The organism is Rothia halotolerans (assembly GCF_004136635.1).
In the GTDB taxonomy this organism is placed as follows: Bacteria; Actinomycetota; Actinomycetes; order Actinomycetales; family Micrococcaceae; genus Rothia; species Rothia halotolerans.
Genome location: NZ_NOIU01000004.1, coordinates 1 through 56,765, shown reverse-complemented (window position 1 = coordinate 56,765; position 56,765 = coordinate 1). Strand labels below are relative to the sequence as shown.

Here is a 56,765-nt window from a genome sequence, read left to right as displayed (position 1 = left end):
AGCCCCAGCTTCAGCGCGACCCGCTCGGAGGTGGTCCGCGCGAGGTCTACCTCCAGCTCGATCTCGTAGGCCTCCGCGTCCTCGAGGAGCACGACGTCGTCGTTGAGCCCCACCTCGAAGGGCCCGGACTCGCGTGAGCCGGTGCGCAGCCGCTCGATCTCCGCCACGGGCCGGTTGCGCAGCCGCAGGTCGGCGTCCAGCGTCAGCTCCCTCGGCACGGTCAGCTGGCCGCACCAGGCGTCCTCGGCCTGGGTGGGCACGGGGATCTCGAAGGACCCCATCCAGCCGAAGGCGATGCGGCGCCCGTCCGGGGCCTCGAAGGTCTGCGGGGCGTAGAACTGGTGCCCCCAGTCCAGCGGCCGGTACTCGGTGAGCTGGCGGAATTCCCCGCCCGGCTCCCACTCGCCGACCACGTATCCGGCGTTGTGGGTGTTGCGGGCCCGGAAGCCGTCCTCGCGCGGGCCCATGGGGCAGTACAGGATCACCCACTTATTCTCCAGCGGGAACATGTCGGGGCACTCCAGCATGTAGGCCTCGGGGTCCGGGTCCCGGAAGAGCACCCGGTCGAACTCCCAGTCGAGGAGGTTCTCGGAGCGGTACAGCCAGACCTCCCCGCGGCGTTCCGCCGAGCAGGCGCCGAAGACCATCCACCAGGTCCCGCCGGTGCGCCAGACCTTGGGGTCGCGGAAGTGCAGCAGGTCCTCGGGGCCCTCGACGACGACGCCCCGCTTCTCGAAGCTCACCCCGTCCTCGGAGACCGCGAGGCATTGGACCTGGAGGTTCCCCTCGTCCTCGTTCACGCCGTTGCGCCAGCGGTGGCCGGTGTAGAAGGCGTACAGCCGGCCGTCGTCGCCCACCACCGCGGAGCCGGAGAAGACGCCGTCGCGGTCGGCCTCCAGTGTGGGGGCCAGCGCGATCGGCTCGCGGCGCCAGGTCACCAGGTCCTCGCTGGACACGTGGCCCCAGTGCATCAAGTGGTGCCGCGCGCTGGCGGGGTTGTGCTGGAAGTAGACCTGGTAGCGGCCCTGGAAGAAGCACAGCCCGTTGGGGTCGTTGATCCAACCCGCCGGGGCCGCGATGTGGAAGGTCGGGTACCAACGCGGGTTCAGCTGCCGGCGCAGGGCGGCGTTGGCCGCCTCCGCGCGGCGGAGCTGCTCGGACAGGTTCGGCTCGACGGTCTGCTCGGTCATCGCTGGACCTCTTCCTTGGTCGTGTTCTGGCGTGCGGCGCGGCGGGCGAAGGGGTCGCCGTCGACCTGCTGGTCGTCCCTCTTCAGCACGAGGATGCCGTAGATCCCGGCGATCAGCACGATGCCGGCGATCACGAAGAAGGTGGGCTGGTAGCCGATGCCGTCGCGCAGCGCGCCCAGCACCGGGGAGAGGACGATGTTCCCGACCTGCGAGGCGACCTGGAAGCCCACCATGTACATCGTCGCGGACAGCGCCGGGTTGAAGTGGAGCGTGAAGTACCGGAAGACCGGCAGGATGCACAGCGCGACCTCGGGGGCGTGGAACATCTTGACGAAGGAGATGACCACGGGGTCGTGGAAGACCGCACAGCCCAGGATGCGCAGGAACATCACCAGCATCCCGAGCATCAGGGTGTTCTTGACCCCGATCCTGTGCATGAGGATCGGCACCAGGCCGAGCATGATCGCCTCGAGGAAGACCTGCACCGAGTTCAGCACGCCGTAGACCTGCTGCCCGTGCTCGGGCGTGTCGAAGAGCTGCGTGTAGAACTCCGGGAACATCTGCTGGTCGAAGACGGTGTAGAAAGTCCAGGAAAGCAGGACGAAGACGATCATCGCCCACAGCGCCGGGGAGCGCAGCACGCCGGCCATCTCGCGCAGGCCCGGGGTGTTCTCGACGTCGGTCGGGTCCACGGTGGTCGCGGCGTCGCGGGGGACCGCCGGGCTCTTCCAGAGCAGGAGCACGAGCAGGCAGAGCAGCCCGAAGAGGGAGCCCAGCCAGAAGTTCAGCGCCGGGTTCACGGTGAACAGGAAGCCCGCGATCAGCGCGACGACGGCGTAGCCGAAGGAGCCCCACATCCGGGCCTGGCCGTACTCATAGTTGAAGGCCCGGCTCAGCCGCTCGGAGAAGGCCTCGAGCAGCCCCGCGGCGGCCATGAAGCCGGCCGAGAGCACGACGGCGCCCACGACCACCCCGACCGCGAAGGCGCTCTCCAGCAGGGGCCGGTAGACCCAGATGGCGAACGGCCCGACCAGCGTCATGATCGCCGCGGCGAAGATCACCAGGTGCCGCTTGATCCGCAGCCGGTCCTGCAGCGTCCCGTACAGCAGCATGATGATCAGGGTCCCGGCCGAGTTGACCGAGTAGATGGTACCCACCTGCGAGCCGTTGAGCCCGAGTCCCGAGTCCGGGTCGGTGAGCCAGATCTGGAAGAAGGACCACCACACGCCCCAGGAGGCGAAGAAGAGCAGGAGCGTCAGGGAGCTCTGCAGGTACGAGGGGTTCTTGAAGGTCGAAGAGGATAGGGCCACGTCGCCGCTCCTTGATGTTTCAGGGCAGAGGCTCCACGCTGAGGCCTCCGGTCTTTGATAAATCGACTTAGCAGGTACGCTAGCACCGTTTTCCCCGGGTGTCACGCGTCACTTCCGCCCCCTCCCGATACAGTGGTGCCAGCGCGCGGGCAGCCCGCGCCGTGCGTGCAGGACGGCCCGGAGGGACGGAAGATGAAGAAGAGGGCCACCCAGGCCGACGTCGCCCGCGAGGCAGGCCTCTCGGTGACCACGGTCAGCCTCGTCCTCAACGGGCGGCGGAACACCCGCATCTCCGAGGAGGCCGCGGAGCGGGTCCGCGAGGCGGCGGAGCGGCTGGACTACTCCCCCGATCCCACCGCCCGCAGCCTGCGCACCGGCAGGACCCGCTCGCTCGCCTTCGTCTCGGACGGCGTCACGGTCACCCGGTACGCCTCGGCCATGATCCGCGGCGCCCTCGACGCGGCGGAGGAGCGCGGGTACACGGTGCTCATGGCGGAGGTCGGCGAGCGCCCGGAGCGGCTCGAGAAGGTCGTGGCCTCGATGCTGGAGCGCCGCGTGGACGGCCTGCTCTTCGGCTTCATGAGCGCCCGGAAGGTGGGTCTGCCGGCGCTGCCGCGCGGCAAGCGGACCGTGCTGATCAACGGCGTCGCCGACGGGCTGCCCGCCATCCTCCCCGCCGAGCAGGATGCCGGGGAGGCTGCAGTGAACCGGCTGCTGGCGGCCGGGCACCGCCGCATCGCCTTCATCGGCCGCTCGGAGAGGGTCCTGGACCCTTACCTCTCCGCGACCATCCCCCAGCGCTACGCCGGGATCGACGCCGCGATGGCTGCCGCCGGTCTGGATTTCGCCGCGGAGGCCGAGGGCCACGAGTGGGAGCCGGAGCTGGGCTACCGCGGGACCCTGCGGATGCTCGACGACGCGGCGTCGTTCACCGCGATCCTGACGGCCAATGACAGGGTCGCCTTCGGCGCCTACCAGGCGCTTCAGGAGCGCGGCCTGCGCGTGCCCCACGACGTCGCCGTGATGTCCTTCGACGACGAGCAGCTCGCCACCTACCTGCACCCGCCGCTGACCACCATGCGGCTGCCCTACCGCGAGATGGGCGCGCTGGGTGCGCGCATGCTGCTGGACGAGGAGGCTCCCGCACCCGCCACGCTCGTCCCCATGCCGCTGGTGGAACGGGGCTCGGTGGCCTAGCGGGGCGTCCTGCGCCTACGCCCTGCGCGAGGAGAGCGAGACCGCCAGCACCGACAGCGCGATCAGCGCCAGCATCGGCGCCGCCGCGACCCACGGAGCGCGCTCGATGTAGTCGATGCCCTCGTTGAGCAGCAGCCCCCAGTCCGGCGTCGGCGGCTGCGGCCCCAGCCCCAGGAAGCCCAGCGCCGCCAGCGCCAGGGCCGTGCCGGGCAGGCGCAGCATGGCGTGCCGGAACACCGGCCCGGAGACCCCCGGCAGCAGCTTGGTCAGCACCAGCCGGGTCCGGGAGATCCCCAGCAGCGGCGCCATCCGCGAGTAGGCGGTCGCGTTGGCCTCCTCCACCAGCGACGCCGTGTGGGCCGCCAGGGGCGCCCAGGAGACGGCCAGCACCGCGATCACCGCGCCCTGCGCGCTCGGCCCCATCAGCGCAGCGACCACCATGCCCGCCAGGACGGGCGGCACCGCGTTGGCGGCCTCGAACGGCCCCGTGCTCAGCGCCGGGACGGTTCCGGCCAGCAGGCCGATCACCCAGCAAAACAGCACGCAGGCCAGCGCCAGCAGGATCGTGGCCAGCGCGCCGTGCCCCACCCGGGCCAGCACGTCACGCCCCGAGGCATCGGCCCCGAGCACGGCGACCCCCGAGGCGCCCTCGGTCCCCGGCGCCGCGAGCCGCGGCAGGCCGGTCCCGTAGGCGTCCAGCGGCACGCCGAGGACGATGACCCCCAGCAGCACGACGCCGCACGCGGCCGGCACGATCCACCAGCCGCGGCGCAGCACCGGCGCCCGCTGCCCCTCCGTCATCGCCTGGGCCGCCATCGCCGGCCCCAGCAGGCGGCGGCCCAGCAGCCGGCTCCCCGACCCGGCGAGCACGCCGATCGCGAGCAGGACGAGCACGCACGCCTGCAGCATCGGCAGGTCGCTGCTGGCCGCCGCGCCGAGGGCGGTGCGGCCCAGGCCCGGCACGGTGAAGATCTGCTCCACGGCGACGGCGCCGCCCGTCAGCCCGACCATCACCAGCCCGATCTGGGGCAGCACCGGAGGCACCGCCCGCCGCAGCGTCCCGCGCAGCACCTCCCCGCGGGTCCACCCGGACATGATCCAGGTCTGCACCCACGGCTCCCGGTAGGCGGAGGTGATCGCCTCGGCGAGCAGCCGCCCCAGCAGTCCGCCCGCCGGGAGCCCCATGGCCAGGGCGGGCAGCACGACGTTCGACGGCGTCCCCCACCCGTACGGCGGCAGCAGCCCGAGCCACACCGAGAGCACCACCAGCAGCACCGCGCCCAGCAGGAACTCCGGCAGCGCGGTCAGCGCCGCGCTCAGCGCCCCCGAGCCCGTGGCCGGCCGCCCGCGCATCCCGGCCCGGACCGGACCCAAACACACCAGCCCCGCGACGGCCAGGGCCACGAGGATCGCGACCCCCATCAGCAGCAGGGACACCCCGAGGGCCGAGAGCACCGAGGGACCCACCGGCGCCCCGGAGACCCAGGAGGTCCCGAGGTCCCCGTGCAGCAGGCGGCCGAACCACAGGCCCAGGGTCTGCCACGCGGTCTCGCCGAGGCCGAGGCCCCGGCGGACGGCGTCGAGAGCCTCCTGGGTCATCAGCTGCTCGGCGGAGCGGGCGCGCAGCACCGCGGCGGCGGGGTCCTGGCCGGAGAGGAACGGCAGCATGCCGACGAAGCAGACCACCGCGGCAGCCGTCACCAGCCGCGAGGCGGCGGGGATGAGGGCACGGAGCATCGATCAGCTCCCGATCTCGGTGCGGGAGTCCACCAGGGCGCGCTCGCGGGGGTCGCGCAGGGCCCCGCTGAGGTTCTCCGCCTCGCCCTGGATCACGCGCTCGTGCAGCAGCGGGATCGCGGCGTCGGTCTCGAGGATCACGCGCTCGGCGGCCATGATCGCCCGGCGCCGTTCCTCGCCCACCGGGGCCGCCGATGCCGCCTTCAGCGCCTCGTCCACGGCCGGGTCGTCGATCTGGGAGAGGTTGAAGGACCCCGCCGAGCCGAAGTCGGAGACCATGTAGGCGACCGGGTCGCCGGAGTCGAGGATCGTGGCGCGGGAGAGGATGAAGATGTCGAAGGCGCCGTCGAGCGCATCCTGCTCGATGTTGGCGTACTCCCGGACGTCCTGCTCCACCTCGAAGCCGCGCTGCTCGAGCGCGGCCTCCAGCGCGACCGCCACCTCGGGCAGCTCCGAGCGGTCGGTGAAGGTGCCGATGGTGACCTTCTGGCCCGAGGGCGTCCCCGCCGGCCGGTACCTGGGCTCCTCGCGCAGCTCGGCGGCCCAGGGGACGGCCGGGCCCAGCAGGCCCGAGGCGGCGTCGGCGTGGCCCTCGTAGACGCTCTCCACCAGCCCCTCCCGGTCCACGGCCTCGCGCACCACCGCGCGCATCGCCGGGTCGGAGAAGGTCGGGGAGGTGACGTTGAGGTAGAGGGTGTTGGTGCGCGGCATGGGCACCTCGTGGACGAGCTCCTCGTCCAGCAGCGCGACCTGGGAGACGGGGATCGCCTCGACCAGCTGCGCCTCGCCGGTGCGCAGCGCGGCCCCGCGGGCGGTGCCGTCCGGCACGAAGCTCACGTCGATGCCCGCCGACGCCGCGCGGTCGCCCCAGTAGTCCTCGTAGCGCTCCAGCGTGGCCGCGGTGGTCCCGTCCACCTCGGTGAGCTCGAAGGCGCCGGTGCCGCGGCCGACCGGGCTCACGGTCGGCCCGGCGTAGGCCTCGGGGCTGAGGATGACCAGCTGCGGGCTGGAGAGCCGGCCGGGGACCAGGGGGTCCTCCTCGGCGGTCCGCACCTGCACGGTGCGGGAGTCCACCTCCTCGACCTCCATCTCGACGCCGTCCAGGATCCGGGGCTTCGGGGAGGCGTCGATCGCCGCCCGCAGGGCGGTGACCACCGCGGCGGCGTCGAGCGCGGCGCCGTCGTGGAAGGTGACGTCCTCCCGGATGGTGAAGCGCCAGGTCCGGCCGTCCGTCTGCTCCCAGGAGGTGGCCAGCAGGGGCTCGGGGTCGCCGTTCTCGTCCAGCAGGATCAGCGGCTCGGCCGTGGACCAGCGCGAGAGCTTGAAGGCATCGTCGCTGAAGGGGGACAGGGCGCTGCGCGGCGGCTGGAGCATGGCGAGCTTGATGCGCCCCGAGGCGTCCGAGGAGGCCGTCTGCGAGCCTCCGGCGCAGGCGCTGAGCCCCACCAGGAGCGGGGCGCCGGCCACGGCGGCGAGGAGGGTGCGGCGTTTGAGGACGTGCTGCTGAGGTTTCATGGGTTTTCCTTTCGGGAGGCGGCGCCGGCCCGCCGGGGCCCGGCGTGCGCGCGGTGATGGTGGTCGGTGCGGAGCAGGAGGCGCAGGCCCAGGGCGCAGCAGGCGGGGACGGCCGCGAGCACGGCCCAACCCGGCGCCGGGACGCCGTGCTCGGCAGGGGTGAGGAGGGGTCCGATGAGGGCGTTGCCGGCCAGCACCGCCGCGCCGCCGCAGGTGGCCAGCAGGCCGTGGTAGGCGCCGGGCGGGTCGGTGCCGGCGAGCTCCGCCACGGCCGCGAGCGCAGTGGGCACCGCGACCATGTGGCCCGCGGCGAGCACCACGGCGGCCGCCACGACCGCCGCGGCCGGGGGTGCCCCGAGCTCCCGGCCGAGCGGGACGACCCCCATGGAGGCCGCCATGACGAGGAAGCCGAGCGGGATCGCCGTCCCGAGCGGGCTCTCCCCGATCCAGCGCGTCACGGGGATCTGGAGGACGGCGACGACGAGCGAGGCCAGGGCGAACATCAGGGCCGTGACGGCGACGGCGTCGGGATGCGCGGAGAGCTCCAGCGGCATCGCGAAGTAGAGCTGGTTCCAGGTGAACAGGCAGCCGGAGTACAGCGCCGCGAAGGCGAGGAACCGCCGGTTGGCCAGCGCGAGGCGCCAGCTCCCGGCGACGCGGGGCTGCGCCGGCGCGTGGCGGGGCATCGCGAGGCCCAGGAGGAGGCCGAGCGCCAGGAACAGCCCGGCGCTGATCAGGCAGACGGCCAGGAAGGAGACTCCCAACAGCAGCCCGCCCAGGGCCGGCCCCACCAGGGCGCCGGTCTCCCCGACGGCGGCGAAGCGGGCGAACCACGCGCGCCGCCCCACCCCGCTCTCCTCCTCGCCGGCCACGCGGGTCAGCGTGGACTCGAAGGCCGGGGAGAACAGGGCGCCGCCGAGCCCGGTGAGGGCCGCCGCGACGAGCACCGCGGGGTAGTTGGTCCCCACCCCGAGCAGGACGAACCCGAGCACGCGTAGGGCGCACCCGGCGAGGCCCAGCGCGCGGGGGCCGAAGCGGTCCGCGAGCGTGCCCCCGACCACGAACAGTCCCTGCTGGGCCGCGGTCCTGACCCCCAGCACGACGCCGACCAGCGCCGCCGAGAGCCCCATCCCGCCCGCCAGATGGTCCGTCAGGAAGGGCACGACGGCGTAGAACCCCAGGTTCGCCACGGCCTGGGAGGCGACGACGGTCCAGCCGCGGGCGCGGGGCGTCCTCGCGAGGGCCCGGCGGCGCGGGGGCAGGAGGGTGTTAGACACGGGAGGCCCCGTCGTCGTGGGCGGTGACCAGCAGCCGGGTGCCGGCCTCGGAGGCCGGGCTGCGGAACAGCTCCAGGACGGGGCGGTCCTCGACGATCCGGCCGCCGTCGACGACGACCGCGCGGTCGCACAGGGCGAGCACCGACTCGAGGTCGTGGGAGACCATCAGGAGGCCGGTCCGGCGGTCCTCGTCCGCGGCGTCGCCGAGCACGGAGCGGAGCAGGTCGATGGTGCGCTGCCGCAGGGCGGGGTCGAGGCCGCTGAGCGGCTCGTCGGCGATCAGCAGGCGGGGAGCGGTCGCCAGTGCGCGGGCGATCGCGACGCGCTGGCACTGCCCGCCGGAAAGCTGGCGGGGGCGGTGGGACCAGCGGCCGGCGTCGAGCCCGACGCGCTCCAGCAGAGTCTCGGCCCGCGAGCGGGCGTCCCTGCCGCGCGGACGGGGACCGGCCGCGGAGTGCGCGCCGGGGCCGGCAGCGGCGTCAGCGGGGCAGGCTTCCGCCCTCGTGCCTCCGCCGGCGGGCTCGAGGCGCAGCAGCGGCTCCATGACCTGCGCGAGCGCCCCGGCGCGGGGGTCCAGGCTGCCCCGGGCGTCCTGCGGGATGAACTGCACCTCGCGGCGGAAGCGCAGCAGGGACTCGCGGTCCAGGGCTCCCACGGCCCGGCCGCGGTACTCCACCGAGCCCTCGGCGGGGGCCAGCAGGCCGAGCAGCGCGCTGATGAGCGTGGTCTTACCCGAGCCGGAGTTCCCGACGACGCCGATGCTCTCCCCCGGGCCGATCCGCAGGTCGGCTCCGGTCAGGGCCGGACGGGGCGCCCTCCCGCGCGTCCGGCGGCAGAACGGGCCCGCACCCCGTGCCGCGGGGTAGGCCACCGTCAGGTCCCGGGCCTCGAGGATGGGCGCTGCGGAGGGGCCCGCGGCCGCGGCGGGCCGGGCGGGCCCCCCGGGCTGGGCGGGACCTCCGAGGCGCGCGGTGGCGCCGGGCCGGGCCGCGTCTCCGGGCCGGGCCGTGGGGGCGGTCCGCAGCACGGCGTCGCCCTCCTCGCCCCAGCCCGTCGCCACGATGCGTCCGCCCTCCAGCCGGAGCCGGTCCGCCCCGAGGGCCCGGGCCGCGGCGGCGTCGTGCGTGATGAACAGCAGCGCCGAGGAGGCGGGCAGCAGCCGGTCGAGCAGGCCGAGCACCTGATCCTGGGTGACGGCGTCGAGCGCGGTGGTGGGCTCGTCGGCGATCAGGAGGTCCGGGCGCCTGGCCAGGGCGAGGCCGAGGCAGATCCGCTGCCGCTGACCGCCGGAGAGCTCGTGGGGATAGGCGCGGTGGATCCGGCGCGGGTCCTCGAAGGCGAGATCGCCGAGCAGGGTGAGCGCCTCCCCGCTGGCGACGCCGCCCGGGGGCCTCCCGAGGGCGCGCTCCAGGTGGGCGCCCACCCGCACCGCCGGGTTGAGGCTGCGCGTCGGGTCCTGGCTGACCAGCGCCACCCGGGGCAGGTCCGGCAGGCGCGCGCCCCGCTGGGCCAGCGGAACTCCCGTCACCGGGGTCCCGTCCAGCAGGACCTCCCCCGTCAGGACCAGGTTCTCGGCCGTGGTCCCCAGGATCGCCGAGGCGGTGAGGCTCTTCCCCGAGCCGGAGGGGCCGAGCAGCGCGCAGCGCCGGCCGCGCTCCAGGGCGAATCCGAGGGGTCCGAGCAGCCGCTCCCTTCCCGCGGCCGCGGTCAGGGCGCGCACGTCGAGCAGGGCCATGGGTCTTCCTCCTGGGGCCGGGCGGTCACGGGGACCGGGCGGGGCGAGCTTCAGGATGGAAGATTATGATTAGTGGGAATCATTATCAATTAAGGAACGGCGCAACTGTCCCTCCTTGCGGAGAACGAGCCCGTCGCACGGAATCCCCGACGTCGGCGTCGTGGAGATCCTCTTCGAGATGTTCGAGGAATTCCCCTGATGGGAGAATGTGCATTACTTCGCTAAGTAAATTCCGGAGGATTCGAGAATTCGACAAAGATGCCGGGTCCGACATTCTCGGACCCGGCATCTTCATGCGAACATCAGGGATCGACGGAGGGCTACCCCTCACCCTGGGCAGGCTTGACGGTGATGACCGGCACGCCGGACTCGAGGATGATCTGCTGGGCGGAGGAGCCGAGGAACATCTTGCCCACGGGGCTGCGCCGTCTCACCCCCACCACCACGACCTCGATGTCGCCGCGGGTGGTCATGTCGATCAGGTCCCCCACCGCGTCCTTGCTGCGCTCGTCCGGCGTCTGGACCGAGACGCGGTCGTAGCCGAACTGGGCCGGGTCCGGCGAGGAGCCGTCCACGGGGAACACCAGCAGGTCGGCGTCGCGCCGTTTGGCCTCCTCGACCGCGTAGTCCCGGGCGGCGTGCCCCGCGGGACTCTCGGCACTGGCAAGAACGATGGTCATAGTGCGGCTCTCTCCTCGGATGTCTCGGGAATCTCGATCGGTCCGGACGGCGGACGCGGACCGGGAAGATAGTGAGCTGAACTCCCCGTCCCCGGCCGAGTTCGAATTGCCCGGATCTTCAGTGTATGGTGAATCACATTCCAAAGTCGAGCAAGACGACTCGGCACCAGTCGGCGCGGCCCCACCCACGGATCGCGCCGGAACGGTACTGGCCGCGTCCTCGGCATGACTTGAGCGACCGCAGCCTCCGCATCACCCAACGACGCAGTTGATCGAGGAGACCAGTTGGCCGACACGAGCCAGCCCGCCCCATCGGGCCCCCACCACAGACAGCCGCCCAGCCGCCGGCAGTTCATCCTCCGCGGAGTCGGCGGCGTCATCGCCGTCGCCGCCATCGGCACGGCGGCCACGGCGTCGATCGCCTCCGCCTCCGGCGGCAGCGACCTCCGCTCGTCCCTGACCCTCATCGCCCCGGCGGCCGCCGGCGGCGGCTGGGACACCGTGGCCCGCGAGATGCAGCAGGCCCAGCGGGCCAACGGCATCGTCAACAACACGCAGGTGGTCAACATGCCCGGCGCGGGCGGGACCATCGCGCTGAACAACCTCTCCGTCCTCGACGGCGAGGCGAATAACCTCATGGTCGGCGGCACCGGCCAGCTCGCCGGCAGCATCCAGTACGACTCCGCGACCACCTACGCCGACGTCAATCCCCTGGCCCTCACCGTCGAGGAGTACAGCGTGATCGTGGTCCCGGGCGACTCGCCCTACCAGACCATCGACGACCTCATGAACGCCTGGCGCGAGAACCCGGGCTCGATCCCGTGGAGCGGCGGCGGCTCCTTCGACCAGCTCGTCGTCGCCGAGATGGCGCTGGCCGTGGGCCTCAACCCCCAGGACATGATCTACGTGCCCTCCGACGGCGGCGGCGAGACCACGCAGGCCCTGCTGAACGGCACCGCCGCGGCGGCCGCGAGCGGCTACCCCGACTCGGTCGACCAGATCGAGTCCGGCCGCCTCAGGGCCCTGGCCCTGGTGGCCCCGGAGCCCGTCGAGGCGATCGACATCCCGACCACGGTCGAGCAGGGCTACGACGTCACGCTGACCAACTGGCGCCTCATGGTCGCCCCCGGCGGGATCACCGACGAGGAGAAGGCGGGGCTCGAGGACATCATCCGCGAGACCATCGAGACCCCCGAGTGGCAGGACGCCATCGAGCGCTACACCTGGAACGAGAACATCAAGTTCGGCGACGAGTTGCACGAGTTCCTCGAGAGCGAGCGCGTGCGCATCGAGGGCCTCTACGAGGAGTTGGGACTGTGACACAGCAATCCGTGCAGCCCGGGCAGGCCTCCGCGGCCGACCCGCAGCGCCCCACCCCCCGTACCGGCGGGCTGCTCCTCAAGGAGCTCACCATGCCGATCGTGCTGGCGGCCTTCGCGACGTATCTCCTGGTCAATATGCTCGTGATGGACGTCCCCGACTCGGTGGACTTCCCCGGGCCGCGATTCTTCCCCGCCATCGTCACCGGAGTGATCTACCTCCTAGTGATCCTCCAGGTCATCGCGTCCGTCCGGCACTGGAGTGCCGGCAACCTGACGGTCGAGGGCGAGGACGCCGCCGTCCGCTTCTCCTGGAGCTCCCTGCTCTGGGTCGTGGGCGGCTTCCTCGGCTTCTCGCTGCTGCTGGAGTTCCTCGGCTGGATCATCGCCGCCGGGCTGCTCTTCTGGTGCGTGGCGCAGGGCTTCGGCTCCAAGAAGCCGATCGCCTCGCTGATCACCGGGCTCACGGTGAGCTCGATCGCCTACATCGCATTCGACATGGCCCTGGGGCTCTCGCTGCCCTCCGGCATCCTGGGAGGTGGCTTCTAACATGGATACCCTATCCCTGCTCGCCGACGGCTTCGCCGGCGCTCTGACCTGGCAGAACCTGTTCTGGGTGGTGCTGGGCTGCCTCCTCGGCACCGCCGTGGGCGTCATGCCGGGCCTCGGCTCCTCCATGGCCGTGGCCCTGCTCCTGCCCGTGACCTTCGCCCTCGAGCCCACCGCGGCGTTCATCATGTTCTCGGGCGTCTACTTCGGCGGCCTGTTCGGCGACTCGACCATGGGCATCCTGATGAACACCCCGGGGCAGGCATCCGCCATCGCCTCCACGTTCGAGGGGCACAAGATGGCGCTCTCCGGGAGAGCTCCGCAGGCCCTGGCGACCGCGGCCATCGGCGCCTTCGTCGGCGGCTTCATCGCCTCGATCGTGGTCGTCTTCCTCGCCCCCTGGCTGGCCGACTTCTCCTCCAACTTCGGGCCCGCCGAGTTCTTCGCCCTGGCGCTGTTCGCGTTCATCGCGACGTCGTCGGTGGTCACCGACTCCGCGGTCAAGGGGCTGCTGTCCCTGGCCGTGGGCCTCGGCATCGCGGTCGTCGGCATCGACTCGGTGACCGGCATCCCCCGCTTCACCATGGACTCCCCGCTGCTCTTCGACGGCATCTCCCTGGTCACCGTGACCGTGGCGATCCTGGCGCTGGGCGAGGTCATCTACTTCGCGGTCATCGCCCGCTTCAAGAAGGAGGGGCAGCTGCTGAAGTCCAAGGGCCGGCCGTGGCTGTCCCGCAAGGAGATGCGGGAGGCCGCCCCCGCGTGGGCGCGCGGCACCGCGATCGGGCTGCCCTTCGGCGTCGTGCCCGCGGGCGGCTCCGAGATCCCGACGTTCCTGGCCTACGGCGCGGAACGCAAGCTGGACCGGCGCCGCAAGGAGCCGCAGTTCGGCAAGGGCGCGATCCGGGGCCTGGCCGCCCCGGAGGCCGCCGGCAACTCGACCACCGGCATGGCGATGGGCGCCCTGCTGGCGCTGGGCCTGCCGATCTCGGCGACCGCCGCGATCATGCTGGCCGCCTTCCGCCAGTACGGGCTCCAGCCCGGGCCGCTGCTCTTCGAGCGGGCCCCGGACCTGGTGTGGGCGCTGCTGGCCAGCTTCTTCATCGCCATGGTCGTGCTACTGATCATCAACCTCCCGTTCGCGATGGTGTGGGCCAAGCTGCTACTCATCCCGCGGCCGTACCTCTACGCGGGCATCACGGTCTTCTGCGGGCTCGGCATCTACGCGACGTCGGGCTCCACCTTCGACCTGCTGGTGCTGCTGGGCGTGGGCGTCCTCGGCTTCCTGATGCGGGTCCACGACTACCCGCTCGCGCCGCTGATCATCGGCATGGTGCTCGGGCCGCTGGCCGAGACCAGCCTGCGCGACGCGCTGATCAGCGCCGACGGCAACGCCTCGGTGCTGGTCCAGGGACCGATCGTGCTGACCCTCTACGGTCTGCTGGTGGTCACGCTGCTGCTGGCGATCCGCAACAAGGTGGTGAGTCGGACCAAGAAGGACGTGTGATCCTTCCTGGCCGCACGCTGCGCCGGCGCCCCCGCCCCGTCCTCCTTGTGAGGCCCGGGCGGGGGCGCCGTGTCATGTGACGGGGTGCGCAGGAAGGCACTCAGGATCCGGGCGCCCCTGCCGGGAACGTTCCAGAGGGCTCACTCCGAGTAATGGAACCTCGCCTGCAGGACGATCAAGTCCTCCTCCTCGACGAGGTACACCAGGCGGTGCTCCTGCGTGATCCGCCGCGACCAGGCCCCGGCGAAGAGATGCCGCAAGGGCTCCGGCTTCCCGATGCCCTCGAAAGGATCCTTCAGAGCTGCGTCGATCAGGCGGTTGATGCGCTTGAGGTTCTGCCGGTCGGCGGAGAGCCAGTAGGTGTAGTCCTCCCAACCGTGCGGGGTGAAGACCAGCCTCACCGGATCAGCCCGTGCTCGCTCGCCTCCCCGCTGCGAGCCTGCGCCAGGCTCTCCAGGAGTCGTCGGGCATTGGCCGGGACGCGGAGCAGGTAGGCCGTCTCCTCGAGCGCCTCGTACTCGGCGCGGGACATCAGCACGGCATCGCCGGCTCGCGAGGTGATCTCCACCGGGGCGTTGTCATCGTTGACCTGCTGGATGAGCGGGAACAGATTCTTCCGGGCCTCGCTGGCGGTCATGGACATGAAAAGCACCTCCTGAATGGTACGAAAAATGGTACCACTCGGGAGGGGTAAGAGGTAAGGGCTCTCACGATCAGCCAGCGCGGACGTCTTACGGAAGGGGCGACGTCGAGCCCCGGACCTCCAGCTCCACGGGCAGCAGCACCGGCCCGGGGGCCTCCTCTCCGGCGAGGACCGCATCGAGCATCGCCACTCCGCGCCGAACCTCCTCCGCGATCGAGCTGCGCATCGCGGTGATGGGCGGGCGCCCGCCGCGGGACTGCTCGGAGTCGGACATCGTGGCGATCAGGACGCGCCGGCACCCGGCCTCGTGCAGCCCGGCCTGCACTCCGGCCGCATGCCGCCCGGTCATGCAGACCACCGCATCCGGCAGCTCCTCCCCATCCTCGACCCACGAGCCTGCCAGCTCCCGGCCGCCCTGCACCCCGCTGTCCTCGGCGAGGCGCACGACCCGGCCGGAGAGACCCCGCTCGGCGCACCAGGCCCGGAACGCTTCGGCGCTGTCGGCGTTCCACGCGTTCTCGTCCGTCCCCTCGACCAGCAGGAGGGCGCCGGCCCCGGACTCGGCCAGGTGGTCCAGCATCATGCGCATGGCCGCGGCGTCGTCCGCCGAGACCCAGCGCGTCCGCTCGGGACGGCCGAAGTCGCGGCCGAGCATCACGTAGGGCAGCTCGCGCCGCTCGAGCTCGGCGAGGACGGCGTCGTCCCGGAAGGGGTTGACCACGAGGTAGCCGTCCATCGAGTACGCCAGCGGCGGCATGGGACGGCGGGTGAGGTCGTGCAGCAGGGTCAGGCTCATGCCGTGCTCCAGCACCTCGATGCCGGCGTATCCGGCCAGCCGGGAGAAGAGATCCACGCCCTCCGGATTGTAGTGCGAGAGCGAGTCCAGCGGGCGGAAGACCAGGCCCAGGATGCCCATCCGGGAGCGGGTCATCCCGCGGGCCAGAGCGTCGGCCTCGTATCCCATCTCGGCCGCGATCCCGACGATCCGCTCCCGCGTCGCCGCGGAGAGGGTGCCCTTTCCGTTGAGGGCCTGGGAGACCGCCGCGATGGAGACCCCCGCCCGGGCCGCGACGTCCCTGATCGTCAGACCGCGATGGCGCACCGCCGCCCCCTTTCCCGAATTTGTCACATCCTACGTCCCAGAGCATTGTATAAAACGTTTAACCTCTCTATCGTCACACGCAACGATATGTTCCGGGTCACATCCTCCCTTCCCCGGAACCCCGCTTCCCCGACAGATGGAGACCCATGCGCCTGCACGTCCATCAGACCGCCAGCACCGACCCTCGCGCCCGCGGAGCGGCGCTGGGCGCCGAGTTCGCCGCCCCGATCCGCCGGGTCAGCGAGCTCTACGCCGCCCACTTCGAACTGATGGGAGTGCCCTCTCCGCGCGTGGCGGAGGTCGCCGAGCGGAGCCACCGGGCGCTGGAGCGGTGGGCGCCCCACCTCGCCGCCGAGGTCGAGGCCATGGCCGAGGGAGCGGGACTGGAGCTCCACGAGGTCGCCCGCCTCAACGGCCGCACCGAGATCATGGCCCTGGTCCCGCCCACCCCGGAGGGCGAGTGCTCGACGCTGGTCCGCACCCCGCGCAGCGGCGCCCCCGAGACCCTGCAGACCTGGGACTGGCACGCCCACCTCGCCCCGGAGGGCCTGCTCCTGGCTGGGCGCGGTCCCACCGGACTGCGCTACAAGCTGTTCACCGAGTTCGGCGTCCTGGGCAAGATCGGGCTCAACGAGGCGGGCCTCGGCGTCCACTTCAACATCCTCAACCATGCCGAGGACGGGGCCGGCGACGGCGTCCCGGTGCACGCCGTCGCCCGCCGCGTGATCGAGGAGGCGCGCGACGTCGAGGAGGCCATCGAGATCGCCTCCTCCGCCCGCGTCAGCGCCTCCACGGTCCTGACCGTGGCGGAGCGCGGGCGGGCCGTGAGCATAGAGCTCTCCCCGGCCGGCACCGCCCTCGTCCAACCCGACGAGGACGGCTGGATCCTGCACACCAACCACTTCCTCGACCCGCGCCTGGCCGAAGGGGACACGATCCCCAAGGTGGAGTCGACGACCGAGATCCGGCACGACTTCCTGAGCGAGCGGCGCGAGCGCCTCGGCGGACTCACCCCGGACCAGCGCTGCGCGACGGTGGCCGAGGACGGCGCCTCCCCGGTCATCATGTGCTCCGACCCCTCCCTGCCCGCCACGGAGCGGTGGGACTCGCTGCTCACCGTGGCCCTCGACCTCGAGGGCTTCTCCTTCCTCCACCATGCGGGGACCCCTCGGGAAGCGGCCGTCCACGGCCTGCGTCCCTTCTGACCATCCCGGCCCTGCGCCCCTCTCCCCCAGCAAGGAACTCGCGTGTCCATCATCGACAAGACCCCGGTGCGGCGTCCCTCTGCCCGCTCGACCTTCGCCGTCTCCGGCTTCGGCACGGCCATGGAGTACTACGACTTCTCCATCTACGGCCACGCCGCGGCCCTGGTCTTCCCGGTCGTGTTCTTCCCCGACCTCGACCCCCTGACCGGGACCCTCGTCGCCTTCCTGACCTTCGGGGCGGGCTTCCTCTCCCGGCCGCTGGGCGGGCTGATCGTGGGCCACTTCGGGGACAAGCTCGGGCGGAGGCCCATGCTCATCATGACCCTCACGACCATGGGCGTGTGCACCGTGCTCATCGGGTGCCTGCCGACGTCGTCGACGATCGGGGCCGCCGCGCCGATCCTGCTGGTCCTGCTCCGGATCGTGCAGGGGATGGCCGCAGGGGGTGAATGGGGCGGCGCCGCGCTGTTCGGCATGGAGAACGCGCCCGAGGGCCGGCGCGGCCTCTGGGGCAGCTTCACCAGCGTCGGCATCAGCCTCGGGACCCTGCTCGGCGTCGTCGTCTTCACCGTGCTCAGCGCGGTGGCCGGGGACGCCCTGATCGGCGGGGCCTGGCGCATCGCCTTCTGGCTCGGCGGCGCGCTGGTGATCCTCGGCCTGGTCATGCGCCTGCGGATGCCCCAGGAGGAGACGCCGGCGGCGGCCGAGGAGGCTCCCAAGCTGCCCATCCTCGATGCGCTGAGGGCGCGGCCGCGCGCATTCCTCTGCGCCGTGGGCGTCTCCTTCGGGTACATCACCCTGGCCTACGTGACCTCGACCTTCATGCTCACCTACATGACCTCGATCGGGTACGGCGAGTTCGACAACCTGATGATCAGCCTGGTCGGCGCGGTCGCGCTGCTCTTCGGGGCGCCCCTGTTCGCGGCGCTCTCGGACCGCTGGGGCCGCAGGCCGGTGCTGATCGTCGGCTCGCTGCTCATCGCGCTGGGCTACTGGGCCTACTTCGTGGTGGTCGGGACGCACAGCCTGCCGGGAGCCTACGCGGTCACCATCATCACCGGCGTGCTGGTGGGCAGCACCCAGGGCCCCATCCCCGCCTTCCTGGGGGAGCAATTCCCCCGGGCGAGCCGCTACTCGGCGATCTCCGGCACCTACCAGATCGGCGCCGCCCTGGGCGGGGCCTCAGCGGCGAGCGTGGCCACCTGGCTGCTCATCGCCTTCGACGGGCACTGGGCCGGCGTCATGCTCTACCTCGTGGCGGCGCTCGCGCTGCTGGCCCTGTGCACCGCCGGGATGCGCGAGACCGCCCGCGTTCCCCTCGAGGAGCTGGACGAGCGGCCCTGAAGCACCCGGCGCCCGCCGGACCCCACCAGAAGGTCCAGGACATCTCCTCAGGAGGTGGAGATGTCCTGGATCGCCTCCACCCCATGAGGAGAGCCATGAACACCCACCGCTCCGCCCCGGCCGACGACTACGACGAGCCCCTGGCCCACCCCGAGACCCGCGGCATCGAGCTGATCGGCGCCGACGAGCGGCGCGGCCGGCCCCGAGACCTGTTCTTCGTCTGGGCGGCCCCCAACGTCAGCGTCCTGACCCTGACGGTGGGCGCCACGCTCGTCCTGCTGGGCCTCGAGCTCTGGCAGGCCCTGGCCGTGATCCTCGCCAGCAACCTGCTGTGGGTCCTGACCGGGATCGTCGCGGCCAGCGGCCCCGCGGCCGGGACCTCCGGGTCGGTGATCACCCGGGCCATCTACGGCATCCACGGCAACAAGGTCGTGATCGCCTTCTACGGGTGGTTCATCTCGGCTGTCTTCCTGGCCCTGAACTGGCTCGCCTCCTCGTTCATGGGGGCGCAGCTGCTGGAGATGGTCGGGCTCTCCGGGCCCTTCGCCGGGCCCGCGGCCGTCACCGTCGTGATCGCCGCCGTCACGGTGCTGGTCGCGGTCTTCGGGCACGGCCTGATCCTCCGCAGCTACACCGCCGTCGCCATCGTCCTGACCGTGATCTTCCTGACCGCCAGCGCGTTCATCCTGCCGCAGACCGACCTGGGCTACCGGGCGCCCGAGCCGCTGCACGGCGTCGCGCTGTGGTCCGCGATCACGATCGGCTTCACGATCCTGGCCTCGACGCCGCTCTCCTACTCCAACAGCCCCGACCTCGCCCGGTATCTCCCGGCCTCCACCCCGGCGTGGCGGACCGCGACTGCCACCGCCCTCGGCGGCGCGATCCCCGGGATCGTCTTCACCTCCCTCGGGGCGCTCATGGCCACCGGGATCCAGGACACGGCCCTCGACGCCGGGATGGAGCATGCCATCGTCGGCATGCTCCCGATGTGGCTGGGGCCGATCTTCATCGTCGGCGTCGTGCTCAACACGATCTCCCTCAACGCCATGACCACCTACACGGCCAGCATGGCGCTCCAGGCGATCGGGGTGCCGATCCGGCGGATCCCCTCCGCGATCGTCGTCGGCGTCATCGGCACAACGCTCACGCTCTACCTGGTCTCCTCGACCGGGCTGCTGGAGGCGGTCAACCTGATGCTCCAGCTGCTGGTGCTCATCTCCGGGCCGACCATGGCGATCTTCGCCCTCGACGTCCTGCTGCGGCGCAACCGGTACCAGGGCCCGGCGCTGTTCGACCAGACACGGAACGGCCCGTTCTGGTATCGAGGCGGGTGGAGCCCCGCCGGCATCATCGCCGTCATCGCCGGGGCCGTGGCCGCCGCGCTGTGCGTGACCAGCGACCTCTACACCGGGCCGCTGGCAGCCGCCCTCGGCATGGTCGACCTGTCCGTGCCGGCGTCGATCACGGTCGCCGCCGCGGTCTACGCGGCCCTCTCCCCCCGTGCCCTGCGCTCCGCGCCGGGGCAGTCCACCACCGCCACCATTCGCATCGCAGGAAAGTGAGCCATCGGATGACGCCGCAGACCCCCACGCTCTACCACAACGCCCGCGTCTTCACCGGCGACGCCGGGGCCCCGCTCGCGGAGTCCTTCGCCGTGCTCGGCGACCGCGTCCTGGCAGTCGGCGAGCTGCCCGCCCTCCGCTCGGCCGCCGGCCCCGCGCCGGAGGAGGTGGACCTCGACGGCGCGTTCGTCGCCCCGGGCCTGGTGGAGAGCCACACCCACCTGATGATGCTCGGCGAATCCCTCGACAAGGTCCAACTGCGCGACTGCGAGAGCGTCGCCGAGGTCCAGGACCGGCTGCGGGCAGCGCGCCGGGACCAGCCGCACGCCGAGCGCATCCTGGGCGTCAGCTGGCGCTTCGAGATCTTCCCCGACGGGCAGCGCCCCACCGCGGCGATGCTCGACGAGGCGGTCCCGGACGTCCCGGTGATCCTGGACTCCAACGACCTCCACTCGGTCTGGGCCAACACCGCCGCGCTCGAGGCCATGGGCATCACCCGGGATACCCCCGACCCCGTGGGCGGCAGGATCCTCCGGGACGACGACGGCGCGGCCACCGGCTTCCTGCTGGAGACCGCGGCCGGGAAGTACGCCTGGAGCCACCTCGAAGAGGTGACCACCGACGAGGACCGGGACCGGTTCCTGGAGAACGCCTTCGACGCCTACCTCTCCGCCGGGATCACCACCGCGACCGACATGGGGCTCAACGCCGCCGACGTCGCCGCGATCCGGCGTCGCCTCGAGCGCGACGGCAGGCTCCCGTTCCCCGTGACCGGCCACTGGCTGCTCACCGCCTCGGGCGAGGCGCGCGCGGACCTGGAGGAGGTCGCCGAGGTGATCCGCCTCCGGGATGAGGTCAACCGGGGCCCGGGCGCCGCCTGGTTCAGGATCGCCGGGGTCAAGTTCATCCTGGACGGCGTCATCGACGCGTGCACGGCGGCCATGCGCGCCCCCTACGTCAACGGCGAGCTCCCGGCCCCCATCTGGAGCCGGGAGTCGGCGCTGCCGGTGGCCCTTGCCGCCGACGCCGCCGGCCTCCAGCTCGCGATCCACGCGATCGGGGACGCCGCCAGCGAGATCGCGCTCGACGTCGTCTCCGAGTGCGTCCGCCGCCACGGCCCGAGGGAGGACCGGCGGCCCCGGATCGAGCACCTCGAATCCGTCACGGAGGAGACGATCGCGCGAATGGCCGCGCTCGGGGTCACGGCCTCGATGCAGCCCGTCCACTGCGATCCGGCCATCCTCGACAACTGGCGCGCCGCGCTCGGGCCCGAGCGCGGGGAAGCGGGCTTCCCCTGGCACCGGTTCCGCGAGCTCGGCGTGCCGGTGGCGCTCGGGACGGACGCTCCCACCGCGCCACACGAGGCCCTCGCGAACCTGTTCATCGCCGTGACGACCGAGTCGGCGCTGGACCGATCGCGGCCTCCCTACCATCCGGAACGGGCCTTCAGCCCGGCGGAGGCCCTCAGCGCGATGACGCTGGGGGGCGCGCGCGCCGGTGGGCTGGAGGCCGAGGCCGGACGGCTCGCCAGCGGGTGCCGCGCGCACGCCGTCGTCCTCTCCGTCGATCCCCTGGCAGGGCCTCCCGAGCGGATGCTCGAGGCGCGGGCGCTGCTGACGCTGGTCGACGGTCAGGCGGCCTACCGGCGGGTGGAGCCGGTCGGCGGGTAGCCGGGAGGGCTCACCCGCGGCCGGAGGGGCGGCAGGGCGTTCCCGCGGCAGGTGACCAAGCACATGCCCGGACCCGTCTCCCGCGTTCGCGCCGTCCCGCGTAATGTCGATCGAATGTCATCTTCCGACCTGAGGGTCTACCGCTTCGTCTTCCGGCTGGGCGACGCCCTCATCCGCAGCGGGGCCAGCTCCGCCTCCACCACCAAGGCCCTCCTGGCCGTGAGCCACCGGGCGGGCCTGCGCAACGTGACCGTCAGCGTCACGCTGGGCCAGCTCATGGTCAGCGACCAGCCCGACGACGCCACGCCCCCGCGCACCCGGATCCACGAGATCCAGCCCGGCGCCCTGGACATCCGCTGGCGGACCCGGGCCGAGGAGATCATCGAGCAGTACCTGCTGGAGGACGTCCCGCTCGACGACGCCCTGGAGAGCATCGAGAGGGAGGTGAACCAGCGCCCCTCCCACCAGTGGTGGAAGCTCGCGGTGGGCTACGGCGTCCTGGGCGCCGGCTTCGGCCTCATCCTCGGCGGAGCGCCGCTGACGGCGGTGGGAGGGGCGCTGACCTCCGTGGTGATCTCCCTGATCTTCCGCTACCTGGGGCATCTGGGGGCGCCCGCCATCTACAGCTACGCCGCCGGCGGGTTCGTGGCCGTCCTCGCCTCGACGTCGATCAACACGGTCTTCGGGCTGGACCAGGTGGCGGTGTGCATCGTCGCAGCCATCGCTGCCCGCTTGGCGGGGATCGCCTCCTACGGGGCGGTGCAGGACGCGATCACCGGCTGGTACCTCTCCGCCACGGGACGGATCCTCGAGGTCGCCACCAGCACCGCCGGGCTGGTGGCCGGCGTGGCCGCCGGCATCAGCACCGTGAGGCTCCTCTGGGGCCCCTCGATGCAGCTGATCCAGACGGTCGAGGCGGACACGACGCACTGGACGGCGTCGATCCTCGGGGCGGCCTTCGTCTCCGCCGGGTTCTCGCTGGCCAGCGGCGGCTGGGCAGTGCGGCTGCTGGTGCTCACCGCGCTCGGCGGGGGCGTGCAGCTGCTATACCTCGTCCTCGTGGCCCTCGGCATGACCCCGTACCTGGCCATCTCGCTCGCAGCCACGGCCACCGGCGCGGTCTGCGTCCTGGTCTCGCGGCCCATCAATCTCTCCTCCAACGCGATCATGATGGTCTCGCTGCTTCCCCTGTTCCCCGGGATGGTCATCTACCAGGGGCTGCTCGGCACCATCTTCGGCCTCGAGGAGTCCGGCGCGGCGCTGCTGGAGGCGGCGATCACCGCCTTCTGCCTCACGGTGGGCGGCGTGCTGGGGCAGTACGCCGTCTCCGAGATGCTGTGGACGATCCGCCGGCGCCAGTTCGAGCACGCCCACCCGGGGCAGCTGTTCAGCAAGGTGCGGCCCGGGGAGTACAGCTCGCGGGACATCATGCTGCCGGTCTTCAGCAAGCCGTTCAACGGCTCGGAGGAGGACCGCACGCGCGGACGGCCCACGGCCGCCGCCTGAGGGCGGCCAGCATCCGGGCTCAGCGAGCGTCTGAGCGCAGCCGGCATCCGGGCCCGGCCGGCCCGCACGCGCGGGACGGCGCCGCGCCGGCTGATCAGCCCGCGGCGGGGACCAGCGCACCCTCCGGCTGCGTCCCGAGCAGACCCTTCCGCTCCAGCAGGGGACGCACGCCCTCGCCGAACCAGTAGGCCTCCTCGAGGCACGGGTACCCGGAGAGGACGAACTCCTCGAAGCCCGCCTCGGCGTACTCCTCGATCAGCGCCGCGACCTCCTCGTGGGAGCCGACCAGGGAGGTCCCGGCCCCGCCGCGCAGCAGGCCCACCCCCGCCCACAGCCCCGGGTGGATTTCCAGGTCCGAGGTGCCGCCGCCGTGCAGGTCCAGCATCCTCCGCTGGCCGGTGGACTCGGAGGCGCCCAGGGCGCGCTGCTGCCGGGCGATGAGCTCCTCGGGCACGTCCCGCAGCAGCCGCTCGGCCACGGCCCACGCCTCGGCCGAGGTGTCCCGGGAGATCGTGTGCAGCCGGATGCCGAACCGGGGCCGGCGGCCCTGCTCGGCGGCCAGGCCGCGGATCCACTCGATCTTCTCGTGCGCCTGGGCCGGCGGCTCGCCCCAGGTGAGGTAGACGTCGGAGTGGCGGGCGGCGACGTCGCCCGCGGGGGCCGAGGAGCCGCCGAAGTAGATCTCCGGCCGGGGCTCGGGGAGGTGGGCGAGCTTCGCGCCCTCAACGCTGAGGTGACGCCCCCGGTAGTCGAAGGGCTCGCCGCCGTCCCACAGCCGGCTCAGGATGTCGAGGAACTCGCCGGTGCGCTCGTAGCGCCCGGTCTTGTCCAGGAAGTCGCCGAAGGCGCGCTGCTCCGCGGGCTCCCCGCCGGTCACGATGTTCAGGGCCAGCCGCCCGCCCGTGACGTTCTGGAAGGTCTCGGCCATCTGCGCCCCCAGCGTCGGCGTGAGGGAGCCGGGCCGGAAGGCGACGAGGAACTTCAGCCGCTCCGTGTGCTGGGCGAGGGCCGAGGTCATCAGCCACGAGTCCTGGCACCACAGTCCCGTGGGCGTCAGGACCGCCTCGAACCCGTTGGTCTCCGCGGCCTGGGTCACCTGGCGGAGGTAGGACAGCTCCGGCGGACGTCCCGCCGCGGTGAAGCCGACCTCGGCGCCGTGGCCGCCCGAGACGATCCCGCGGGAGTCCCCGCCGGTGGGCAGGAACCAGTGGAACCGCAGTGCGCTCATGGGGTCTCTCCTTCGTGGTGATGCGTGATGTCCCCAACCTAGAGCGTCCGGATGCCGGATCACACCGCGGCGTCACACGTCTTCACCTGTTGCTCCCCGTGACGCGCCCGGGCATCCGGCGGGGGAGCACGTCCGGTCCCGGAGCGCCCGGACGGCCTCGGCCGCGCACCGGATCCGGTGCGCGGCCGAGGAGATAGGGGCTGCGGGCGCCCCAGGGAGGGAGTCCCTACACGCGGACGATCATCTTGCCCTGATTCGCCCCCCGCATCATGGAGATGAACGCCTCGGGGGCGTTCTCGATCCCTTCCACCACGGTCTCGTCGTAGGCGATCCGGCCCTCGGAGAACCACCCGATCATCTTCTGGTTGAACTCCTCGGCGTGCTGCATGTAGTCGCCCACCGTGAAGCCCTGCAGCTTCAGCGAGTTCGTGATGATCCTGTTCATGTTGTCCGGGCCGGGGGTCGCCTCGGTGTCGTTGTACTGGCTGATCGCGCCGCAGACCGCGACGCGGCCGTTGCGGTTGAGCACGTCCAGCGCCGCCTCGAGGTGGTCCCCGCCGACGTTGTCGAAGTAGAGGTCGACGCCGCCCTCCCCGGCCATCCGGGGCAGCTGCTCGCGGATGGGGGCGTCCTTGTAGTTCACGGCGTCGTCGTACCCGTACTTGCCGGTGATCAGGTCGATCTTCTCCTGGCTGCCCGCGGAGCCCAGCACCCGCCCGGCTCCCAGCAGGCGGGCGATCTGGCTCACGGCGGTGCCCACCGCGCCCGCCGCGCCGGAGACGAACACGGTGTCCCCCTCCCGGATCCCGGCCGCGCGGGTGAGCCCCATGTAGGCGGTCATGCCCGTCATGCCGAGCACGCCCAGGTAGAGGGAGAGCGGCATGCCCTCGGCCTCGCGGACGGCGCGGAACCGCTCCGCCGGCCCCTGGGCGACGTCGCGCCACCCGTACTGGTGCAGCACCGGGGTGCCCACGGGCAGGTCGTCGGAGGCGGACTCGACGACGCGGCCGACCGCGCCGCCCGTCATCGTCTCACCGACCTTGAAGGGCTCCACGTAGCTCTCCGCGTCGACCATCCGCCCGCGCATGTACGGGTCCACGGAGACGGCCTCGTTCCGGACCCTCACCTCCCCGTCGGAGAGATCGGGGAGCTCCACGCGGACCGTGGAGAAGTTCTCGCCCGAGGGCCATCCCTCGGGGCGGGAGGCGAGCTGGATCTGGGTGCTGACGGTCATGGAGTGGCCCCTGTTCCCCCGGGCGCGCGGCCCGGGCGTTGTCGTGACGTTCACTGGCCATTCAAGGCCCGCGCCGGCGCGGGGACAAGCCGCTCACGCCTCTGGCTGAATCCCTGGTCCGCCCGCCCGTGCCTTCCTAACGTGGAAGCTGAACGGCCCCGCCCGGGGGTCGGACGAATCGCTGAGGAGAACCCATGGAACCGAAGTACACCACCGAGGCCCTGTCCACCGGCGACGCCCGCAACGGGCACGTCGAGGTCAAGGACGGCGGGCTGGCCTTCGACCTCGCCGCCCCGAAGGAGATGGGCGGCTCCGGCGAGGGCAGCAACCCCGAGCAGCTCTTCGCCGCCGGCTACGCCGCCTGCTTCCACCAGGCCCTCAAGGCCGTCTCCCGCAAGGCCGGGGCCGACGCCTCGGACTCGGCCGTGGGCGCCAAGGTCTCCATCGGGGACAACGGCCAGGGCGGCATGGAGCTGGCCGTGGCCCTCGAGGTCGTGCTCCCCCACGTGGACCGGGAGCAGGCGCAGGAGCTCGCCGAGCAGGCGCACCAGATGTGCCCCTACTCCAACGCGACCCGCGGCAACATCGAGGTGACGGTCTCGGTCGAGGAGGACTGAGCCGCGCCGGCGCCGGGCTCCCCTTCCGGGGCCCGGCGCCGCTTCGGCCCGCGCGGAGGCGTGCGCCCCGCGCGGCTCGCCCCTGCCCGGCCGCCTGGCCCCCTCGGCCCGCCCGTGGCATAATCGGTCTGTCCATTTTCTCGTGCATCTACCTGGCCTCGCTTCTCGCCGAGGCGCGGTCAAGGCGGCACAGTCCACGTGTACCACCGCCTTGAGGAGCTGCACCTTCCCATGATGAACCCGCAGAACGACGACGCCCGCGCCGCCGAGCCGGAGCGGGAGGCGCGCCACGAGACGGTCGTCTCCGCCGTCGGCAGGACCTACTTCCCCGTCGCCCTGATCGCCCGGCTCCCCTACGCCATGATGGTGATCGGCGTGCTGACCCTGGTGGTCTCGGTGCGCGGCTCGCTCACCCTGGGCGGGGCCACCTCGGCGATGGTCGGCATCGGCACCGCCGTCTCCGGGCCCCTGATCGGCACCGCCGCGGACCGCTTCGGCCAGCGCGCGGTGCTGCTCGTCGCCGTCGTGCTGAGCGTCGCGAGCCTGCTGACCCTGACGGCCGTGGTCTACGCGGACACTCCCCCGGCGGTCGTGCTGGCCGCCGCCCTGCTCATCGGCGCGACGACGCCGCAGATCCCCCCGATGTCCCGCAGCCGCCTCGTCGGCGTCATCAACCGCCGGCTGCGGCCCGAGCGGCGGCCCCGCGCCCTGAACGGCACCATGGCCTACGAGTCGGCGGCGGACGAGATCACCTTCGTCTTCGGTCCCATGATCGTCGGCGTGCTCGCCACGCTGCTGAGCCCCAGCGCCCCGATCCTCGCCGCGGTGCTGCTCTCCGCGGCCTTCGTCGTCGCCTTCGCCCTGCACCGCAGCGTGCGGGAGACCCAGCGGAGCTCCGAGGCGGGGGAGCCGCAGGCTTCGTTCGCCTCGCTGCTGACCCCGCGGCTGCTGGTGGTGATCGCGGGCGTGCTGGGGATCGGCGTCCTCTTCGGCTCGACGCTGACCTCCCTGACCTCGCTGATGGAGGACGCCGGACACGGCGAGCGGGCGGGGCTGGTCTACGCTGCGATGGGCGTCGGCTCGGCGGCGTTCGCGCTGGCCGCGGCTTGGTTCTCGACGTCGTTCACCCTGCGGGCGCGCTGGCTGGTGTTCTCGGCGCTGATCGTCCTGGGCGCCGTCGGGCTCTACCTCTCGCCGTCGATCCCGCTGGTGCTGGTCTCGCTGCTGGTCATCGGGATCGGGGTGGGGCCCACGCTGGTGACCGAGTACAGCCTCGTGTCCCAGCGGAGCCCCGCCAGCAGGTCGGCCACCGCGATGTCGCTCGCCAGCACCTCGATCGTCATCGGGCAGTCGGCGGCCTCCGCGACCACCGGCTACCTCGCCGACGCCTTCGGGACGCGGGGCGCGGCCTTGGTGCCGATCGCCGCGGCGCTGGTGGTCCTCGCGGCGGCGGTGGCCAACCTGCGGGTCAGGGACGGACGCTAGGCCCGCTTGCCCTTCTTGGAGCCCTTGCGCTGCAGGAGCAGGGCCGCGGCGATCGCTGCCAGCCACACGTTGTGCGAGACGGGGGTGCCCTCCTGGCTGGGGGCCACGCCGTTGTCCTTGGTGAACTCCTCGGTCTTGAAGTACATCGTCAGCATGCCCGCCGAGAAGGCGCCCAGGGCCAGGCCGGCGGCGCGGCTGGGGACGAAGGGGGCGAGCAGGGCCGAGCCGACCGCGATCTCGGAGCCGGCCAGCGCCTTGCCGAAGGTGGCGTCGTCGACGTCGTCGAGGAACGGGAAGCCCTTGGCGGCCATCGACTTCAGGTAGCCGGCGGTCTGCTCGTCGAGGGAGAGCTTCTCGACGCCGGCGTTGAGGATGTAGGCCCCGGGGACGGCGCGGAGGAGGGCGTTGGACACGGAGAAGGCCATGGTGGCGTTCCTTTCGGAGAGGGATGATTACCAGTAGTCTGAACCGGATCGGGCCCCCGAAAATTCCGCCGCCCGCTCCCGGGCCGCCGGTCCCGGCCGCCCGGCTCGCGCGCATCCGGGCAGGGCCGCTCCGGCCCGTCCCCGCCGCGGAACGAGCCGTTCCTGCCCAGCCCTGCCCCGGAACGAGCCGTTCCTGTCCAGATCCGCCCCCGAATGAGCTGTTCCCGCTCAGCCCCCGAGAGGACCCGCCAGCCCATGCCCCATCGCCCCATCGTCTCCTTGGTCACCACCGGAGGGACCATCGCCTCGGTCCGGGGCGAGGACGGCGCCAGCCGGCCCGTCCTCTCCCCGCGGGAGCTGCTGCGCGCCATCGAGGTGGACGACGTCGAGCTGCGGGTCAGGGAGCACGGCGCCGTCGACTCCTCCTCGCTGAGCCTCGCCGACATGGAGGGGATCGCCGACGCCGCCCGCCAGGAGCTGTGGGACCCGGAGGTCGGCGGCGTGGTGGTGGTCCACGGGACCGACACGATGGAGGAGAGCGCGCTGCTCGCCGAGCTCCGCATCGACGACGCGCGCCCGGTGGTCTTCACCGGCGCGCAGTTCACCGCCGACCACCCGGATCCGGACGGCCCGGCGAACCTCCGGGCCGCCGTCCTGGCCGCCGCCGACCCCGCCTCCCGCGGGCGGGGCGCGCTGATCGCCTTCGGCGGCCGGCTCCTGCCCGCGGCGGGCGCCTACAAGCACAGTGCCGACCGGGCGGACGGCTTCCGCGCGGGCTCGCCCGCCCCGGCCCTGCCGCGTCTGGCCTGGGACTCCCTGGAAGGGCGGAGGGTCGACATCGTCGCCCTCTATCCCGGTGCCGACGGCGCGGGGATCGACGCCGCCCAGGCCGCCGGGTCCGAGGGCATCGTCCTGGCCGCGCTCGGCTCGGGCAACGCCAACCCCCGCGTGGTCGAGGCGGTGCGGCGGGCGCGGGTCCCCGTGGTCACCTCCAGCCGCGTTCCCACCGGGCGCCTGGTCCCCAGCTACGGCGGGGGCGGAGGCGGGTTCGACCTGGTCGAGGCGGGAGCGATCCATTCCTCGTATCTGCGCCCCGGCCAGGCCCGGGTGCTGCTGACGGCCCTCCTGGCGGCGGGGGCCGGCCGGGAGGAGATCCGGCGGGCGTTCGAGGGGGACTGAGCCGGCCGGCGTCTGCCGAGGCTCAGGCGCCGAGTGGCGACGGCATCCGGCACACCTCCGGCGGCCGAACCGTCAGCAGCCCACGCTCTTCACCCGGTCTCCGGTCTCCGGTCTCCGGTCTCCGGTCTCCGGTCTCCGGTCTCCGGTCTCCGGTCTCCGGAGGTCAGCCGATCACGGCAGCCGCGGAGGAGCGAAGTAGAGCTTCACCTCGCGGCTGAAGGCCAGGACCAGCCAGTAGACCAGCAGGGTCAGCCAGACGACGACCACCAGCATGGAGACCACGCCGATAGCGCCCATCTGGATGTTCAGGAGCACGGCGAACACATTGCTCAGGAGCGAGACGCCGATCGAGACGAAAGCCAGCACGATCCCCAGGAGGCGCGCCCAGTTCTTACGCGCTCTCAGCCCGAGGTAGATCAGCGCGAACACGCCGCCCGTCATGATCAGGGTGGTCACCTCCTGCGGGATGCTGAGGCGGCCGGCGTCCTCCGTCATGCTCTGCTTCTCCGCCTCGCTGAACATCTCTCCGCCCGGGAAGCCATCCATGAGCCTGAGGGTAGCTTCGTGCATGGCACCGCTCAGGACCGCCGCCACGTTCAGCAGCCAGTTCACGATCCCCACCACGAGGATGCCGATCGTGGCGGTCTTGAGCTTCGCGAACCGCGGGGGCTCCTCCCCCGGACCCGGATCTCCGACCGGTCCGCGTTGAGGGGCTCGATACTGGGGAATGTCTGGGTCGTTCATGAACACCTCCTGGCCGCCAGCCTGTCATGCGAGCTCCCTGCCGACCATGAGATGAAGTCTTCGTGACGAGGAGCATCTGCGCCGCCGTCCGGCTCCTATGCCGCCGGGACGAGGACGCCGGCCGCGCCTCAGCGGACCGGGACGGCCACCGCGGTCAGGACGTGCGGGCCGGCGAGCGCCCACCGCCCGCTCACCTCGCGCAGGGCGTCCGGTGTCTCGGGATGCAGCACGCGGGCGCTGAAGCGTCCCCCGGGCCCCACCGCGAGCTCGGCCTCCTGGAAGTCGAGGTAGACCCCTACGATCTGGAACCAGGCCTTGTAGAGGGCCTCCTTGGCGCTGAACCGGAGCACGTCGAAGGCTTCCTGAGGGATCCCCGCGGGCGCCCGACCCCCCTCCTCGGGGCGGAGCACCAGGCCGGCGACGCCCTCGGAGAGCGGCGCCACCACCTCGGCGTCGATCCCGAGAGCCGCCAGCCGCCGGGCGGGCGCCGCGGCCGCGGCCCGGTATCCCGCGCAGTGGGTGATGGACCCGACGTACCCCTCCGGCCACAGGGGCTGCCGCCGGGGCCCGACGCCGATCGGCCCTCGCGGCCCGCCCACGGCGGCCACCGCTTCCCGCGCCAGCGCCCGGCCGGTGGCGAACTCGCGTCGTCGGGACTCGACCGCGCGCCCGACCGCACGGAGCTCCTCCGGGAAGAGATCCGGGGAGGGCAGGTCGACGGCGGACTCACGCACCGCCGCGCCGTCGGGGAGGAGGGGGGCGAAGCTCACCGGCTCATGGTAGCAACGGCGCCCGTTCCCCGGTCGGGTCAATCCCTGTCCTGCTGGTTCAGGGTCCCACCAGGCACCGGCTCCCTGGCGCCATCATCCGACCGCCGGGTCACGACGTCGGTCTGCCGTGGCTTCCCGCCTCGTGCCCTCCTGCCGAACGTTTCTTGCGACCCCCTCGCGCGCGGGCCCCGAAGGCCGGCATCCGCCGCTCCCGCCACGAGGGACCGTCCGCGATCCGGGAGTTGACGTAATAGAGCGTGACCAGCTCGGCACGCGACCGCGCCTTCAGCTTGGCGCGCAGACGGCTCACATAGGTCTTCACGGAGGCGGGGGCGAGGAAGAGCTCGCCGGCGATCTCCTCGTTGCTCTTCCCCATCGCGATGAGCTGGAGCATCTCGGATTCGCGCTGCGTCAGCCTCACCGGCACGCCCAGGTCGGACTCCACCTCTCGCAAGGCTTTCTCCTCGTGGGCCCCACGGACGAGGTCCATGACCCCGCCGGTGACCTCAGGAGAGAGGACGCCCTGCCCCGCCTGGATGAGGCGGACTGCGCGCAGGAGATCCCGGACCGGCCCGTTCTTGAGGAGGAAGCCTGCCGCCCCGGCCCGCACCGCGGCCTGGACGTCGTCGGGGCCGTCGAAGACCGTCACCACCAGGACCCTGGCTGAGGGCACCTGGGAGGAGATCGCCCGCGTAGCCTCCACCCCGTCCATCGAGGGCATATGCAGATCCATGATCACGACGTCGGGCTGGGCTGCGGGAGCGTTCCGGCAGGCCTCGGCGCCGTTCGAGGCCAACGCCACCGTTCGCATATCCGGCTGAGCGTCGATCAGGTCGCGATAGCGGCCACGCACGATGGGGTCATCCTCGACGATCATCACGGTGATCACGAACCGCACCTCCTGCACGACAACCAGTCTCTTCGTGGCGGGCCTCCGCTGGCAGAGGCAGAGAGACCTCCACGATGAACGCCCCGGAGAGGGCGACGACGTCGCATTCTCCCCCGAGCAGCCTCACCCGCTCTCGCAGGCCGAGGAGGCCTAATCCCTGCGCCGGCCGAGGCCCGGGCTCACTCGCGACATTCTCCGAGCGCACCAGCAGCCGATCTCCCTCCAGCCCCATCCTCAGGGTCCCCCGCGTCGCACTCGCGTGCCTTCCGATGTTGGTCACGAGCTCCTGGACGATCCGGTACAGATGGCGATTGGTCGGGAAAAGAGCGCCTCCGGGGAGGTCGATCTCCGCCGTCACCTCGATGCCGCTCTCCCGGCCTCTCCGGATCAGCGCAGAGAGATCCTCGACCACGAGCCCCTCTCCTCCACCCGCCCCTGTCCGAACGGCCATGAGCGCTTCCCTCACCTCAGCCAGGGCCTGGCCGCTCGAGGCCTCGATCTCACGAAGAGCGCGGGTCTCCCTCCCCGCCGGATCGTCGCTGGTCTCCGCCGCGACGCCGGCGTGGAGCCCGATCCTGCTCAGGGTGTGCGAGAGGACGTCATGGAGCTCCCGGGAGAGCCGTGCCCGTTCCTCGAAGAGGCCGGTGAGCTCCCTCGCCCGCGTCTCCCGGTCCCGCTGGGCGGCTTCGGCCCCTCCCTGCACCCCGAGGAGCCATGCGCCCAGGAGGAACGTCAGGCTCACCATCGCCCGGAGGAGCACTTCCCGGCCCGACGCCGTATGCACCCCGAGAACCGGCATGAGGAACAGTGCAGCGACGAGCGCAGCGAGAGGCACGAGGCGACGCCGGAGAGCCGAGTCGAGAGACGCCTGATAGAGCGTCCACGCCGCCACGATGAACGGTTCCTGGGTCAGCCCGAGCACCCAGCCTGAGAGGGTGATGCCGAAGATGACGAAGAACCTGCCATAGCGGTGCCTGATAATCGAAAGAACCATCAGGTACGCCAGGAGGTGGCCTGTCTGGAGAATCCACGCCCCCTCCGCCGAGACGTCCACCGTGAACCAGAAGACGGCGCCGATCGCGAGGACGAGGCCACCGTTCCACAGCACAGGTTCCTTCCGAGAACACAGTGGATCAGGACCATGAGCCAAACCGTTTTCGATCGCCCCACCTCGGATGTGCTCCGTATTCGCCCGCTCGTTCACCGTAGTTGAGCTCCCTCCCGAGGTCGACTGGTCGTATAAAGCCTGTGCCTGAGCCACCCATGACCACTCGCTTTATCCATGAGGTTATTCCCCGCCCCGTGGGGGTGAGGTCATGAGAACAACAACGTAGTCTGCAACCTCCTCCGCCTCATCGATAGGGTTCCCCTCCAGCTCGACCCAGGCATGGGCTCGGAAGGGTGCGAGCGCAAAACCCGTACACCACGTGGCAGAGGCTCCCATCAAACGGCATCCGATAGCAGTCGCTATCGACCGATGAAGGCAGCCTTTAGGGCCGCGACATGTAAGACTGACGTTACAGACAGCGGCGCGTACCCAGCTGCAAAGCTCTTCCGAGGCTTCCGGGCACGACCGGTTCAATCGGTTAAGAATTCGAACGATCCTCTCCGGACGCATACGCGAGAGAACCACAGCAACCGAGACTGCAGCTAGGGCGAACATTCTCTCCCTGAAGCTCAATCTGACAGTTCGCTCTCCAAGTACCTGAATGCTCATTCCTCGTCCTTCCTGAGCCAACCACGCTGTGACATGCCGACGAGGCAAGAGAGCACACCACGTTCGACCACGCTCCACGCAATATCGAACTCCGACGCGATCTTCTCGATAATCTCCTCAACGCAATTCCCTGCAATGACGCCTTCCAGGATGCGAAGACCTGTAGCATTCACTTGTGAATACTTACCATTCCTGGAATCGAAAATTATAGCTCCATCCCCTACAGGGGAAACCATCACATATGTTGATATTTTCACCCAACCCCCTAATTATCATCATATACCTAAGCCAAATTTTCCGACTTGGCGAAGCCATCGCTCCGTAGATATAAGAGATTCCATCGACGACAGAAAACCTGGCGAAGGAGATGGATCCGATAGGCGCATCTTTATATACGAGACGTCGATTATGCCTGATTCTGCAAGCAGAAAATCGCAGACTTCTTCTTTCAAAATATCTCGCATTCGAAAAAACTCTGCATAAGAATCCGCGCTATACTCCCCAGTAACCGGTCTGGTGAAAAATCCCGCCGGCATGCCAACTTCCCTCATCGCGGCAAACAACACCGGCTTCATCAAATTGGGATGAAAACGTTCGCTCACCCGAGCCCTCGAAGCCGCCTCTATTACTCCTCGTCTCAGATAAGGGCTATGCCATTGCGTTGAACCGCCGAATTCCTGATTGATCTGCGCCAGGACTTCCCCTTGAAACTGAAGAGACTCCAACATTTGGTGGCGTCCACGATCCCCGTCCAGAGGGTTCGGCGGGTTGGCAGAGGCCCGCTCAATCTCAGCGAGGGCCAAGGCTCTCCCCCCATCGGAAAGAATCCTTCCGATGCTGGGAAGAGGAAACCATTCCCCCAGACCCGACCCCTCACCCCCAGACGACCTTGGCGCCTTCAGGGACGATGGCAGTGCGCGTACAGCATCCTCAAAGGTCTGCACACTCATGGAACTGCGCAGAACGTCGCCGAACGGCTGCCGAACAGAAGAGGCGACATGGCGAACAAATCTGATGCCTCGCAGACCTCGCTCCCTCATAACCGACCATGAGGCCGCCGGCAGAGGGCCGAAAAGCTCATCGCCACCGGCCCCCGTAAAATGAACGTTATGTGACGAAGCCTCGAGATCAGACCCCAGAGAGGATAAAAAACCATAAGACCCCCACCACATAGCCGGAAAATCTGTAGGGGCTGAACGTTTTCCGGCGTCCATGTAACAATAGGCCCGGGAGAGGACCCCGAGCCTTGGAAGTTCCTTAAGGCCGAGACAGAGATCTTCCGCTGCTCTGCGAGCCCACACGATGTCGTCTACCCGGTCATCCACCGATCGAACATGGAATGTTCTGGGTCGCACCCCTATGGAGGCGAGGACATAGGCAATACTGCTTGAATCTATTCCCCCTGAAAGGTCAGCGGTCACTGACTTTGCTCGATGCGTCGTGGTTACGATGGCCGAGCTCAAAGAATGTATGATGCCTTCAGAAGCCTCCTCCGCGCTCGCTTCACCTGCAGGAGCAGTCCACCAGCGTTTTTCCATCCATGAAATATCACCATGATAAATCTGGACCACACAACCAGAGGGAATGGAATCGATTGAGGACCACAGAGGCAAGCCAGCAAAGGGGAACCGCGGCAACCCCTCGCAGAGCCTCATCGCGATCCTCTCAAGCGAAGCCGACAAACGAAAAATACAGGCTAAAAGAACTGCGGAATCACTGAGGACAGCACCATGAAGAGTATTTTTAACATATATTCTCGAGTAGCCTGAGAGCACTCCGCAAATCAGCTGAGAACCATCAATGCACAACCCCAAAACACCTTCTCCTGCGCACTCCGTCAAAAGCTCATCGCTGCATCCAGTACGCACCGTTTCATCCAGCAAAGATCGGATACGCCGAATAGACCATGGCACCGGAGGACCCAACAAGAGTGTTGCGCTGCCATTACTCGATCGAATCACATGGCACTCCCCAAGCTCACCAAGGACCCAGGGACGCCCGCTCGCGTGAGAGATAACCGTCACCTGAGCATCAGGAAGAAACCGGGGGATCGCTTCCCGAGCAGCAGAAGCCACGGCCTCCGATTCGGGAACATCCGGCAAAAAAATCATCACGACTATGACTCCGTTGATGTTGGCTTTGAGCAGCTTTTCTACAGATGAGGAAGGATCGGGAGGCGGTGTCTTTATCCACTCCACCGCCTCCCACTCCATCTCCTATCCGATGCACACGAAGGCCCGTCCTCCGAAGATGTCCCGACATCTACCAAAAGGGACCCCTCTCGTCACATCCGCGAAGAATCCTATGTCCATAATCGCGGGCTTCATGTATTCCCTGCTTTTCATGGTGATTTCCCTCCCATAACGGATCGGCTCATATCAACGATTGGCAATGAACTATTTAGTTCGCTCCAATCAATTCACCATGGTAGCTCCGTAAAATTGCTTCCCAACTCCTGCAGTCGGGCAGTCAGATCCACCCAGCAGCCCATGGAATCGGCCCTGAACCTGACCCATCTTCTACTGCACCTTTAGCTTCCCAGCCGAAGAAGCGCAGAGAAAAACCCGCACCCACTCCCTTAAGGCCCTTGTCAGAGGGTTTACAAGAGGGAGACCTCGACATGCCGCCAGGGAGCTTTTCACTCTCTTGGGACTCACTCGCCCTGGAGAGCCAGCCACCCCTCGGAACGAGGTGGGCGTTCCGAACTGGAGAAAAATGTCAACCCTAGGAGACAATTGGACTCCTCAGCATCAACCCCCATGAGCAAATCCGGAAATCGTGAGACTCAACATAAGACTCGATGGTAGATTCATTTCAATCCGTCACTAATCAATATTTCCATGATCCACAAGATGGATTGAATGAATGATCGAACCATCCTTTGTCCCTCTAGAGATAAAACTACACTCCCAACGGTACCCGCCATTGAAAATTCTTTATCCACCCCTAGAAAGGATAATTATCCGCAAATGACGATTAGTCGAATTATAGATATCTCTCTAAATTCCTTTGTTGGTGAGATTCGCAAGGCGGCAACATTCCCCGCGCTCCGCCGGACCATCCTTTTCGGTCTTATCGTCGTCATCGGAGTTGCGGCTTTCGGGATTAATCAGAGCCGCGTTCAACCCGTTTCCGGGACCGAGGCTCATCCCATGAGTCCCACAATCACCGATTGGCCGATGTTCGCCCTCCACTACGGGCAGGCGATCCCCATCCTCATCGGAGCTTGGATCATCGGCCAGGACACTTCCCCCGGATCCCTCCGCACCGCCTTCTTGGCACAGCCACGCCGTGCCCGTCTCGCCCTGACCAAATACTCGATATCCGTCCTCCTCGTCCTGCCGGCCGCCGTCCTGTGCATCGTCGGCGCCTGCGCGCCTCTCCTGCTTCTCAACGAAGTGGAGAGGGGCTCGATGACGCCCGCGCTGACGCATCTCAGCTGGCTGCTCGCCTATTGGGTGCTGATCGGCCTGGTGTCAGCAGGTCTCACCGCCTTCACCAGGAGCACGATGTGGGCGGTCCTCCCCCTCTCCGCCTGGACCCTGGGCCTCTCGGACCTGCTCCGCTCCAGGCTCCCCGCCCTTTCGGGAGCGATGGACCAAGTGTTCGACGACGCATACCGGGGCGGCATCAACCTCAGCACCGGCGAGTTCTTCTCCGTTGCCGCACAGGTGCTGATAGTTCTCGCAGCCGGCACAGCCGCATGGTCCAGACGCGATGCTCACCAGCGTTGACGCACCACCTCCCCCGAAGACCTCTCGAAAGGAGAACACATTGATTTCCGTCGATCACGTGACCAAGAGACACCGGGACATCCTCTCGGTGGATGCGGTGAGCTTCACCGCTGAGCCGGGCGAGGTCACCGGCCTCCTCGGCCCCAACGGCACCGGCAAATCGTCGATCATGCGTATCATCTGCGATCTGGATCGAGCCGATTCCGGCTCCGTGGCTCTTGCGGGAAAGCGATACCGAGATCATGACCTCCCGCTCCGGGTCGTCGGCGCCCAGTTCGAGGGCTCGGGTGCGCACCCTGCCCGGACCGCCGTCCATCACCTCCGCTGGGTGGCGCGCACCCAGCGTCTCCCGGACTCTCGAGTCGCGGAGGTGCTGGAGATGGTCGGGCTCAGCGCTCGCGATGGGAAACGGGCTGTCCGCGGGTTCTCCCTCGGGATGCAGCAGCGACTCGGCATCGCCACCGCGCTGCTGGGAGATCCCCAGATCCTGATCTTCGACGAGCCGGCCAACGGGCTGGATCCGATCGGCATCCTGTGGCTGCGCGACCTCGTCACCGGGCTGGCCCGGGAGGGAAGGACCGTGCTGCTCAGCTCCCATCTCATGAGCGAGACGGAGCTGATCGCCGATCGCGTGGTCCTCATGGACGGCGGCCGCGTCATCGGTCAGGGGTCGGTCGGTGAGTTCGCTGCCGAGCACGGTTCCCTCGAAAAAGCGTTCTTCGCACGGTTGGGGACCGCTCGCCGGCCCCGAACCGGAGCTTCCGGAGGAGGGGAAGGAGCATGAGGTTCTCCAGCGCCCTCGCCGGTGAGTTCCGTAAGGCCCGCACCCTCCCCACCCTGACGCTGACGACGGCCCTCTCGGCCTTCCTGATGCTCGCCTTCTGCCTCCTAGACTCCTCCAGTGCCCGGGCGACGTTCGTCGAGGGCTCCGCCCATTTCCTGCCCGGCGCCGACCCTGCGGAGATCGGTCTCCACGGCTTCGCGAGCCTCGCGCTCTTCCCGATCATCGCAGCCGTGCTCATCGCATCGTCCGAGCACTCAGGAGGCCAGATCACGACGTCGGCCCTCTCCGTTCCCCGTCGCGGCCAGCTGGTGCTGGCCAAGCTCGTCATCTCGGCGACGGCCTCGGCAGGGTTGGGCATCCTGATGGCGCTGATGGTCACGATCAGCTATCAGAGCAGACTGGTCGAGTTCTCGGTCTTCGCCACCGGGGACGCCGGCCGGCACGTCATCGGCTTGGGACTGGGGATCATGTATTGGGTGTTCCTGGGCCTGATCAGCACCTGCGCGGCCGTCGTCTTCCGGTCCCAGACCGCGGTCCTCGCCGTGCTGGTCATCGTCTCGTTCGCGGGCCTGCCGCTGATGGGGATCGGCAAGGTCTTCGAATACCTCCCCACCAACGCCGGCCCCACGATGTTCATGGGCATGGACTCGGCCTACATGGCCATCCCTCCGACGATAGGGCCAGCAGGCGCTGCGGGCGTCCTCCTGGCGTGGACCGCTGCCGCGCTCCTTGCCGCGCTCCTCGTCTTCGCACGGCGGGACATCGGTTCACGGCAGCTCACCATCGAGTGAGCATCGTGGACACCGCCACACGAGGGCCCGCCCACCATGACGACTCGTGGGCCCCTCTGCGAAGATGTCTCCATGCCCAGCGACCCTTCCCCCTCCCCGCACGTCCTGATCCGTCCCGCCAAGGCATCGGACCACGAGGCCCTCATCCGGCTGTGGCGCGGCGCCGTCGAGGCCACCCACCACTTCCTGACCGCCGACGACGTCGACTTCTACGAGCGGCAGGTGGCCTCCTACCTGCCGCAGATGTCGGACCTGCGGGTGGCGGAGGAAGCCGGGCGCGGCGTCGTCGGGTTCGTCGCGCTGGAGGACGCCGTGGTCGAGATGCTCTTCGTGGATCCCGAGGTGCACGGCCGCGGGGTCGGCACCCGGCTGCTCGAGGACGCCGCCCGGGGCCTCGACGTCGTCGAGGTGGACGTCAACGAGCAGAACCCCTCCGCCCGCGCCTTCTACCGGGCGCGGGGATTCGAGGAGCGCGGCCGCTCGGAGCACGACGCCGAGGGGCGCCCCTTCCCGCTGCTCCACCTGCGGCGCGGAGCCCGGCCCTAGCCGCTCCACCCCGCTCACCCCTCCGGATGCCGCAGCGCCAGCAGCCGCCGGGCCAGCTCCACGCGGCTGCGCAGCCCCGTCTTCCTCAGCGCGTTGGCCACGTGGTTCTCGACCGTGCGCACGCTCAGCCCCAGTCGCTCCGCGATCTCGGCGTTGCTGAGCATCCGGGCCATCATCGCGATCTCCAGCTCCCGCTTGGACAGGCCCTTCAGGGCCTCCTCGGAGGGGTCGCGGGAGGGGTCGAGCAGGCCCGCGAAGGCCTCGGCCCGCTCGTCGTCGGCCTGGGCCCTCCACCAGCGCATCGAGGCGGCCAGGATCCGGGAGGCCGTCGGGCGGAAGCCCTCCGGCAGGCCCGCCAGCAGGGTCCCGGCCGCCTCCGCCTCGCCCTCCCGGATCGCCCGCGCCAGCGGGGCCAGGAAGGCGAGCAGGGACTCCTCGGGCTGGGCGGGGGACCCGGCGAGCGCGTCCAGCAGGGTCGGCCCGACGTGCCGCTGCAGGGCGTTCAGCCCCACGTGCAGGGCGGCGACGACGAAGCCCCGCTCGAGCCGGGCAGAGACTACGCGCGCCACGGCCTCGTCGAAGCGCTCGGCGTCGTCGTCCCCCACGATCGCGTGGACGAAGTCGGTGCCCATCCCGTAGAAGGGGCCGACGCCGGGGGCGTAGAACGAGCCGTCGCGGATGAGGGCGTCGCGCAGCGCCGGCCGGCCCTGGTCGTGGGCGTCGATCGCGGCCCAGTGCAGCATGGCGCCGAAGACCGCGGTGGAGAGCACGCCGGGCTGCCCCACGCTCAACGCGGTGCTCAGCACGGACCGGGAGGCCTCCCGGCCGCCCCAGTACCGCTGGATCAGCACCGTGACATGGGAGGCCATCAGGAAGGCGTCGCGGTCCGCATCCAGGGAGGCCTCCTCGAGGATGCGCCTCAGCTCCCGGACGGCGTCCTCGATCCCGCCCCGCAGGTAGCCGACGGCGTGCACGAGCACCTCGCCGAGCCGGTTCGCCGCCGCCGGCTCGGCTGACACGGCGTCGACGCGCCCGCTGACGACGGCGCCCATCGTCTCCTCGTCGCAGGGCGAGCCGAGGGGCTGGTCCAGGCCCTCGTCCGCGATGACCGATATCGCCTCCGCCAGGGTGGTTGACTCGGGGTACTCGTGCACCTCGGGGATATGCCGCGGCTCCCGCTCCGGCTCGGAGAGCAGCGTGGTCCGGCGCAGCAGCCGCAGGTAGCCCGCGGAGAACCTCGGCCCCTGCGCCTCGATCCAGGCCAGCACCTCGCGGAACCGCTCCGACTCGACCGCGAACCCGTAGGCGGCGTCGAGGTAGCGCAGCGCGTGGGCCTCGGAGGGGTCCGCAGCCCAGCGGCGGTAGCGTTGCTCGGCATGGCTCCGGAGGCTCTTCTGCATCCGCCGGGCCAGCATCGCCGCGCGGCGCTCGATCTGATCCACGGGTGGCTCGTGCCCCGCGCCGGGCTGCGCCGCGCGCCCCGGGTCCCGCTCCGGACGGAGGCTCAGCCGGGCCAGCGCCGAGGTGCCCAGCTGAAAGCGGTCGGCGAGGATCGGGGGCCACACGTGGACGCGGGGGCTGCCGTGCTCCTCGCTCTCCACCAGCAGCCCGCGGCGGTCCAGGCTCAGCAGCGGCTCGGCCTCGAAGCGCCGGACCAGGGCGGAGGGCTCCTCGGGGCCGGCGAGCGCGATCGCCGCCAGCGTGGATCGCTCCTCCCCGCCGAGGTCCCGCAGCCTGGCGTCGATGACGGGGGCGAGGTGCCGGTTCCAGAGGGAGTCCGCCGCGACGCGCCACTGACCGAACTCCAGGACGATGTGCCCGGCCAGGCGGGAGGTCGCGATGATGCTCGCGGCGAGCGCGGGGTTGCCGCCCGACTTGGCCAGGACCCGCGCGGCGAGCATCGGCTCGGGGGTCGCCCCCAGCAGCTGGGCCGCCATCTCCACGATGTCGTCGGTGGTCATCGGCGGCATGCCGATGCCCGCCTCGGCCGCCCCGGAGACGGGGACCTCGATGCCGGCGGGCTCGTCGGCGCCGTGGGGCACCGCCCTGACCACGCGCAGGTCCATCCGGGCGGCCGCCCGGCGCAGGATCGCGGCCGAGACGCCGTCGATCTCGTGCGCGTCGTCCAGCAGCAGGATCGGGTGGTTCTGGCCGTGCCACAGGGCGGAGAGCCGGTCGATGGCGGAGTCGAGGCCCGCGGCGGGCGTGCTCCCGCCCGGCGGCCAGGCGACGCCGAACTGGCTCACCAGCTGCCCCTGGATGCGCTGGGTCGCGAGGCCGCCGCGGCCGCGGCTGACCGTGTAGCCGAAGCGGGTCAGCCAGCGCTCCAGATGGTCCAGGACCGTGCTCCGGCCGCTGCCCTGGACGCCCGAGAGCCTCACATCGGCACCGAGCATCAGCGCCCGGCCGATCTCCTCCACGACCCGGGAGAAGTAGAAGCTCATACACGTCCTCCTGGAGAGTCATGCCGTCCCGACGATGCCCGGGGGCGCTGGCTCCTCCGGTGCGGCGTGAGGGAGCCCGGGGCAGTCCACCCCCTATTCTGCCCATGCGACCATGGCCGGGCGACGTGCCTGCCCAGCCACGGCCGTTTTGTGACGCATGACTATTTTCGGGAACCGCGCGGCGGCCAGGCGTACACGGCGATGATGCACAGGGCCACGATGACGATCCCCGCGATGCCGAAGGGCGTCTTGAGCAGGGAGGCGAAGAAGCCGAGCAGCGGCACCGTCGCTATCGTCCTGCCCACTACGCTCACGTGGTAGGGGTCCGGGTCCGCGGAGGCGTTCGCGTCGCCGCGCAGGGTGAGGGACGCGCCCTGTTCGGTGGGCGTCTTCTCGACCACGCGGTGGGTGATCAGCCCGTCGCCGTGGTGGCTGGGCACCGTGACGACGTCGCCCACCTCGACCTCGGCGACCGGGGTCTCCTTGACGATGACCAGGGCGCCGACCGGGATGGAGGGCTCCATCGATCCCGTCAGCACCGCCTGCGGCCGCCACCCGAGCAGCATCCCCAGGATGAAGAGCACGATGCACCCCGCCCCGACGACGGCGCCGAGCCACAGGACCGCCGAGCGAACGACCTCGATGAACAGGCGGCCGAAGCCCTGCCGCTCCTCCGGCTCGGCGGGCGAGGAGCCGCCGGGCGAGTACTCGGCGGAGGCGGAGAGGCTGTCCTGCCCGCCGGGCGATCCGCCGGCCCCCTCCTGCGGGGCCGCTGCGCCCCCGGGCTCCTCACCGGCGTCCCCGCGAGCCCTCCCCTCCCCGCCGGGGTCCTCCCCCTGGTGCCGGAGGACCGCCGCCGGGACGTGGTCGAGCTTGTCCGTGGAGGGCTGGCCGGGGTGGTGCGCTGCTGTCATGGTGTCTTTCCTTGCATGGTGATGGTGAGGGTGGTGTGGACCGAGGAGGCGGCGCTGGACTCGGGGCTGTCGAGGAGATGGGCGGCCACGACGACCTCGGCCCGGCTCTCCTCCGGACCCGTCCAGGCGACGCCGTCCTCCAGCGGCTCGGCGTCCCGCGGCGCGAGGCTCATCTCCAGGGAGGGCGGGATCTGATCCGCCGGGACGCCCCGGGACGGATCCTCCGGGTCGCCGAAGAGCACGGTGGTGCGCCCGGCGGAGACCGACCAGGCGGAGTAGCGGAACTGGTCGGCGAGGTCGCTGTCCGTCTCCACCGACGTCGTGACCTCGCCCCGCCCGGCGGCGCTGTTGTTGAACAGGTCCACCGGGACCTCCGCGGTGCCGCCGGGCGCGAAGCCCTCGACGTCCGCGGCCCGGCCGGTGATGACGTCGTCGACGGGCAGGTGCACGATGCCCTCGGCGTCGACGGCCCCGATGGAGAAGGCGCCGGAGTAGCCGGAGCGGATCTCGCCGTGGTCGGCGAAGGCGGCGGTCGTGGTCCTCACCACGACCCAGCCGGCGCCCGCCAGGACCAGAATCCCCGCGAGGGCGAGGAGGGCGGGCCAGGTCCGCCAAGAGGCGGGGGTGCGCCGGGGCTCCGGCGCCCGGTGGCGGGCGCGCCCGCGGGATGCGGATGCCGTGGGTCTCACGAGTACTTCACCTCCGTCCGGAACCGCTCGCCCGCGGCGGTCTCGCCGAGGACGTCCAGGTCCATCGCCACGGCCGTGGCGTAGATGTCCCGCGGCGGCTGCGGGCTGATCCACACCCTGACCTCGACCGTCAGCGGGCTCGCGCCGTTCCCCTCGATGCGGGGAAGCGGCACGCCGCCGGCCGCGTCGACCTGCTCGGCGGTCTGCGGGACGCCGTCCGCCAGGAGGGGCGCGCCGTCGACGTAGAAGCCGAAGCGCAGAGCGGCCCAGTGGTGCTCCGGCGTGCCCTCGGGCCGCTGCAGGCGCAGCTGGGCGGTCGCCGCGGCGGAGCCGGGCATGGTCTGCAGGGTGAGGGGGAAGGACGCCGTCCCCGGCCCGGGGTCGCCGGTCGGCTCGTTGAAGAGCGTGACGACGACGCCGTGGGCCGGGTCCCCGGGCTCGGCCAGGATCTTCCGGTCCGCCGGGGATGCGTGCTGGTCCCCCTCGGCGGGTCCCTGCGCGAGGTCGATCATCCCGCGGAGGGATGCCGACGCCGTGATGGATTGCAGGAATCCCGCCGAGGCGATGGCCGTCGGGACCAGGAGGGCGAGAACGATCCCTGCGATGAGGGTGCTACGTCTCAGTCTGAGGGATCGCATCGCGTCTCCGTCAGTTCTTGGACGAGCCGTCGAACCGGGCCTGGACGTTCACGGTGCCGCCGTTGGCGGCGTTGGTCGCGTCCTGGGTGGCGCCGTCGACGAGGTAGACCCTCGCCACCACGACGCTGCCGGCCTCGGGATCGAGGTCCTCCAGCCCCACGCCCGGCGTCTTCGCCTCCCCGCCGAAGCCCACGTCCGTGGCCTTCCAGTCGGTGGGGGTGGTGGAGGCGTCGTCGACCTGGGCGACGTCGACCCGGAGCAGGTCCGCGTACGCCGCGTTCCGTGCCGCCTGGCCGGCGTCGTCGGTCCCCGGGGTGATGTTCTCGAAGCCCAGGTCGAGCGAGGACTTGAACGTCGCCGAGGCGTTGAGGACCGGCAGGTTGATGTAGACGGGGGCGCCGCCGGGCACGAGGCTGTCCGCGCCGGAGATCGGCGCGACCGTCTCGGCGTCGGGGTTGGCCTCGACCCAGTTCTGCACGGAGGCCACGGTGGCCTCCTGACCGGTGGAGAACTGGAGGTTGTAGGCGTTGTCCTCGCCGCCGAAGCCGCCGCTGCCGTTGAAGTTCAGCAGACCGTAGTCGGTGAGCGCGGCGCCGGTGACGAGCGCCGCGATCCCCAGGAGGCTGCCGGAGGCCACGATGGCGCGCTTGCGCCCCGTCCTCTTCGGGCGTCCTCCGGGCTGGCTCGCCGGGGATCCTGCGCTCGGCCGAGGGTCTGTGCTCTCTGTTGTGCTGGACATGGTGTTCCTTTCTGGTGAGGGTGAAATCCAACGTGGTGTTGGTCCGTTCCGTGCCGGAGCACGGGTGATGTCTGCGGGGCCGGCCCCGAGGCGGCTCGAGTCCAGGGGCTGACCGGCCCGATCGGCCAGGGCCGGGCCGGCCGCGCTGCGTCAATTCGTCTCGCGTCGGTCCGTGGCCGTTGAGGCCGTGCCCTCCGGTGGGCCGGCATCGCTCCGGCAGGGTCCGTGCCGGCCCCGCCGTGCCGGGATCTTCAGGGGCGGTCGTGGGAGCCCCGACGATGGCCCCGCTCCCCCGGCGAACGCCTGTCCAGGGACCCCGGGACCGGGCTAACGGACCTTGCGCAGCGCCGTCCCGGGAGTCGCCACCGGCTCGCCGAAGGGACGCTGCGTCGTGGCCAGGGTCTTGTCGTAGAGCTTGTAGCCCTCGGAGTCGTAGCCCCCCGTCGAGCCGTTGGGCGAGCAGTAGCGATAGAGTCTGCCGGTGGAGGTCCCGGCGCCCCAGCCCCAGAGGTTCCCCTCGTGGTCGACGGCCCATGTGGCGCACTGTGTGGCTCCGATCCCCGTGATCCGGGCCTCCTCGATGCCTTCACCGCGGACCCGGGTCGGCAGCACCACCATGTCCGAGTCATTGCCCGCATCCTGAGTGCAGGGACGCGAATCCGCCGAACGGATGCCGATCGCCTGGCAGATGTTGTTGCGACCCCATCCGTAGATCTCGCCGTCCCGGGTCAGCGCGACCATCGAGGAGATGCCGGGGACCGTGTAGTCGACGTTCCGCATCGCCACCTCGGGCCGGCGGATGGATCCCGCCTCCCACCACGAGTTCCGGGTGTTCCCGGAGGGATTCGAGGGATACCTGCCGAGGAAGGCGTCACCGTACGGGTCGGCCAGGCTGTTCTTGATCTGCCAGGTGTACAGGTCCCCGTTCTGCAGGAGCATCCTCGGCGCACGGGCGCTGTAGCCGAATTGGCGGACCGGGCACTCGCCCTCGTCGACCATCTGCTTGCCGACCACGGACGAGCAGACCCCCAGCGTCCTGCCCTGCATGGCGGAGACGACGGCGTCGTACCTCGCCTGGCGCAGCGCCAGCGTCTCCTTGACCAATGCTCCGTTGAGCTCCGGGGAGGACTCGTCGTAGATCGCGCCGTTCTCCGCGTGATAGTGCTCCGGGTAGGCCTGGAAGAGGGCGCGGTTCGCGGCTTCGTTGAGGATGGGGCACTGCTGGGTCGCCTTGCCGCTGGTGAGGCCGTCGTCGTTGTCGAATCCCCACGAGTAGACGAGACCGTCGGTGGCCACCCCTGCCGAGGAGTTGTTGCCGCCCCAGACGGTGTGCCACTTCACGGAGGGGCCCTCGCACCTGCCACCGGCCGAGTGCGAGGTGGTCGTGGCGTTGGAGGGTGCCGGAAGGCCGCGGTCCCTGAGGTTGGACTCGCGGGGCAGGTTGTTGAGGTGATATCCCCAGGACCACAGGGTGCCCTCCTCGTCGACGGCGAGGAACTGGTTCTCGGAGCGCTCGATGTCGATGATCCGGGGCAGCGGCGAGCCGTCCGCGGTCCTCGTGACCCGGTCGACCCGGTACGATTCGGCGACGCTGATGGACCCCCGCCCGATAAGCGAGGCGCCGCCGAGGGGGCGGCCCCAGGTCCAGACGCCGCCCTGATCGTCCAGCGCCATGTAGGAGGTGGAGTTGATGTAGCTGAAGGCCTCGGAGCTTCCGGCCGCGTCCACGATCCTGACGCCCTCCGGGAACCTCACCCGCGTGGGGTCCGACTTGGCCGGCACCTTCCCGTTGCCGTTTCCGTCCCCGGAGTTGCGCATGCCACTGAGGTACAGCTCACCCGTCCTGGTGGCGAACAGCGCGGAGCCGGCCGACTGGTCGTTGAAGACCGGCAGCGTCGGCGGCATGCCCTCGGTGGAGACTCCCGCGTGGGCGTACGTCTCATCATGGAAGCCGGCCAGCGCGTCCTCCGCCGTCCCCAGCATGAAGCTCGCGAGCCCCGCTCCACACACCGCTGTCAGGGCCGCGGCGCGGCGCATGACGGATCGGCGCACTCTCTCAGCCATCAACACTCCCCCGTATGCTGCGTCGTCCTGTTCCGGTCCACCCTCCCAACAGGGCCGACCGAGAGTCCATTCTGCTGACGGTTCCGGAGGGTGGGGCCGCGTGCGGGAGGGAATGAGTATGGGAGGGAACGAATTGAGTGCAGCGGATTCAGAACAAGAAGCGCGGGCTGTGCGCTCGGCTGAGGTGTAACGGTCCCTGGATACAGCGAGACCCCCCTGATCCACGTATGTGGGGGAGGTCTGCATCTAATGGTTTAGTCAGACTGATGCTATTAGGTCGATCAGGGAACCGTGGCAAGGTCTGCTTCCGGCTCAGTGCGCCGCGTGCTGCTCACGCGGAAGTCCTGGGGGCGGGGCCTCGCCTCAGGCACCCTCGCGCAGGGCGATCTCGTTCATGGTGGAGGCCGCCGAGGAGGCCACGTGCTGGCGCATGGTCATCTCCGCGCGCATGGAGTCCTTGCCGACGATGTGCTCCAGGACCCGCTCGTGCTCACCCGTGGAGGCCCGGATGCGGCCCTTCTGCTGCAACGAGGTTCTGACCAGCCGGTGGTAGGCGAGCTGGTTCATCAGCCGCGAGTAGTGCTCCACCAGCTTCCGGTTGTCGGCGCCCTGCACGATGGTCCAGTGGAACTCGTGGACCAGGCGGGAGTAGAGCTCGGCGTCTCCCGCCTCAGCGGCCCGCTCCGAGTCCTCGATGTTGGCCTGCAGCGCCTCCAGCTCGCTCACGGGGCCGCGCTGCGCCAGCAGGCCCGCCGCGAGGCCCTCAAGGTTCCCCTTGATCTGGAACAGCTCCGCCATCTCGCGGTGGTCCGGCTCGCGGATGAAGGTCCCCACCTTGGAGCGGATCTCCACCAGACCCTCGGCCTGCAGCTGCCGGAGGGCCTCGCGGATCGGGGTGCGGCTGACCTCGAACTCCTGCGCGAGCTGCGCCTCGGACAGCGGGACGCCCAGCTCGACGTCCTCGCTCAGGATCTTGCGACGCAGCGCGTCGAGCAGCGCGGGTCCGGACTGTACGTGCGGCAGGTGATCCATGGTGGTCATGCCGTCATTCTATGTTGCATGCATTTCGGGGGGCAACACCCCTGAACATTCATGACGCAGACCGGAGAAAGAGCGGCAACCAGCGGTATAGCAGTAATAGGTGGAAGCGTTCATCTTATCTCCATCCTCATGTTGCATACAACACAGAAGACGCTCCATCCGGCGTCACGGGGACACCGGATGGAGCGCGAGGCGGAGCCCTCCTGCTGACCGGGCGACTACCGCCGAGGGCCCTGCACGTCGATGGAGCTGGTCGGCGGATTCTTGAAGTCCATGTTCAGCGCCTTCCTGGGGACCCGGAGGAGGCCGGTGTCGAGGTCGGCGCGGCGCACGGGGCGGGTGAAGTCGAAGGCCTGGTCGTCCCGCAGCGACTTGACCAGGCTGATGCCCAGCAACGCCACCACCACGGTGAACGGCAGCGCGGAGATCATCGCCGCCTGCTGCAGCGCCCCGAGGCCGCCGACCAGGAAGAGGAAGATCGCGCTCACGCCGGTCAGCGCGCCCCAGATCGTCAGGACCGGCCGGCTGGGCTCCAGCACGCCGCGGGAGGTCAGCATGCTCAGCACGAAGGTGTTGGCGTCCGCCCCCGAGACGAAGAACAGGATGACCAGCAGGATCGCGACGACCGACGTCAGGCCCACCAGCGGCATGTTGTTCAGGGTCTCGAAGAACGCCGAGTTCACGTCGGCCAGGGCCGCCTGGCCGATCGAGCCGTCCCCGTCCATGTCGAACTTCATCGCGGCGCCGCCGAAGATCGTGAACCAGATGAAGAACACCAGGCTGGGCACGCCCAGCACGCCGAACACGAACTCCCGGATGGTGCGCCCGCGGGAGATCTTCGCCAGGAAGACCCCGACGAAGGCGCCCCAGCTGAGCCACCAGGCCATCATGAAGTACGTCCAGGACTGGTACCACTGGACGTCGTCGGCCGAGACCGGGGTGATCAGACTGACCATGAAGAAGTCGTTGAGATACTGCCCCACCGAGCGGAAGAAGAGGTTGCCGATGAAGCCCGTGGGACCGACCACCAGGACGTAGAGGGCCAGCAGGACGGAGAGCACGGCGGTCGTCTGGCTGATGATCTTGATGCCGCGGTTAACCCCGGAGAGGGCCGAGAGCGTGAAGATCACGGTGATGCCGATGATGATGATGATCTGGACGAACAGCTCGTTGGGGATGCCGAAGACCCGGTTCATCCCTTCCGAGATCTGCGAGGCGCCCAGGCCCAGCGACGTCGTGGTGCCGAACAGCGTCGCGATCACCGCGAGGACGTCCACCAGGTGGCCCAGCCAGCCCTCCATCGACTTGCCCAGGATCGGGCGCAGCATGGGCGAGATCAGGCCCGTGTTGCCGCGACGGTGCGTCGAGTAGGCGATGGCCAGTCCGAAGACCCCGAAGACAGCCCAGGCGTGCGGACCCCAGTCGAAGTAGGAGAACTGCAGAGCCCGCACGGCCGCCTGGTAGGTGCCTGGCTCGGCCAACCCGTGGGGCGGGGCCGCGAAGTGGCTGATCGGCTCGGCCACGCCGTAGCTGATCAGGCCGATCCCCATCACGGCGGAGAGGATCATGGCCAGCCAGGCCCAGGTGCTGAACTCCGGCCGGTCGGCGTCGTAGCCCAGCCTCACCCCGCCGAAGCGGCTGAAGGCGAGGAAGATCATCAGCAGGATGCAGCCGAGGGTCACCAGCAGGTAGGTCCAGCCGACGCTGCCCGCTACCCAGTTCATCGCCGAGGTCATGGAGTTGCCGAGGGAGTCGGGTGAGATCGCCGCCCAGGCGATGAAGGCCGCCACGAGGGCGATCGATGCCCAGAACACGGCGCCGGGACGGTTGCGCAGCTCGTGGGCCCGACGCTGGGCGGCCTGGTCCGCCGGCGGGGCGTCCATGCCGTGACCGGGCAGCTCGGGCTCCTCGCGGAAGTGCCGGTGGGCGCCCTGGGGGTGGTGGCCGCCGGTGTCGGCGGGGACGCGGCGGGAGGCCGCGTCGTCGGAAGGGCGGGGTGATTCGGGCATGGCGTGCTCCACTTCGGGGTGCAGTGCGGATGAATGCGGAAGCGGGTTCAGGGATGAGCTCACTGCGCGGATGGACGTGCGCCGCTGAGGGACGCGGGTCCGAGATGAGAGGCGCCGGGCCCGTGGCACGGCCCGGATGAGGAGATGAGAGGCAGGGGGTGAGGGGCGGGACGGGGCGGACGCCACGTCCCACCCGTGGGCTCAGTCCAGCGGCTCGAGGTCGAGACTGTCGTAGAACTTGCCGGCCTGGTAGATCATCGGCTGGTCCTCCCCCGCCTCCGCGGAGCGCACCCGGCCGATAAAGACGGTGTGGGTCAGCGCCTGGAATCGCTCCTTGACCTCCACCTCGATCGAGGCGGAGGAGCCGTCGATCAGCGGGCAGCCGTACTCGCCCTCGTGCCAGTCGACCTGGGCGAACTTGTCCTTCTCCTTCGATGCGAAGACGCCGAGCGCCTCGCGCTGCTCGCGGCTGACGATGTTGATGCCGATGTGCTTCGCCCGGAACATCGCCGGGTAGGTCGAGGACGTCTTCTGCACGCACACGAGCACCAGGGGCGGGTCCAGGGACACGGAGTTGTAGGAGTTCACGGCCAGGCCGCGCGGCTTGCCCTGCTCGTCCTTGGTGGTGACCACCGTGACGCCGGTGATGAACTGCCGGTTGAACGCCTTGAGGGCCTCCCGCGAGGGATTGCCGCTGAGATTGTCCACCACCGGGGAGACGTCGTGGGTCTCGAAGGCCGAGGACAGGGACTTCAGGCCGAGGTCGGCGAGCAGCGCCCGGGCGTCCCAGGTGACCTCCTCCCGCGCGATCCGCCCCTCCCGCAGGGTGATGAAGTTGGAGCCGTGGGTGGCGACGGTGGAGCCCGTGGGCGGGACGCCGTTCAGCGGTTCGGTGAAGGTGCCGGTGGAGTGCCAGTACACCGCCGCCTCGTCGCCCTCGATGAGGATGCGGTCCACGACCGTCTCCAGGTCGGGGAAAGCGGAGCGGATGTCCAGGATCTCGCTCTTCATGCCCTCCACGTCCGTGGTGTGCCCGGAGTTGGTGCTCCTGCGCTCGTAGTCGTCGGTGACGATGGCGTCGAAGGCGCCGACCCCGCCCTGATCCCAGGCGGCACTCCAGGCATCCATGATGATGCGCTTGGTGTGATCTCGGGTACTAGAAACTGCCTGCTGTTGCATGCCAGTTACACTAGAACCAATGTGACGTAGACGTCAATAGAACGGTTGAGATGCTCTATTTCCCTTGATATCGCGGGTTATATGGACGTCATTGACAGTTCCGGCGTTCGCGTCGTACGTTTCTTGCATGCAACCGAAGCTTCAGGATCCACCAGCCGCCACCACCTACGAGGCGGCCGCCACGCGGCTCGGCCTCCGCCGGATCACCACCGTGCGCGACGAGCTCCGCCGGGAGGCGGGACGAGAGCTCGAGCGTCCCCTCCGGCAGGCGGCCGCCGTCGCCGTGCTGCGCAACCCCTGGCTGGACGAGGGCCTCGAGGGCGACCTCGGCCCCGCCACCGAGCGCATCGCGCCGATCCTGGGCAAGCTGCTCTCCGACCGGCTGATCCAGGCCCTGGGCGGCGTCGAGCACATCGAGGCCTTCGGCAAGGCGGCGCTGGTGGGGCTCGACGGCGAGCTCGAGCACGCCGGCGCGCTGATCCACACCCCCTACTTCGGCAACATCGTCCGGGAGCTGCTGGAGGGGACCTCCGTCCTGTGCTTCGCGGACGGCCGCTCCACGGCGGGCGCCGACCTGCGGGTCCCCCTCTGGCACAAGACCCACGCGACCTCGCGGAAGCACTACCAGACCATGGACGTGCACCTCGCGGACGCCCCGCGCGCCGACGAGATCTGCGTGATCGCCGCCGCCTCCGACGGGCCCCGTCCCTTCCCGCGCATCGGCGACCGCAGCACCGACCGACCCATCACCACCGAGATCCTGGAGGGACTCCTCTCGTGAACATCCGCAAGATCACCACCCTGACCGAAGAGATCACGAGCGAGGGCGGCCATCCCGTGGACCCGCCGGCACGCGTCGTCGTGGTCGCCGCCGTGATCGAGAACCCCTGGAAGGGCCAGGGGTTCGTCGAGGACCTCACCGAGGGCATCGACGCCGTGGCCTCCGATCTCGGTGCCGAGCTGGCGCCGCGGGTCATGGAGGCTCTGGGCACCGAGCTCGAGGCCTACGGCAAGGCCGCCATCGTCGGGCTGGACGGAGAGGTCGAGCACGGCTCCGCCCTGATCCACACGCTGAAGTTCGGCAACCACTTCCGCGACGCGGCGAAGGCCTCGACGCTGCTGCCGGCCGTGGAGAAGCGCGCCGCCGCCGGCGCCGTCTTCGACATCCCCCTCAAGCACTTCACCGACGCGACCATCCGCTCCCACCACCAGACGCTGGAGTTCCGCGTGGCCGACGCCCCGCACCCGGACGAGATCCTGGTGGCCCTGGCCGCCGCAGCCCAGGGACGCCCGCAGCAGCGCCTGGCCCCGCTGTCCACCGAGGCGTGAGGCCGATGTCCGAGCGGATCGAGGCGGAGCCCCCGGCCGAGGGGGGCGCGGGGGCTGCCGAGGAGGCACCCCTCCCCCTGGCCGACGGGGACGCGGCGGGGGCGCCGGTGGTGCTGCTGCACGGCGTCGGGCTCGACCGGACCGTCTGGGCCGAGGTCCAGGAGCGCCTGGCCGGCCGCCGCACCGCTGCCCTGGATCTGCCGGGCCACGGCGCGCAGCCGCCGCTGACCGCTCCGGCGACGCTCGGGGACCTCGCCGAGGACGTCCTGCGCCGCATGCCCGAGGGGCGGGTGCACCTGGTGGGCTTCTCGCTGGGCGCGCTCGTCGCCCAGTGGATCGCAGCCCGGCACCCGGACCGGGTGCTCAGCCTGGCCTGCGTCAGTGCCGTGTGCTCCCGTACCCCCGAGGAGGCGGAGGCCGTGCGCGGCCGGCTGGAGACGGCCCGGGCCGACTTCGGCACCAGCATGGAGCGGGCGGTGGACCGCTGGTTCCCCGGCGACGTGCCGGGCAACCGGGAGCGGCGGGACCGCACCCGCGAGGTGCTGCTGGCCAACGACGTCGAGTCCTACCTGCACGCCTACGCCGTCTTCGCCTCCGGCGACCGGGAGGTTGCCCCCGAGCTGCACCGGATCGCCGCCCCCGTCCTGGCCATCACCGGCGAGCTGGACCCCGGCTCCACCCCGGAGATGACCGACCGACTGGCCGACTCGATCGAGGGCGCGCGACGCCGCGTCGTCCCAGGAGTCCGCCACATGCTCCCCGTCGAGGCGCCGGACGCGCTCGCCGAGGAGCTCACCGAACTGATCAACGCAGCGGAAGGAGTTCGCCATGACTGAGCGGCTCGACCACTTCATCGACGGCCAGCACCGCGCGCCGTCCAACGGGGCCTGGTTCCCCAGCACCAACCCCGCCACCCTGGAGACCCTCTACGAGGCCGCCCGCGGCGACGCCGCCGACGTCCGCGCCGCCGTCGACGCCGCCCAGCGCGTCTTCGACTCCCCCGAGTGGTCCCGGAAGACCGCCACCCAGCGCGGGCACCTGCTGCGCCGCCTGGGCGACCTGGTGGGCGAGCACGCCGAGGAGCTCGCCTACCTGGAGAGCGTGGACAACGGCAAGCTGCTGCGGGAGATGAAGGGGCAGCTGAAGAACCTGCCCGAGTACCTCTACTACTACGCCGGCCTGGCCGACAAGGTGCAGGGCTCCCAGATCCCGACCAGCTCGCCCGAGGTCCTGAACTTCACGCAGCGGGAGCCGCTCGGCGTCGTCGGGGCCATCACGCCCTGGAACTCGCCGTTGACGCTGACGGTCTCCAAGCTGGCGCCCGCCCTGGCCGCGGGCAACACGCTGGTGATCAAGCCCAGCGAGTACACCTCCCGGACCATCCTGCGGCTGGCGGAGCTGGCCGACGAGGCGGGCTACCCGGCCGGGGCGATCAACGTGGTCACCGGCCTCGGGGCCGAGGCGGGTGCGGCGCTGGTCGACGACCCGCGGCTGGCGAAGATCTCCTTCACCGGCTCCACCCGCACCGGGTCCGCGATCGCCTCCTCGGCGGCCGCGCGCTTCATCGGGTGCACGCTGGAGCTGGGCGGGAAGAGCCCCAACATCGTCTTCGAGGACGCGGACGTGGCCAACGCGGCGATGGGCGTCGTCGCCGGCATCTTCGCCGCGGCCGGGCAGACCTGCATCGCCGGCAGCCGGGTCTTCGCGCACCGCAGCGTGTACGACGAGCTGCTGGAGCGGGTCTCGGAGCGGGCCTCCACCATCAGGATCGGCGACCCGCTCGCGGACACGACCGAGCTCGGCCCGCTGGCCTTCGAGGACCAGCTGGCGAAGGTGCGCTCCTACATCGAGATCGGCGAGAACGAGGGCGCCACGGTGCACTACGGCGGACAGCGGCCCGACGTCGACCTGCCGGGCTACTTCCTGCAGCCGACCGTGCTGACGGAGACGACCAACGAGATGCGGATCTGCCGCGAGGAGGTCTTCGGGCCGGTCGCCGCGATCATGCCCTTCGACACCGAGGACGAGGTCCTGCGGCTGGCCAACGACACCGACTACGGGCTGGCCGCCGGGGTGTGGACCTCGAACCTCCAGCGGGCGATGCGGATGTCCCAGCGCCTCGAGGCGGGGACGGTCTGGATCAACATGTACCGGGCGATGTCGCCGATGTCGCCGCGGCAGGGGTTCAAGCAGTCCGGCGTCGGCATCGAGCACGGCCTGGAGTCGATGAACGAGTACACCCGGCTGAAGAGCATCTGGCTGAACACCGACGAGGGGCCCGTCGCCGATCCCTTCGTGATGAGGGGGTAGGGCCGTGCCGCTCATCGACATCTCGATCGCCGAGGGCCGGAGCCCGGAGCAGCTGCGGGCGCTGATCGACGGCGTCCACCGGGTCGCGGAGGAGACGGTCGACGCCGCGCCGGAGAACGTCACCGTGATCGTGCGGGAGGTGCCGCACGCCTCCTGGGCCCGGGGCAACCGGACCATCGCCGAGCGCGCGGCGGGCGCCAGCTCCGCGGCCGGGCCCGCCGGAGGGGCGGCCGGCTCCGCGGAGGCTTCCGCTGAGGGCCTCGCGGACGGACGGCCCGGAGCCGCCGACGATGCCGCCGGAGGACCGGCCGATCCCGGCGCCGCTGAACACCACTGAACACATCGGGGACGACGCCGTCCCCGCATCGAGCAGCACGAGGAGGACAACAATGCGTTTCTCGCTATTCATCCACATGGAGCGGTGGGACGACTCGCTCAGCCCCCAGGAGCACTGGGAGAACCTGGTGGAGCTGGTGCAGATCGCCGAAGAGGGCGGTTTCGGCACCGTGTGGATCGGGGAGCACCACTCAATGGAGTACACGGCCTCCCCCAGTCCGATGCCCCAGCTCGCCTATCTGGCGGCGAAGACCTCACGGATCAGGCTCGGGGCGGGCACGATCATCGCCCCCTTCTGGACGCCGATCCGCGCGGCGGGCGAGACCGCGCTGCTGGACGTGATCAGCGGTGGCCGGGCCGAGATCGGCATCGCCCGCGGCGCCTACCAGTTCGAGTTCGACCGGCTGGCCGGCGGCATGCCCGGCCAGGATGGCGGGAAGTACCTGCGCGAGCTGGTCCCCGCCGTCCGCAAGCTGTGGGAGGGCGACTACGCCCACGACGGCGAGCTGTGGCAGTTCCCCGTCTCCACCAGCGTCCCGAAGCCCGTGCAGCAGCCCACCCCGCCGATCTGGGTGGCCGCCCGCAGCCCCGAGACGCACGACTACGCCGTCGCCCACGGTTGCAACGTCCAGGTGACCCCGCTGATGAAGGGCGACGAGGAGGTCCAGGACCTGAAGGACAAGTTCGACGCCGCGGTGGCGAACCACCCCGAGGTCGAGGCGAAGCCGGAGATCATGGTCCTGCGCCACACCTACGTCCACTCCGCCGACGAGCCCGAGGGCTGGCGTCCGGCGGCCGAGGCGATCAACCGGTTCTACCGGACGTTCTCCGCCTGGGCCTTCGGGAAGAAGGAGCCGGTCAACGGTTTCCTGGAGCCGGCGCCGGAGGAGGATTTCGCCGAGCGGCCCGGCTTCGCCCCCGAGGCGATCCACCGCAACGCGATGATCGGGACCCCGGCGGAGGTCACGGAGCGCATCCGCGAGTACGAGCGGATGGGGTATGACGAATACAGCTTCTGGACCGACAACTCGATGACGCACGAGGAGAAGAAGCGCTCCCTGCAGCTGTTCATCGACGAGGTGGTTCCGAAGTTCTCCTGAGCACCTGCGGAGATGAGGAAGATGCCCCCGGGATATCCCGGGGGCATCTTCTGTGTGCGGAGGAGGCGTCGGGGGTGAAGCCTCAATCCTCTCGATGTCCTAGCAAAGGACGATTCCTCGGCAGACGGCTAGTGCAGCGTGCTGCAGGAGAAGGGCCTCAGACTCTTTCCCTGTTCTTGAACCTCCGCTATGAGTGAGGACTCCATGTATGAGTAGGGACCCATGCCCGGTCAGAAGCTGCTGCTTCATGTAATTCCGGGAAAGCTCGACTATGGTTCCGCAGGAAGGCTGAGGGTTCCGCAGCTCCTTGAGATCCGCCTTTCTCCGATGAAGAATCCCAGACGAAAAGACCCTTCCTCGGAGGCATCCGAGGAAGGGTCTTTTCTGCTGCGAGGCTTTTCAAGCCTTCCGGTTCAGCGGCCCGCGTAGGGGTCCTTCACCCCGATGTACTGAACAGTCGTATACTCGGCGAGGCCTTCGGCCCCGCCCTCACGGCCCAGGCCGGACTGCTTCACCCCGCCAAACGGCGCCGCAGCATTCGAGATCACCCCGGCGTTGAAACCCATCAACCCGTACTCCAGGTGATCCGAAAGCCGGAACAACCGGGAAGGATCCTGGGTGTAGGCGTAGGAGGCCAGACCGTACTCGGTGGCGTTGGCCAACTCGAAAGCCTCCTCCTCAGTCGAGAACGTCACGATCGGGGCGACCGGACCGAAGATCTCCTCGGTCACCACCCGCGCATCAGCCGGCACATCAACCAGCACCGTCGGGCGGTAGAAATA

52 protein-coding genes (1 of these 52 running past the window's edge) are annotated in these 56,765 nt (G+C 70.2%); 22 read left to right on the top strand and 30 right to left on the bottom strand.

What is annotated here, in order from left to right; translation table 11 throughout:
* Together EWV39_RS11470 and EWV39_RS11465 are read right to left on the bottom strand one after the other, a co-directional pair.
* On the bottom strand, window positions 1-1,190 hold the 5' portion of the coding sequence (locus EWV39_RS11470; RefSeq protein ID WP_129660274.1) for a glycoside hydrolase family 32 protein. The gene continues 319 nt to the left of window position 1, outside the view; 1,190 of the gene's 1,509 nt are visible here — the first part of the coding sequence; the start codon lies at window positions 1,188-1,190; the stop codon falls past the left edge of the window.
* Window positions 1,187-2,500 (bottom strand): MFS transporter, encoded by a 1,314-nt coding sequence (locus tag EWV39_RS11465; RefSeq protein WP_129660271.1) that lies wholly within the window; start codon window positions 2,498-2,500, stop codon window positions 1,187-1,189. The genes EWV39_RS11470 and EWV39_RS11465 overlap by 4 nt, the downstream gene beginning before the upstream one ends.
* A 192-nt stretch (window positions 2,501-2,692) precedes the next feature.
* Here EWV39_RS11465 and EWV39_RS11460 point away from each other — a divergent pair, with 192 nt between their 5' ends.
* Window positions 2,693-3,697 (top strand): LacI family DNA-binding transcriptional regulator, encoded by a 1,005-nt coding sequence (locus EWV39_RS11460; RefSeq protein ID WP_129660268.1) that lies wholly within the window; start codon window positions 2,693-2,695, stop codon window positions 3,695-3,697.
* Window positions 3,698-3,712: 15 nt separating this feature from the next.
* Here the strand turns inward: EWV39_RS11460 and EWV39_RS11455 are convergent, their stop codons facing one another.
* From EWV39_RS11455 to EWV39_RS11435, 5 genes are all read right to left on the bottom strand, one after another.
* A complete protein-coding gene (locus EWV39_RS11455; protein ID WP_129660265.1) occupies window positions 3,713-5,434 on the bottom strand; it encodes an ABC transporter permease subunit in 1,722 nt (573 codons plus the stop codon).
* A gap of 3 nt (window positions 5,435-5,437) precedes the next feature.
* Window positions 5,438-6,949, bottom strand: coding sequence for an ABC transporter substrate-binding protein (locus EWV39_RS11450; protein WP_129660262.1), 1,512 nt, complete (start codon window positions 6,947-6,949; stop codon window positions 5,438-5,440).
* The gene (locus EWV39_RS11445; protein ID WP_129660259.1) at window positions 6,946-8,226 is read right to left on the bottom strand and encodes an MFS transporter; all 1,281 of its coding nucleotides are present in this window, start codon (window positions 8,224-8,226) and stop codon (window positions 6,946-6,948) included. The genes EWV39_RS11450 and EWV39_RS11445 overlap by 4 nt, the downstream gene beginning before the upstream one ends.
* Window positions 8,219-9,961, bottom strand: coding sequence for an ABC transporter ATP-binding protein (locus EWV39_RS11440; RefSeq protein ID WP_129660256.1), 1,743 nt, complete (start codon window positions 9,959-9,961; stop codon window positions 8,219-8,221). Before EWV39_RS11440 ends, EWV39_RS11445 begins: the two co-directional genes overlap by 8 nt.
* 320 nt (window positions 9,962-10,281) lie before the next feature.
* Window positions 10,282-10,641: a universal stress protein gene (locus tag EWV39_RS11435; protein WP_129660253.1), complete on the bottom strand. Its 360-nt coding sequence runs from the start codon at window positions 10,639-10,641 to the stop codon at window positions 10,282-10,284.
* Between the two features lie 285 nt (window positions 10,642-10,926).
* Between EWV39_RS11435 and EWV39_RS11430 the strand changes: the two genes are divergently transcribed.
* From EWV39_RS11430 to EWV39_RS11420, 3 genes are read left to right on the top strand one after another with little or no spacing between them, the layout of a single operon-like run.
* On the top strand, window positions 10,927-11,961 hold the full coding sequence (locus EWV39_RS11430) for a tripartite tricarboxylate transporter substrate binding protein (RefSeq protein WP_129660249.1): 1,035 nt from the start codon (window positions 10,927-10,929) through the stop codon (window positions 11,959-11,961).
* On the top strand, window positions 11,958-12,509 hold the full coding sequence (locus tag EWV39_RS11425) for a tripartite tricarboxylate transporter TctB family protein (RefSeq protein WP_238148317.1): 552 nt from the start codon (window positions 11,958-11,960) through the stop codon (window positions 12,507-12,509). Before EWV39_RS11430 ends, EWV39_RS11425 begins: the two co-directional genes overlap by 4 nt.
* A gap of 1 nt (window position 12,510) precedes the next feature.
* Complete coding sequence (locus EWV39_RS11420) at window positions 12,511-14,016, top strand: tripartite tricarboxylate transporter permease (RefSeq protein WP_129660245.1); 1,506 nt, start codon at window positions 12,511-12,513, stop codon at window positions 14,014-14,016.
* Between the two features lie 140 nt (window positions 14,017-14,156).
* Here EWV39_RS11420 and EWV39_RS11415 read toward each other — a convergent pair whose 3' ends face one another.
* From EWV39_RS11415 to EWV39_RS11405, 3 genes are all read right to left on the bottom strand, one after another.
* Window positions 14,157-14,417, bottom strand: a complete 261-nt coding sequence (locus EWV39_RS11415; RefSeq protein ID WP_129660242.1) for a Txe/YoeB family addiction module toxin — start codon at window positions 14,415-14,417, stop codon at window positions 14,157-14,159.
* Window positions 14,414-14,659, bottom strand: a complete 246-nt coding sequence (locus tag EWV39_RS11410) for a type II toxin-antitoxin system Phd/YefM family antitoxin (protein WP_129660239.1) — start codon at window positions 14,657-14,659, stop codon at window positions 14,414-14,416. The genes EWV39_RS11415 and EWV39_RS11410 overlap by 4 nt, the downstream gene beginning before the upstream one ends.
* Window positions 14,660-14,747: 88 nt before the next feature.
* A complete protein-coding gene (locus EWV39_RS11405; RefSeq protein ID WP_129660235.1) occupies window positions 14,748-15,761 on the bottom strand; it encodes a LacI family DNA-binding transcriptional regulator in 1,014 nt (337 codons plus the stop codon).
* Between the two features lie 146 nt (window positions 15,762-15,907).
* Between EWV39_RS11405 and EWV39_RS11400 the strand changes: the two genes are divergently transcribed.
* From EWV39_RS11400 to EWV39_RS11380, 5 genes are all read left to right on the top strand, one after another.
* Window positions 15,908-16,966: a C45 family autoproteolytic acyltransferase/hydrolase gene (locus EWV39_RS11400; protein ID WP_129660232.1), complete on the top strand. Its 1,059-nt coding sequence runs from the start codon at window positions 15,908-15,910 to the stop codon at window positions 16,964-16,966.
* Window positions 16,967-17,008: 42 nt separating this feature from the next.
* Window positions 17,009-18,310 (top strand): MFS transporter, encoded by a 1,302-nt coding sequence (locus EWV39_RS11395; protein WP_238148316.1) that lies wholly within the window; start codon window positions 17,009-17,011, stop codon window positions 18,308-18,310.
* Between the two features lie 95 nt (window positions 18,311-18,405).
* On the top strand, window positions 18,406-19,872 hold the full coding sequence (locus tag EWV39_RS11390) for a purine-cytosine permease family protein (protein WP_129660229.1): 1,467 nt from the start codon (window positions 18,406-18,408) through the stop codon (window positions 19,870-19,872).
* An 8-nt stretch (window positions 19,873-19,880) separates the two neighbouring features.
* On the top strand, window positions 19,881-21,542 hold the full coding sequence (locus EWV39_RS11385) for an amidohydrolase (protein ID WP_129660226.1): 1,662 nt from the start codon (window positions 19,881-19,883) through the stop codon (window positions 21,540-21,542).
* A gap of 114 nt (window positions 21,543-21,656) precedes the next feature.
* Window positions 21,657-23,048 (top strand): threonine/serine exporter family protein, encoded by a 1,392-nt coding sequence (locus EWV39_RS11380; RefSeq protein ID WP_129660223.1) that lies wholly within the window; start codon window positions 21,657-21,659, stop codon window positions 23,046-23,048.
* 94 nt (window positions 23,049-23,142) lie between these two features.
* Here the strand turns inward: EWV39_RS11380 and EWV39_RS11375 are convergent, their stop codons facing one another.
* Complete coding sequence (locus EWV39_RS11375) at window positions 23,143-24,276, bottom strand: LLM class flavin-dependent oxidoreductase (RefSeq protein ID WP_129660220.1); 1,134 nt, start codon at window positions 24,274-24,276, stop codon at window positions 23,143-23,145.
* Between the two features lie 226 nt (window positions 24,277-24,502).
* A complete protein-coding gene (locus EWV39_RS11370) occupies window positions 24,503-25,510 on the bottom strand; it encodes an NADP-dependent oxidoreductase (RefSeq protein WP_129660217.1) in 1,008 nt (335 codons plus the stop codon).
* A gap of 194 nt (window positions 25,511-25,704) precedes the next feature.
* Between EWV39_RS11370 and EWV39_RS11365 the strand changes: the two genes are divergently transcribed.
* Together EWV39_RS11365 and EWV39_RS11360 are read left to right on the top strand one after the other, a co-directional pair.
* The gene (locus EWV39_RS11365; RefSeq protein WP_129660214.1) at window positions 25,705-26,127 is read left to right on the top strand and encodes an organic hydroperoxide resistance protein; all 423 of its coding nucleotides are present in this window, start codon (window positions 25,705-25,707) and stop codon (window positions 26,125-26,127) included.
* 231 nt (window positions 26,128-26,358) lie between these two features.
* Window positions 26,359-27,612, top strand: coding sequence for an MFS transporter (locus EWV39_RS11360; protein WP_238148315.1), 1,254 nt, complete (start codon window positions 26,359-26,361; stop codon window positions 27,610-27,612).
* On the opposite strand, the gene EWV39_RS11355 is transcribed toward EWV39_RS11360, so the two are convergent.
* Window positions 27,609-28,037, bottom strand: a complete 429-nt coding sequence (locus EWV39_RS11355) for a hypothetical protein (protein ID WP_129660211.1) — start codon at window positions 28,035-28,037, stop codon at window positions 27,609-27,611. The two genes, EWV39_RS11360 and EWV39_RS11355, sit on opposite strands and share 4 nt — an antisense overlap.
* Window positions 28,038-28,292: 255 nt before the next feature.
* On the opposite strand from EWV39_RS11355, the gene EWV39_RS11350 reads away from it, so the two are divergent.
* Window positions 28,293-29,216: an asparaginase domain-containing protein gene (locus EWV39_RS11350; RefSeq protein WP_129660208.1), complete on the top strand. Its 924-nt coding sequence runs from the start codon at window positions 28,293-28,295 to the stop codon at window positions 29,214-29,216.
* Between the two features lie 171 nt (window positions 29,217-29,387).
* Here the strand turns inward: EWV39_RS11350 and EWV39_RS11345 are convergent, their stop codons facing one another.
* From EWV39_RS11345 to EWV39_RS11315, 7 genes are all read right to left on the bottom strand, one after another.
* Window positions 29,388-29,960, bottom strand: a complete 573-nt coding sequence (locus EWV39_RS11345; protein ID WP_129660205.1) for a hypothetical protein — start codon at window positions 29,958-29,960, stop codon at window positions 29,388-29,390.
* Between the two features lie 128 nt (window positions 29,961-30,088).
* The gene (locus EWV39_RS11340; RefSeq protein WP_129660202.1) at window positions 30,089-30,730 is read right to left on the bottom strand and encodes a 4'-phosphopantetheinyl transferase family protein; all 642 of its coding nucleotides are present in this window, start codon (window positions 30,728-30,730) and stop codon (window positions 30,089-30,091) included.
* A gap of 109 nt (window positions 30,731-30,839) precedes the next feature.
* The gene (locus EWV39_RS11335) at window positions 30,840-31,619 is read right to left on the bottom strand and encodes a response regulator (protein WP_129660200.1); all 780 of its coding nucleotides are present in this window, start codon (window positions 31,617-31,619) and stop codon (window positions 30,840-30,842) included.
* The gene (locus tag EWV39_RS11330; RefSeq protein WP_129660197.1) at window positions 31,591-32,727 is read right to left on the bottom strand and encodes a sensor histidine kinase; all 1,137 of its coding nucleotides are present in this window, start codon (window positions 32,725-32,727) and stop codon (window positions 31,591-31,593) included. The genes EWV39_RS11335 and EWV39_RS11330 overlap by 29 nt, the downstream gene beginning before the upstream one ends.
* A gap of 180 nt (window positions 32,728-32,907) precedes the next feature.
* The gene (locus EWV39_RS14365) at window positions 32,908-33,282 is read right to left on the bottom strand and encodes a lasso peptide biosynthesis B2 protein (protein ID WP_420329968.1); all 375 of its coding nucleotides are present in this window, start codon (window positions 33,280-33,282) and stop codon (window positions 32,908-32,910) included.
* Between the two features lie 50 nt (window positions 33,283-33,332).
* Window positions 33,333-33,572, bottom strand: a complete 240-nt coding sequence (locus tag EWV39_RS14360) for a PqqD family protein (protein WP_420329967.1) — start codon at window positions 33,570-33,572, stop codon at window positions 33,333-33,335.
* 39 nt (window positions 33,573-33,611) lie between these two features.
* Entirely contained in the window at window positions 33,612-35,549 is a 1,938-nt protein-coding gene (locus EWV39_RS11315; protein ID WP_129660187.1) for an asparagine synthase-related protein, read from the bottom strand.
* A 756-nt stretch (window positions 35,550-36,305) separates the two neighbouring features.
* Between EWV39_RS11315 and EWV39_RS11305 the strand changes: the two genes are divergently transcribed.
* From EWV39_RS11305 to EWV39_RS11290, 4 genes are all read left to right on the top strand, one after another.
* Window positions 36,306-37,070 (top strand): hypothetical protein, encoded by a 765-nt coding sequence (locus EWV39_RS11305; RefSeq protein WP_129660180.1) that lies wholly within the window; start codon window positions 36,306-36,308, stop codon window positions 37,068-37,070.
* A gap of 40 nt (window positions 37,071-37,110) precedes the next feature.
* A complete protein-coding gene (locus EWV39_RS11300) occupies window positions 37,111-37,854 on the top strand; it encodes an ABC transporter ATP-binding protein (protein ID WP_129660177.1) in 744 nt (247 codons plus the stop codon).
* Window positions 37,851-38,645 carry a hypothetical protein gene (locus EWV39_RS11295; RefSeq protein WP_129660174.1) on the top strand — a complete coding sequence of 265 codons (795 nt, stop codon included), beginning with the start codon at window positions 37,851-37,853 and terminating at the stop codon, window positions 38,643-38,645. The genes EWV39_RS11300 and EWV39_RS11295 overlap by 4 nt, the downstream gene beginning before the upstream one ends.
* 72 nt (window positions 38,646-38,717) lie before the next feature.
* Entirely contained in the window at window positions 38,718-39,191 is a 474-nt protein-coding gene (locus EWV39_RS11290; protein ID WP_129660171.1) for an acetyltransferase, read from the top strand.
* A 14-nt stretch (window positions 39,192-39,205) separates the two neighbouring features.
* Here EWV39_RS11290 and EWV39_RS11285 read toward each other — a convergent pair whose 3' ends face one another.
* From EWV39_RS11285 to EWV39_RS11245, 9 genes are all read right to left on the bottom strand, one after another.
* Complete coding sequence (locus tag EWV39_RS11285; RefSeq protein WP_129660168.1) at window positions 39,206-41,635, bottom strand: helix-turn-helix transcriptional regulator; 2,430 nt, start codon at window positions 41,633-41,635, stop codon at window positions 39,206-39,208.
* 161 nt (window positions 41,636-41,796) lie between these two features.
* Entirely contained in the window at window positions 41,797-42,549 is a 753-nt protein-coding gene (locus EWV39_RS11280) for a signal peptidase I (protein WP_129660165.1), read from the bottom strand.
* Window positions 42,546-43,238, bottom strand: a complete 693-nt coding sequence (locus EWV39_RS11275; RefSeq protein ID WP_129660162.1) for a hypothetical protein — start codon at window positions 43,236-43,238, stop codon at window positions 42,546-42,548. The genes EWV39_RS11280 and EWV39_RS11275 overlap by 4 nt, the downstream gene beginning before the upstream one ends.
* Window positions 43,235-43,876: a hypothetical protein gene (locus EWV39_RS11270; RefSeq protein WP_129660159.1), complete on the bottom strand. Its 642-nt coding sequence runs from the start codon at window positions 43,874-43,876 to the stop codon at window positions 43,235-43,237. Before EWV39_RS11270 ends, EWV39_RS11275 begins: the two co-directional genes overlap by 4 nt.
* A gap of 10 nt (window positions 43,877-43,886) precedes the next feature.
* Window positions 43,887-44,615 (bottom strand): hypothetical protein, encoded by a 729-nt coding sequence (locus tag EWV39_RS11265; RefSeq protein WP_129660156.1) that lies wholly within the window; start codon window positions 44,613-44,615, stop codon window positions 43,887-43,889.
* 327 nt (window positions 44,616-44,942) lie between these two features.
* Window positions 44,943-46,679, bottom strand: a complete 1,737-nt coding sequence (locus EWV39_RS11260) for an RCC1 domain-containing protein (RefSeq protein ID WP_129660153.1) — start codon at window positions 46,677-46,679, stop codon at window positions 44,943-44,945.
* A 363-nt stretch (window positions 46,680-47,042) separates the two neighbouring features.
* Complete coding sequence (locus EWV39_RS11255) at window positions 47,043-47,720, bottom strand: GntR family transcriptional regulator (RefSeq protein WP_238148314.1); 678 nt, start codon at window positions 47,718-47,720, stop codon at window positions 47,043-47,045.
* 218 nt (window positions 47,721-47,938) lie between these two features.
* The gene (locus EWV39_RS11250) at window positions 47,939-49,729 is read right to left on the bottom strand and encodes a BCCT family transporter (protein ID WP_337589945.1); all 1,791 of its coding nucleotides are present in this window, start codon (window positions 49,727-49,729) and stop codon (window positions 47,939-47,941) included.
* A gap of 201 nt (window positions 49,730-49,930) precedes the next feature.
* Window positions 49,931-50,908, bottom strand: a complete 978-nt coding sequence (locus EWV39_RS11245; protein ID WP_129660151.1) for a flavin reductase — start codon at window positions 50,906-50,908, stop codon at window positions 49,931-49,933.
* Window positions 50,909-51,035: 127 nt separating this feature from the next.
* Here EWV39_RS11245 and EWV39_RS11240 point away from each other — a divergent pair, with 127 nt between their 5' ends.
* From EWV39_RS11240 to EWV39_RS11215, 6 genes are read left to right on the top strand one after another with little or no spacing between them, the layout of a single operon-like run.
* Window positions 51,036-51,689 (top strand): amino acid synthesis family protein, encoded by a 654-nt coding sequence (locus EWV39_RS11240; RefSeq protein ID WP_129660148.1) that lies wholly within the window; start codon window positions 51,036-51,038, stop codon window positions 51,687-51,689.
* The gene (locus EWV39_RS11235; RefSeq protein WP_129660145.1) at window positions 51,686-52,237 is read left to right on the top strand and encodes an amino acid synthesis family protein; all 552 of its coding nucleotides are present in this window, start codon (window positions 51,686-51,688) and stop codon (window positions 52,235-52,237) included. The genes EWV39_RS11240 and EWV39_RS11235 overlap by 4 nt, the downstream gene beginning before the upstream one ends.
* A 5-nt stretch (window positions 52,238-52,242) precedes the next feature.
* Window positions 52,243-53,073: an alpha/beta fold hydrolase gene (locus tag EWV39_RS11230; RefSeq protein ID WP_129660142.1), complete on the top strand. Its 831-nt coding sequence runs from the start codon at window positions 52,243-52,245 to the stop codon at window positions 53,071-53,073.
* On the top strand, window positions 53,066-54,547 hold the full coding sequence (locus EWV39_RS11225; protein WP_129660139.1) for an aldehyde dehydrogenase: 1,482 nt from the start codon (window positions 53,066-53,068) through the stop codon (window positions 54,545-54,547). Before EWV39_RS11230 ends, EWV39_RS11225 begins: the two co-directional genes overlap by 8 nt.
* A 4-nt stretch (window positions 54,548-54,551) precedes the next feature.
* Complete coding sequence (locus EWV39_RS11220; RefSeq protein WP_129660136.1) at window positions 54,552-54,884, top strand: tautomerase family protein; 333 nt, start codon at window positions 54,552-54,554, stop codon at window positions 54,882-54,884.
* 52 nt (window positions 54,885-54,936) lie between these two features.
* Window positions 54,937-55,983 (top strand): LLM class flavin-dependent oxidoreductase, encoded by a 1,047-nt coding sequence (locus tag EWV39_RS11215; protein ID WP_129660133.1) that lies wholly within the window; start codon window positions 54,937-54,939, stop codon window positions 55,981-55,983.
* A gap of 413 nt (window positions 55,984-56,396) precedes the next feature.
* Here EWV39_RS11215 and EWV39_RS11210 read toward each other — a convergent pair.
* Window positions 56,397-56,765, bottom strand: a 369-nt coding sequence (locus EWV39_RS11210; RefSeq protein ID WP_129660130.1) for an aldehyde dehydrogenase family protein, incomplete at its 5' end; no start/stop codon positions are given.

Coding starts and splice junctions, on each gene's coding strand:
- EWV39_RS11460 (WP_129660268.1), top strand. CDS start 2,693: ATGAAGAAGAGGGCCACCCAGGCCGACGTCGCCCGCGAGGCAGGCCTC.
- EWV39_RS11455 (WP_129660265.1), bottom strand. CDS start 5,434: ATGCTCCGTGCCCTCATCCCCGCCGCCTCGCGGCTGGTGACGGCTGCC.
- EWV39_RS11450 (WP_129660262.1), bottom strand. CDS start 6,949: ATGAAACCTCAGCAGCACGTCCTCAAACGCCGCACCCTCCTCGCCGCC.
- EWV39_RS11440 (WP_129660256.1), bottom strand. CDS start 9,961: ATGGCCCTGCTCGACGTGCGCGCCCTGACCGCGGCCGCGGGAAGGGAG.
- EWV39_RS11435 (WP_129660253.1), bottom strand. CDS start 10,641: ATGACCATCGTTCTTGCCAGTGCCGAGAGTCCCGCGGGGCACGCCGCC.
- EWV39_RS11420 (WP_129660245.1), top strand. CDS start 12,511: ATGGATACCCTATCCCTGCTCGCCGACGGCTTCGCCGGCGCTCTGACC.
- EWV39_RS11410 (WP_129660239.1), bottom strand. CDS start 14,659: ATGTCCATGACCGCCAGCGAGGCCCGGAAGAATCTGTTCCCGCTCATC.
- EWV39_RS11400 (WP_129660232.1), top strand. CDS start 15,908: ATGCGCCTGCACGTCCATCAGACCGCCAGCACCGACCCTCGCGCCCGC.
- EWV39_RS11390 (WP_129660229.1), top strand. CDS start 18,406: ATGAACACCCACCGCTCCGCCCCGGCCGACGACTACGACGAGCCCCTG.
- EWV39_RS11385 (WP_129660226.1), top strand. CDS start 19,881: ATGACGCCGCAGACCCCCACGCTCTACCACAACGCCCGCGTCTTCACC.
- EWV39_RS11380 (WP_129660223.1), top strand. CDS start 21,657: ATGTCATCTTCCGACCTGAGGGTCTACCGCTTCGTCTTCCGGCTGGGC.
- EWV39_RS11375 (WP_129660220.1), bottom strand. CDS start 24,276: ATGAGCGCACTGCGGTTCCACTGGTTCCTGCCCACCGGCGGGGACTCC.
- EWV39_RS11370 (WP_129660217.1), bottom strand. CDS start 25,510: ATGACCGTCAGCACCCAGATCCAGCTCGCCTCCCGCCCCGAGGGATGG.
- EWV39_RS11365 (WP_129660214.1), top strand. CDS start 25,705: ATGGAACCGAAGTACACCACCGAGGCCCTGTCCACCGGCGACGCCCGC.
- EWV39_RS11360 (WP_238148315.1), top strand. CDS start 26,359: ATGATGAACCCGCAGAACGACGACGCCCGCGCCGCCGAGCCGGAGCGG.
- EWV39_RS11355 (WP_129660211.1), bottom strand. CDS start 28,037: ATGGCCTTCTCCGTGTCCAACGCCCTCCTCCGCGCCGTCCCCGGGGCC.
- EWV39_RS11350 (WP_129660208.1), top strand. CDS start 28,293: ATGCCCCATCGCCCCATCGTCTCCTTGGTCACCACCGGAGGGACCATC.
- EWV39_RS11345 (WP_129660205.1), bottom strand. CDS start 29,960: ATGAACGACCCAGACATTCCCCAGTATCGAGCCCCTCAACGCGGACCG.
- EWV39_RS14365 (WP_420329968.1), bottom strand. CDS start 33,282: ATGTTCGCCCTAGCTGCAGTCTCGGTTGCTGTGGTTCTCTCGCGTATG.
- EWV39_RS14360 (WP_420329967.1), bottom strand. CDS start 33,572: ATGGTTTCCCCTGTAGGGGATGGAGCTATAATTTTCGATTCCAGGAAT.
- EWV39_RS11315 (WP_129660187.1), bottom strand. CDS start 35,549: ATGGAGTGGGAGGCGGTGGAGTGGATAAAGACACCGCCTCCCGATCCT.
- EWV39_RS11305 (WP_129660180.1), top strand. CDS start 36,306: ATGACGATTAGTCGAATTATAGATATCTCTCTAAATTCCTTTGTTGGT.
- EWV39_RS11295 (WP_129660174.1), top strand. CDS start 37,851: ATGAGGTTCTCCAGCGCCCTCGCCGGTGAGTTCCGTAAGGCCCGCACC.
- EWV39_RS11290 (WP_129660171.1), top strand. CDS start 38,718: ATGCCCAGCGACCCTTCCCCCTCCCCGCACGTCCTGATCCGTCCCGCC.
- EWV39_RS11285 (WP_129660168.1), bottom strand. CDS start 41,635: ATGAGCTTCTACTTCTCCCGGGTCGTGGAGGAGATCGGCCGGGCGCTG.
- EWV39_RS11280 (WP_129660165.1), bottom strand. CDS start 42,549: ATGACAGCAGCGCACCACCCCGGCCAGCCCTCCACGGACAAGCTCGAC.
- EWV39_RS11270 (WP_129660159.1), bottom strand. CDS start 43,876: ATGCGATCCCTCAGACTGAGACGTAGCACCCTCATCGCAGGGATCGTT.
- EWV39_RS11265 (WP_129660156.1), bottom strand. CDS start 44,615: ATGTCCAGCACAACAGAGAGCACAGACCCTCGGCCGAGCGCAGGATCC.
- EWV39_RS11260 (WP_129660153.1), bottom strand. CDS start 46,679: ATGGCTGAGAGAGTGCGCCGATCCGTCATGCGCCGCGCCGCGGCCCTG.
- EWV39_RS11255 (WP_238148314.1), bottom strand. CDS start 47,720: ATGACCACCATGGATCACCTGCCGCACGTACAGTCCGGACCCGCGCTG.
- EWV39_RS11250 (WP_337589945.1), bottom strand. CDS start 49,729: ATGCCCGAATCACCCCGCCCTTCCGACGACGCGGCCTCCCGCCGCGTC.
- EWV39_RS11245 (WP_129660151.1), bottom strand. CDS start 50,908: ATGCAACAGCAGGCAGTTTCTAGTACCCGAGATCACACCAAGCGCATC.
- EWV39_RS11240 (WP_129660148.1), top strand. CDS start 51,036: ATGCAACCGAAGCTTCAGGATCCACCAGCCGCCACCACCTACGAGGCG.
- EWV39_RS11230 (WP_129660142.1), top strand. CDS start 52,243: ATGTCCGAGCGGATCGAGGCGGAGCCCCCGGCCGAGGGGGGCGCGGGG.
- EWV39_RS11225 (WP_129660139.1), top strand. CDS start 53,066: ATGACTGAGCGGCTCGACCACTTCATCGACGGCCAGCACCGCGCGCCG.
- EWV39_RS11215 (WP_129660133.1), top strand. CDS start 54,937: ATGCGTTTCTCGCTATTCATCCACATGGAGCGGTGGGACGACTCGCTC.